General features: G+C 56.1%; 61 protein-coding genes and 2 tRNA genes (2 of these 63 only partly in view). 39 read left to right on the forward strand and 24 right to left on the reverse strand.

Annotated elements, in window-relative coordinates; genetic code table 11:
* Positions 1-164, reverse strand: partial view of a Zn-dependent oxidoreductase gene (locus tag GT756_RS11940; protein WP_053809924.1) — the beginning only. It extends 853 nt beyond the left edge of the window; 164 of the gene's 1017 nt are visible here — the first part of the coding sequence; its start codon is at positions 162-164; the stop codon falls past the left edge of the window.
* A gap of 297 nt (positions 165-461) precedes the next feature.
* Between GT756_RS11940 and uxuA the strand changes: the two genes are divergently transcribed.
* The 4 genes from uxuA (at position 462) to mtgA (ending at position 5623) form a co-directional block, all read left to right on the forward strand.
* The gene (uxuA, locus tag GT756_RS11945) at positions 462-1526 is read left to right on the forward strand and encodes a mannonate dehydratase (RefSeq protein WP_025999212.1); all 1065 of its coding nucleotides are present in this window, start codon (positions 462-464) and stop codon (positions 1524-1526) included.
* A gap of 148 nt (positions 1527-1674) precedes the next feature.
* On the forward strand, positions 1675-4014 hold the full coding sequence (arcB, locus tag GT756_RS11950; RefSeq protein WP_023319214.1) for an aerobic respiration two-component sensor histidine kinase ArcB: 2340 nt from the start codon (positions 1675-1677) through the stop codon (positions 4012-4014).
* 233 nt (positions 4015-4247) lie between these two features.
* Positions 4248-4901: an isoprenoid biosynthesis glyoxalase ElbB gene (gene elbB / locus GT756_RS11955; RefSeq protein WP_004206211.1), complete on the forward strand. Its 654-nt coding sequence runs from the start codon at positions 4248-4250 to the stop codon at positions 4899-4901.
* Positions 4898-5623 carry a monofunctional biosynthetic peptidoglycan transglycosylase gene (gene mtgA, locus GT756_RS11960; RefSeq protein WP_043520988.1) on the forward strand — a complete coding sequence of 242 codons (726 nt, stop codon included), beginning with the start codon at positions 4898-4900 and terminating at the stop codon, positions 5621-5623. The genes elbB and mtgA overlap by 4 nt, the downstream gene beginning before the upstream one ends.
* Before the next feature lie 62 nt (positions 5624-5685).
* On the opposite strand, the gene npr is transcribed toward mtgA, so the two are convergent.
* The 11 genes from npr to GT756_RS12015 form a co-directional block, all read right to left on the reverse strand.
* Positions 5686-5958: a PTS phosphocarrier protein NPr gene (gene npr, locus GT756_RS11965; RefSeq protein WP_002918431.1), complete on the reverse strand. Its 273-nt coding sequence runs from the start codon at positions 5956-5958 to the stop codon at positions 5686-5688.
* Positions 5955-6809 (reverse strand): RNase adapter RapZ, encoded by an 855-nt coding sequence (gene rapZ, locus GT756_RS11970; RefSeq protein WP_004206208.1) that lies wholly within the window; start codon positions 6807-6809, stop codon positions 5955-5957. The genes npr and rapZ overlap by 4 nt, the downstream gene beginning before the upstream one ends.
* A gap of 45 nt (positions 6810-6854) precedes the next feature.
* Positions 6855-7343 (reverse strand): PTS IIA-like nitrogen regulatory protein PtsN, encoded by a 489-nt coding sequence (gene ptsN, locus GT756_RS11975; RefSeq protein ID WP_004144926.1) that lies wholly within the window; start codon positions 7341-7343, stop codon positions 6855-6857.
* A 70-nt stretch (positions 7344-7413) separates the two neighbouring features.
* Entirely contained in the window at positions 7414-7701 is a 288-nt protein-coding gene (gene hpf, locus GT756_RS11980; RefSeq protein WP_004206206.1) for a ribosome hibernation promoting factor, read from the reverse strand.
* Positions 7702-7723: 22 nt separating this feature from the next.
* Complete coding sequence (rpoN, locus tag GT756_RS11985) at positions 7724-9157, reverse strand: RNA polymerase factor sigma-54 (RefSeq protein WP_004206204.1); 1434 nt, start codon at positions 9155-9157, stop codon at positions 7724-7726.
* A gap of 47 nt (positions 9158-9204) precedes the next feature.
* Positions 9205-9930 (reverse strand): LPS export ABC transporter ATP-binding protein, encoded by a 726-nt coding sequence (gene lptB, locus GT756_RS11990; RefSeq protein ID WP_004206203.1) that lies wholly within the window; start codon positions 9928-9930, stop codon positions 9205-9207.
* 6 nt (positions 9931-9936) lie between these two features.
* Positions 9937-10482: a lipopolysaccharide ABC transporter substrate-binding protein LptA gene (gene lptA, locus GT756_RS11995; protein ID WP_160124820.1), complete on the reverse strand. Its 546-nt coding sequence runs from the start codon at positions 10480-10482 to the stop codon at positions 9937-9939.
* Positions 10451-11026 (reverse strand): LPS export ABC transporter periplasmic protein LptC, encoded by a 576-nt coding sequence (gene lptC / locus GT756_RS12000; protein ID WP_002918413.1) that lies wholly within the window; start codon positions 11024-11026, stop codon positions 10451-10453. Before lptC ends, lptA begins: the two co-directional genes overlap by 32 nt.
* A complete protein-coding gene (gene kdsC, locus GT756_RS12005) occupies positions 11023-11589 on the reverse strand; it encodes a 3-deoxy-manno-octulosonate-8-phosphatase KdsC (protein ID WP_023319211.1) in 567 nt (188 codons plus the stop codon). The genes lptC and kdsC overlap by 4 nt, the downstream gene beginning before the upstream one ends.
* A 14-nt stretch (positions 11590-11603) precedes the next feature.
* Entirely contained in the window at positions 11604-12590 is a 987-nt protein-coding gene (kdsD, locus tag GT756_RS12010) for an arabinose-5-phosphate isomerase KdsD (RefSeq protein ID WP_017899916.1), read from the reverse strand.
* A gap of 14 nt (positions 12591-12604) precedes the next feature.
* A complete protein-coding gene (locus GT756_RS12015) occupies positions 12605-13582 on the reverse strand; it encodes a calcium/sodium antiporter (RefSeq protein WP_004206198.1) in 978 nt (325 codons plus the stop codon).
* A gap of 209 nt (positions 13583-13791) precedes the next feature.
* Between GT756_RS12015 and mlaF the strand changes: the two genes are divergently transcribed.
* The 7 genes from mlaF (at position 13792) to murA (ending at position 18598) form a co-directional block, all read left to right on the forward strand.
* A complete protein-coding gene (gene mlaF, locus GT756_RS12020; RefSeq protein ID WP_004206196.1) occupies positions 13792-14604 on the forward strand; it encodes a phospholipid ABC transporter ATP-binding protein MlaF in 813 nt (270 codons plus the stop codon).
* Positions 14605-14611: 7 nt separating this feature from the next.
* Positions 14612-15394: a lipid asymmetry maintenance ABC transporter permease subunit MlaE gene (mlaE, locus tag GT756_RS12025; protein ID WP_004150949.1), complete on the forward strand. Its 783-nt coding sequence runs from the start codon at positions 14612-14614 to the stop codon at positions 15392-15394.
* Between the two features lie 4 nt (positions 15395-15398).
* Positions 15399-15950, forward strand: a complete 552-nt coding sequence (gene mlaD, locus GT756_RS12030) for an outer membrane lipid asymmetry maintenance protein MlaD (RefSeq protein WP_004206195.1) — start codon at positions 15399-15401, stop codon at positions 15948-15950.
* An 18-nt stretch (positions 15951-15968) separates the two neighbouring features.
* On the forward strand, positions 15969-16604 hold the full coding sequence (mlaC, locus tag GT756_RS12035) for a phospholipid-binding protein MlaC (protein WP_004206194.1): 636 nt from the start codon (positions 15969-15971) through the stop codon (positions 16602-16604).
* Entirely contained in the window at positions 16604-16894 is a 291-nt protein-coding gene (mlaB, locus tag GT756_RS12040) for a lipid asymmetry maintenance protein MlaB (RefSeq protein WP_048325846.1), read from the forward strand. The genes mlaC and mlaB overlap by 1 nt, the downstream gene beginning before the upstream one ends.
* 136 nt (positions 16895-17030) lie before the next feature.
* Entirely contained in the window at positions 17031-17285 is a 255-nt protein-coding gene (gene ibaG, locus GT756_RS12045) for a BolA family iron metabolism protein IbaG (protein ID WP_004144910.1), read from the forward strand.
* 53 nt (positions 17286-17338) lie between these two features.
* Positions 17339-18598, forward strand: coding sequence for a UDP-N-acetylglucosamine 1-carboxyvinyltransferase (gene murA, locus GT756_RS12050; protein WP_004206190.1), 1260 nt, complete (start codon positions 17339-17341; stop codon positions 18596-18598).
* A gap of 54 nt (positions 18599-18652) precedes the next feature.
* Here the strand turns inward: murA and sfsB are convergent, their stop codons facing one another.
* Together sfsB and ispB are read right to left on the reverse strand one after the other, a co-directional pair.
* Complete coding sequence (gene sfsB / locus GT756_RS12055; RefSeq protein ID WP_004206189.1) at positions 18653-18925, reverse strand: DNA-binding transcriptional regulator SfsB; 273 nt, start codon at positions 18923-18925, stop codon at positions 18653-18655.
* Between the two features lie 197 nt (positions 18926-19122).
* Entirely contained in the window at positions 19123-20094 is a 972-nt protein-coding gene (gene ispB, locus GT756_RS12060) for an octaprenyl diphosphate synthase (RefSeq protein ID WP_004206188.1), read from the reverse strand.
* A gap of 260 nt (positions 20095-20354) precedes the next feature.
* Between ispB and rplU the strand changes: the two genes are divergently transcribed.
* The 4 genes from rplU to cgtA all read left to right on the forward strand — a co-directional run bounded on the left by rplU (position 20355) and on the right by cgtA (position 23197).
* A complete protein-coding gene (gene rplU / locus GT756_RS12065; RefSeq protein WP_002918379.1) occupies positions 20355-20666 on the forward strand; it encodes a 50S ribosomal protein L21 in 312 nt (103 codons plus the stop codon).
* A gap of 20 nt (positions 20667-20686) precedes the next feature.
* Positions 20687-20944 carry a 50S ribosomal protein L27 gene (rpmA, locus tag GT756_RS12070; protein ID WP_002434222.1) on the forward strand — a complete coding sequence of 86 codons (258 nt, stop codon included), beginning with the start codon at positions 20687-20689 and terminating at the stop codon, positions 20942-20944.
* Positions 20945-21037: 93 nt separating this feature from the next.
* Positions 21038-22003, forward strand: coding sequence for a DMT family transporter (locus tag GT756_RS12075; protein WP_004206187.1), 966 nt, complete (start codon positions 21038-21040; stop codon positions 22001-22003).
* A 15-nt stretch (positions 22004-22018) separates the two neighbouring features.
* The gene (gene cgtA / locus GT756_RS12080; RefSeq protein ID WP_004206186.1) at positions 22019-23197 is read left to right on the forward strand and encodes an Obg family GTPase CgtA; all 1179 of its coding nucleotides are present in this window, start codon (positions 22019-22021) and stop codon (positions 23195-23197) included.
* Between the two features lie 52 nt (positions 23198-23249).
* Here cgtA and dacB read toward each other — a convergent pair whose 3' ends face one another.
* Complete coding sequence (gene dacB, locus GT756_RS12085) at positions 23250-24683, reverse strand: serine-type D-Ala-D-Ala carboxypeptidase (protein ID WP_004206185.1); 1434 nt, start codon at positions 24681-24683, stop codon at positions 23250-23252.
* Between the two features lie 235 nt (positions 24684-24918).
* On the opposite strand from dacB, the gene greA reads away from it, so the two are divergent.
* Positions 24919-25395, forward strand: coding sequence for a transcription elongation factor GreA (gene greA, locus GT756_RS12090; protein ID WP_002918375.1), 477 nt, complete (start codon positions 24919-24921; stop codon positions 25393-25395).
* Positions 25396-25547: 152 nt separating this feature from the next.
* Here the strand turns inward: greA and yhbY are convergent, their stop codons facing one another.
* Positions 25548-25841 carry a ribosome assembly RNA-binding protein YhbY gene (gene yhbY, locus GT756_RS12095; RefSeq protein ID WP_002918374.1) on the reverse strand — a complete coding sequence of 98 codons (294 nt, stop codon included), beginning with the start codon at positions 25839-25841 and terminating at the stop codon, positions 25548-25550.
* Positions 25842-25964: 123 nt separating this feature from the next.
* On the opposite strand from yhbY, the gene rlmE reads away from it, so the two are divergent.
* The 7 genes from rlmE (at position 25965) to GT756_RS25875 (ending at position 32104) form a co-directional block, all read left to right on the forward strand.
* Entirely contained in the window at positions 25965-26594 is a 630-nt protein-coding gene (gene rlmE / locus GT756_RS12100) for a 23S rRNA (uridine(2552)-2'-O)-methyltransferase RlmE (RefSeq protein WP_002918373.1), read from the forward strand.
* 99 nt (positions 26595-26693) lie between these two features.
* Positions 26694-28628: an ATP-dependent zinc metalloprotease FtsH gene (gene ftsH / locus GT756_RS12105; protein WP_004206183.1), complete on the forward strand. Its 1935-nt coding sequence runs from the start codon at positions 26694-26696 to the stop codon at positions 28626-28628.
* A 96-nt stretch (positions 28629-28724) separates the two neighbouring features.
* Positions 28725-29573, forward strand: coding sequence for a dihydropteroate synthase (folP, locus tag GT756_RS12110; RefSeq protein WP_043520987.1), 849 nt, complete (start codon positions 28725-28727; stop codon positions 29571-29573).
* Positions 29566-30903 (forward strand): phosphoglucosamine mutase, encoded by a 1338-nt coding sequence (gene glmM / locus GT756_RS12115; protein WP_160124821.1) that lies wholly within the window; start codon positions 29566-29568, stop codon positions 30901-30903. Before folP ends, glmM begins: the two co-directional genes overlap by 8 nt.
* A 229-nt stretch (positions 30904-31132) precedes the next feature.
* Positions 31133-31462 carry a preprotein translocase subunit SecG gene (gene secG / locus GT756_RS12120; RefSeq protein ID WP_002918369.1) on the forward strand — a complete coding sequence of 110 codons (330 nt, stop codon included), beginning with the start codon at positions 31133-31135 and terminating at the stop codon, positions 31460-31462.
* Between the two features lie 9 nt (positions 31463-31471).
* A tRNA-Leu gene (locus tag GT756_RS12125) sits at positions 31472-31558 on the forward strand.
* A 297-nt stretch (positions 31559-31855) separates the two neighbouring features.
* Positions 31856-32104: a hypothetical protein gene (locus GT756_RS25875; protein ID WP_174562442.1), complete on the forward strand. Its 249-nt coding sequence runs from the start codon at positions 31856-31858 to the stop codon at positions 32102-32104.
* A 41-nt stretch (positions 32105-32145) separates the two neighbouring features.
* Here the strand turns inward: GT756_RS25875 and GT756_RS12135 are convergent, their stop codons facing one another.
* The 3 genes from GT756_RS12135 to argG form a co-directional block, all read right to left on the reverse strand.
* Entirely contained in the window at positions 32146-32697 is a 552-nt protein-coding gene (locus tag GT756_RS12135; RefSeq protein WP_032456656.1) for a YfaZ family outer membrane protein, read from the reverse strand.
* Positions 32698-33050: 353 nt separating this feature from the next.
* Positions 33051-33680 (reverse strand): winged helix-turn-helix transcriptional regulator, encoded by a 630-nt coding sequence (locus GT756_RS12140; protein ID WP_004206175.1) that lies wholly within the window; start codon positions 33678-33680, stop codon positions 33051-33053.
* Between the two features lie 173 nt (positions 33681-33853).
* Positions 33854-35197, reverse strand: a complete 1344-nt coding sequence (argG, locus tag GT756_RS12145) for an argininosuccinate synthase (protein ID WP_004144895.1) — start codon at positions 35195-35197, stop codon at positions 33854-33856.
* A 307-nt stretch (positions 35198-35504) separates the two neighbouring features.
* Here argG and GT756_RS12150 point away from each other — a divergent pair.
* From GT756_RS12150 to mtr, 12 genes are all read left to right on the forward strand, one after another.
* Positions 35505-35581 (forward strand) — tRNA-Met (locus GT756_RS12150).
* 208 nt (positions 35582-35789) lie between these two features.
* The gene (rimP, locus tag GT756_RS12155; RefSeq protein ID WP_002918364.1) at positions 35790-36242 is read left to right on the forward strand and encodes a ribosome maturation factor RimP; all 453 of its coding nucleotides are present in this window, start codon (positions 35790-35792) and stop codon (positions 36240-36242) included.
* A 27-nt stretch (positions 36243-36269) separates the two neighbouring features.
* Positions 36270-37757: a transcription termination factor NusA gene (nusA, locus tag GT756_RS12160; RefSeq protein WP_002918252.1), complete on the forward strand. Its 1488-nt coding sequence runs from the start codon at positions 36270-36272 to the stop codon at positions 37755-37757.
* 24 nt (positions 37758-37781) lie between these two features.
* On the forward strand, positions 37782-40472 hold the full coding sequence (gene infB / locus GT756_RS12165; RefSeq protein ID WP_004206173.1) for a translation initiation factor IF-2: 2691 nt from the start codon (positions 37782-37784) through the stop codon (positions 40470-40472).
* Positions 40473-40574: 102 nt separating this feature from the next.
* Positions 40575-40976, forward strand: a complete 402-nt coding sequence (gene rbfA / locus GT756_RS12170) for a 30S ribosome-binding factor RbfA (protein WP_002918248.1) — start codon at positions 40575-40577, stop codon at positions 40974-40976.
* A complete protein-coding gene (gene truB, locus GT756_RS12175) occupies positions 40976-41920 on the forward strand; it encodes a tRNA pseudouridine(55) synthase TruB (RefSeq protein WP_043520985.1) in 945 nt (314 codons plus the stop codon). The genes rbfA and truB overlap by 1 nt, the downstream gene beginning before the upstream one ends.
* A 148-nt stretch (positions 41921-42068) precedes the next feature.
* The gene (gene rpsO / locus GT756_RS12180) at positions 42069-42338 is read left to right on the forward strand and encodes a 30S ribosomal protein S15 (RefSeq protein WP_002918244.1); all 270 of its coding nucleotides are present in this window, start codon (positions 42069-42071) and stop codon (positions 42336-42338) included.
* Between the two features lie 242 nt (positions 42339-42580).
* Positions 42581-44716: a polyribonucleotide nucleotidyltransferase gene (gene pnp / locus GT756_RS12185; protein WP_160124823.1), complete on the forward strand. Its 2136-nt coding sequence runs from the start codon at positions 42581-42583 to the stop codon at positions 44714-44716.
* Positions 44717-44824: 108 nt separating this feature from the next.
* Positions 44825-45709: a lipoprotein NlpI gene (gene nlpI / locus GT756_RS12190; protein ID WP_004206169.1), complete on the forward strand. Its 885-nt coding sequence runs from the start codon at positions 44825-44827 to the stop codon at positions 45707-45709.
* Positions 45710-45813: 104 nt separating this feature from the next.
* Entirely contained in the window at positions 45814-45894 is an 81-nt protein-coding gene (yrbN, locus tag GT756_RS12195; RefSeq protein WP_085903200.1) for a protein YrbN, read from the forward strand.
* Positions 45887-47818 carry an ATP-dependent RNA helicase DeaD gene (gene deaD, locus GT756_RS12200; protein ID WP_004206168.1) on the forward strand — a complete coding sequence of 644 codons (1932 nt, stop codon included), beginning with the start codon at positions 45887-45889 and terminating at the stop codon, positions 47816-47818. The genes yrbN and deaD overlap by 8 nt, the downstream gene beginning before the upstream one ends.
* A gap of 143 nt (positions 47819-47961) precedes the next feature.
* The gene (mtr, locus tag GT756_RS12205) at positions 47962-49206 is read left to right on the forward strand and encodes a tryptophan permease (protein WP_043520983.1); all 1245 of its coding nucleotides are present in this window, start codon (positions 47962-47964) and stop codon (positions 49204-49206) included.
* A gap of 44 nt (positions 49207-49250) precedes the next feature.
* Here mtr and GT756_RS12210 read toward each other — a convergent pair whose 3' ends face one another.
* The 3 genes from GT756_RS12210 to GT756_RS12220 form a co-directional block, all read right to left on the reverse strand.
* The gene (locus GT756_RS12210; RefSeq protein ID WP_049116239.1) at positions 49251-50258 is read right to left on the reverse strand and encodes a luciferase-like monooxygenase; all 1008 of its coding nucleotides are present in this window, start codon (positions 50256-50258) and stop codon (positions 49251-49253) included.
* 143 nt (positions 50259-50401) lie between these two features.
* Positions 50402-51280, reverse strand: coding sequence for a U32 family peptidase (locus tag GT756_RS12215; RefSeq protein ID WP_017899897.1), 879 nt, complete (start codon positions 51278-51280; stop codon positions 50402-50404).
* A 5-nt stretch (positions 51281-51285) separates the two neighbouring features.
* Complete coding sequence (locus tag GT756_RS12220; protein ID WP_004206164.1) at positions 51286-52281, reverse strand: peptidase U32 family protein; 996 nt, start codon at positions 52279-52281, stop codon at positions 51286-51288.
* A gap of 221 nt (positions 52282-52502) precedes the next feature.
* On the opposite strand from GT756_RS12220, the gene GT756_RS12225 reads away from it, so the two are divergent.
* The gene (locus GT756_RS12225) at positions 52503-53027 is read left to right on the forward strand and encodes an SCP2 domain-containing protein (RefSeq protein WP_002918231.1); all 525 of its coding nucleotides are present in this window, start codon (positions 52503-52505) and stop codon (positions 53025-53027) included.
* A complete protein-coding gene (locus GT756_RS12230) occupies positions 53021-53524 on the forward strand; it encodes a GNAT family N-acetyltransferase (protein ID WP_004206163.1) in 504 nt (167 codons plus the stop codon). The genes GT756_RS12225 and GT756_RS12230 overlap by 7 nt, the downstream gene beginning before the upstream one ends.
* Here the strand turns inward: GT756_RS12230 and GT756_RS12235 are convergent.
* Positions 53511-53801 carry a GIY-YIG nuclease family protein gene (locus GT756_RS12235; protein ID WP_174562443.1) on the reverse strand — a complete coding sequence of 97 codons (291 nt, stop codon included), beginning with the start codon at positions 53799-53801 and terminating at the stop codon, positions 53511-53513. The genes GT756_RS12230 and GT756_RS12235 overlap by 14 nt on opposite strands.
* 49 nt (positions 53802-53850) lie before the next feature.
* On the opposite strand from GT756_RS12235, the gene GT756_RS12240 reads away from it, so the two are divergent.
* A complete protein-coding gene (locus tag GT756_RS12240) occupies positions 53851-54294 on the forward strand; it encodes a YhbP family protein (protein WP_004206161.1) in 444 nt (147 codons plus the stop codon).
* Here the strand turns inward: GT756_RS12240 and GT756_RS12245 are convergent.
* Positions 54256-54792, reverse strand: a complete 537-nt coding sequence (locus GT756_RS12245) for a type 1 glutamine amidotransferase domain-containing protein (protein ID WP_004206160.1) — start codon at positions 54790-54792, stop codon at positions 54256-54258. The genes GT756_RS12240 and GT756_RS12245 overlap by 39 nt on opposite strands.
* A 128-nt stretch (positions 54793-54920) precedes the next feature.
* Here GT756_RS12245 and GT756_RS12250 point away from each other — a divergent pair, with 128 nt between their 5' ends.
* Positions 54921-55540: the 5' portion of an NAD(P)H-binding protein gene (locus GT756_RS12250; RefSeq protein WP_049092420.1), read on the forward strand. 28 nt of this gene lie beyond the right edge of the window; the window shows 620 of its 648 coding nt (coding positions 1-620); its start codon is at positions 54921-54923; its stop codon lies off the right edge, out of view.

The raw sequence follows: 55540 nt of genomic DNA on the forward strand, positions 1-55540 counted from the left end.
CGGGGATATTTCGCGAAGGGGTTATGGCCTTGATAGATATGCACATCGGACCCGCAGATCCCGGCAAAGGCGATTTTCACCCGGACTTCGTGGGCGCCCGGAGCGGGAACCGGACGGGATTCGATGTTCAGTTGGCCTGGCTCTTTGACAACGACGCTTCTCATTTCTGTTCCTTCCCTTGTCTGTTTTCTGAACAAATAGCGTTATTTTTATTACCATACAAGTATGCAATTGATCATAACTAGCTCTGGATCACATTTGGCGAAGGTCGTCAGAAAAAGCCCGGGAATGATTAATCTATTGAAATAAATTGAGAAAAATTATGAATGCCGCGAAAGCGACCTTACCGACGAGCCGGTCAGCAGGAATGTGATCGTCATCACGACAGTTAAGGATCAATCAATTATGATTACTGGTATGGTAGTAGGGTGAAATTAAACTATGTTGAGCAGGTGATGACGATGCAGATGACAATGCGCTGGTTTGGACCAGAGGAAGATAAGGTTTCATTAGAGCATATACGCCAGGTGCCCGGCGTGGAGGGAGTGGTCGGCGCGCTCTATGACGTCGCGGTCGGCGAGGTATGGCCGGAGGATAAAATTGAGCGTCTGGTCAGCCAGGCCCATGCCGCAGGCCTGAAAATGGAGGTGATAGAGAGCGTCAACATCCATGATGACATCAAAATCGGCCTCCCTTCCCGTGACCGCTATATTGCCAACTATCAGCAGACCATTCGCCACCTTGCCCGCTTCGGCGTCAAAGTCATCTGCTATAACTTCATGCCGGTGTTTGACTGGATGAAGACGGATATGAACTACGTCCTGCCGGATGGCTCGTTGACGATGGCTTTTGAGAAGAAAGATATCGATAAGCGGCTGGAAGACGTGGTTAAGGAGGTCCTGGAGAATTCAAACGGCTTCGCGTTGCCGGGCTGGGAGCCGGAACGGCTGGCGGAAGTGCAGACCCTGTTTGCCAAATATAGCGCGGTGGATGACCACAAGCTGCGGGAGAACCTGGTCTATTTTCTCCAGGCGGTGATCCCGGTTTGCGAAGAGGTGGGCGTGAAAATGGCGATCCATCCTGACGATCCGCCGTACTCGATATTTGGCCTGCCGCGTGTGGTCAAAAACCGCGACGATCTGGACTGGATCTGCCGGGCTGTCGATTCACCCGCCAACGGCATTACCCTCTGCACCGGCTCGATTGCCGAAGATCCGGATAACGACGTATACGCTATTCTGGCTGAGTTTACCCGCCGCAAGCGGATCCATTTTGCCCACGTCCGCAATATTAAACTGATGCAGGATAAAGACTTTTACGAGTGCGCCCATCCGTCAGAATACGGCTCCCTGGATATGTACAAGGTGATGCAAGCGTTGCACGACAACGGCTTCGACGGCTATATACGCCCGGATCATGGCCGCTTTATCTGGGGAGAGACCGGACGCCCGGGCTATGGTTTATACGATCGCGCACTCGGGGTGACCTACCTCAAAGGTCTCTGGGAGGCGCTAAGCAAGCGCTAGCCTCCTCCTGACCATGCCTCTTTTTAGCGGCTGGTTCGCCTTGGCGACCAGCCGTCATATCGGCTCCTTCCCGCATTTTTTGCACAACTTACAGCGCATTGCTCAGAATTGAGTATTATTGTGCGGAGTTGTTGTGAAGGAATCCCCTATGAAGCAAATTCGTATGCTGGCGCAGTATTATGTCGACCTGATGATGAAGCTGGGTCTGGTCCGCTTTTCAATGCTGTTGGCTCTTGCGCTGGTGGTGCTGGCCATCGTGGTACAGATGGCGGTCACCATGGTGCTGCATGGCCAGGTTGAAAGCATCGACGTTATCCGCTCTATCTTCTTCGGTCTGCTCATCACCCCGTGGGCGGTCTACTTTCTCTCGGTGGTGGTGGAGCAACTCGAAGAGTCCCGCCAGCGTCTGTCGCGGCTGGTGGAGAAGCTGGAGGAGATGCGCGAGCGCGATCTGAAGCTGAATGTGCAGCTGAAAGACAATATCGCGCAGTTGAATCAGGAGATTGGCGAACGTGAAAAGGCGGAAGCCGAGCGTGAGACCACCCTTGAGCAGCTGAAGATCGAGATGAAAGAGCGTGAAGAGACGCAGATCCAGCTCGAACAGCAATCCTCCTTTCTGCGCTCTTTCCTCGACGCCTCCCCGGACCTGGTCTTTTACCGCAATGAGGATAAAGAGTTTTCCGGCTGTAACCGGGCGATGGAACTGCTGACCGGCAAAAGCGAGAAACAGCTGATCCACCTCAAACCACAGGACGTCTATAGCGAAGAAGCAGCGGAAAAGGTGCTGGAAACCGATGAGAAGGTGTTCCGCCACAATGTATCGCTGACCTATGAGCAGTGGCTGGACTATCCCGATGGCCGTAAAGCGTGCTTCGAAATCCGCAAGGTCCCGTACTACGATCGCGTCGGCAAGCGTCGCGGCCTGATGGGCTTCGGGCGCGATATCACCGAACGAAAACGCTATCAGGACGCCCTCGAACGCGCCAGCCGGGATAAAACCACCTTCATCTCCACCATCAGCCATGAGCTGCGTACCCCGCTGAACGGGATCGTCGGGCTGAGCCGAATTTTGCTGGATACCGAACTGACCAGCGAGCAGGAAAAATACCTGAAAACCATCCATGTCTCGGCGGTGACGCTGGGGAATATCTTCAATGATATTATCGACATGGATAAAATGGAGCGCCGTAAGGTACAGCTCGATAACCAGCCGGTGGACTTCACCAGCTTCCTTGCCGACCTTGAAAACCTTTCCGGTCTGCAGGCGCAGCAGAAGGGACTGCGCTTTGTGCTGGAGCCGAGCCTGCCGCTGCCGCACAAGGTGATCACCGACGGCACCCGCCTGCGGCAGATCCTGTGGAATCTTATCAGCAACGCCGTGAAATTTACCCCACAGGGCGGTGGGGTGAACGTCCGCGTACGCTATGACGAAGGCGATATCCTGCACTTCGAAGTGGAAGACTCCGGGATTGGTATTCCTGAAGCGGAACAGGACAAAATATTCGCCATGTATTACCAGGTCAAAGACAGCCACGGCGGCAAACCAGCCACCGGCACCGGGATTGGCCTCGCCGTATCGCGCCGCCTGGCGCGCAATATGGGCGGCGATATCAGCGTCACCAGCCAGCCGGGTAAAGGAGCGACCTTTACGCTCACCGTCCATGCGCCTGCCATTGCGGAAGAAGTGGAAGATACCCTGGCGGAAGACGACATGCCATTACCGGCGCTCAACGTGCTGCTGGTAGAAGATATTGAGCTCAACGTCATCGTGGCGCGCTCGGTGCTGGAAAAGCTGGGCAACAGCGTGGATGTCGCGATGACCGGTAAAGCCGCGCTGGAGATGTTTGAGCCTGGCGAGTACGACCTGGTGCTGCTGGATATCCAGCTGCCGGATATGACGGGTCTGGATATCTCTCGTCAGCTAAAACAGAATTTTGCCGCGGATGAGCTGCCGCCGCTGGTAGCCCTGACCGCCAACGTGCTGAAGAATAAGAAAGAGTATCTTGATGCCGGCATGGACGATGTGCTGAGCAAGCCGCTATCGGTGCCGGCGCTGACGGCCATGATCAAAAAATTCTGGGATGCGCCGGAAGAGGAGGCGCAGGAAGCGCCGGCGGCCGATCTGCATAAAGCCGACGCGGTGCTGGATACCGATATGCTGGAGCAATACATCGAACTGGTGGGACCGAAGCTTATCAACGATGGTCTCGCGGTGTTTGAGAAGATGATGCCGGGCTATATGTCGGTCCTTGAGTCTAATCTCACCGCCCGCGATCAAAAAGGGATCGTCGAAGAGGGTCATAAGATCAAAGGGGCTGCGGGTTCTATTGGCCTGCGCCACATCCAGCAGCTGGGTCAGCAGATCCAGACGCCGGACCTGCCTGCCTGGTCTGATAATGTCGCTGAATGGGTTGAAGAGATGAAATCCGAGTGGCAAAACGACGTGGCGATTCTGAAGGCATGGGTGGCGAAGGCCGGGAAAAAATGACCCCGGACAGACCGGGGTGCGCGAATACTGCGCCAACACCAGGGAACTGGTGGTTGAGCCAGTTTGATTTGAGTGATGTTGTTACGTGGCGCAACCTGAGAAGTGGATTGCTCGCTCATTAAGATAGCAAAGCTTAACTAATTTGTTACATGAATCAGTAAAATATGTGAAGCATAGCGAGTAAATCGACATTTTTGACTGGTTTCAGCGAGTTGCATGGAGGAGCGAAGGCGATGAAAAAAATTGGTGTGGTACTGAGCGGCTGCGGCGTGTACGACGGCAGTGAAATTCATGAGGCAGTGATTACCCTGCTGGCGATCGCGCGCAACGGCGCGCAGGCGGTCTGCTTTGCGCCCGATAAACCGCAGCGCGACGTCATCAACCATCTGACGGGTGAACCGTTGACGGAGCAGCGCAACGTGCTGGTGGAAGCGGCGCGCATCGCCCGCGGCGATATCCTGCCGCTGGCGCAGGCGCGTGAGGAGACGCTGGACGCGCTGATCGTCCCCGGCGGCTTCGGCGCGGCGAAAAACTTAAGCAGCTTCGCTGCCGAGGGCAGCAAATGCGAGGTGGACCACGATCTGCGGGCCCTGGCGCTGGCGATGCATCAGGCCGGCAAGCCGCTGGGCTTTATGTGCATCGCTCCGGCGCTGCTGCCGAAGATCTTTGCGTTTCCGCTGCGGATGACTATCGGGACCGATCTCGACACTGCCGATGTGGTGGAGGAGATGGGGGCGGAGCATGTGCCTTGCCCGGTCGACGACATCGTGGTGGATGAAGAGAATAAAGTGGTCACCACCCCGGCGTATATGCTGGCGGAGAATATTGTGCAAGCCGCCACTGGGATCGAAAAACTGGTCGCCCGCGTGCTGGCGCTGAGCGCATGAAGCTCCGCATTGCGCCCTTCGCGCTGCTCAAACGACTGGCGCTGCGTCTGCTGCTGATCGCCGCCGTCTTCTGGGGCGGGGGGATCGCGCTGTTTAGCGTGCTGCCGGTGCCCTTTTCGGCGGTCATGCTTGAGCGGCAGATAAGCGCCTGGCTGTCCGGCGATGTCCACTATCTGGCGCACTCCGACTGGGTCGCCATGGATAAGATCTCCCCGTGGATGGGGCTGGCGGTGATTGCCGCCGAAGATCAGAAGTTCCCGGAACACTGGGGGTTTGACGTCTCGGCAATCGAAAAGGCGCTGGCGCACAATGAGCGTCACGATACCCGCATCCGCGGCGCGTCAACGCTGTCGCAGCAGACGGCGAAAAACCTGTTTTTGTGGGATGGTCGTAGCTGGCTGCGCAAGGGGCTGGAGGCCGGATTGACCGTCGGCATGGAAACCGTGTGGAGTAAAAAGCGGATCCTGACCGTCTACCTGAATATTGCCGAATTTGGCGAGGGGATTTTTGGGGTGGAAGCGGCCGCCCAGCGCTATTTTCATAAGCCCGCCAGCCAGTTGACGCCGGGGGAAGCGGCTCTGCTGGCCGCGGTGCTGCCAAACCCGATCCGCTATCGCGCCGACGCGCCTTCGGGCTATGTGCGCAACCGCCAGGCTTGGATCTTACGCCAGATGCAACAGCTGGGTGGGGAAGGGTTCATACGTGAGCATAAGCTCTATTAGCGGGTAAATCCGGCGCCGGGGCTGGTACCGTCGCCAGTCTCCGTCGCCGGGAAGCGTCACCTTTAGTCTTCGTCAAACCCGGCATTAAACAGGGCAATCACCGCGGCGAGGGCTTCCACTTCCTGCGGACCGCTGGCCTCCACCTCTATCTGCCGTCCTTTCGCCGAGTCCAGCATCAGCAGGGCAATGACGCTGTTGGCTTCCGCCTCCGTGCCTTCATCGTTGCGCAGCAACACCTCGGCATCGAAATTCTGCATCAGTTCGAACAGCTTCATCGCCGGGCGGGCGTGCATGCCCAGCTTATTGGTGATTTCAACGGTCTGCTTTACGGTCATGATTTACGTTTTTCCAGCGTCCGATGACGAGACTGCACGTTTTTACCGCGCGAGCGGAAGTAGTCAGCCAGTTGTTCAGCAATATAAACCGAACGATGTTTACCGCCGGTGCAGCCAATGGCCACCGTCAGATAGCTGCGATTGTTGGTCTCCAGCATCGGTAACCATAGCTCAAGATAGCTCCGGGTCTGGTAAATAAAGTTGTGCACTTCGGTGTGCCGATCGAGGAAGGCGGCCACCGGCTTATCCAGACCGGTCATGGGACGCAGCTTCGGATCCCAGTGCGGGTTTGGCAGAAAGCGCACGTCAAAGACGTAATCGGCATCGATCGGGATACCGTGCTTAAAGCCGAAGGATTCGAAGACCATGGTCAGTTCGCGTTCTCGTTTACCCAGCAGCCGGGTGCGTAACATTTCCGCCAGCTCGTGAACCGACATCTCCGAGGTATCGACAATCAGATCGGCCCGCGAGCGCAGGGGCTCCAGCAGATCGCTCTCTTCATCGATGGCGCTTTCCAGCGACAAATTCTTGCTCGACAGCGGATGCAGGCGACGGGTGTCGCTGTATCGACGGATCAGCGTGTTGCGATCGGCATCGAGAAACAGCAGCTGCGGCGAAAAGCACTCCGGCAGGTTTTTCATCGCCTGCTCGAAGATCTCCGGTGATTCCGGCATGTTCCGCACGTCGATGCTGACGGCCGCCGAAATATTGCGGTCAGCCAGCGACCGTGCCAGATCGGGCAGCAGCACGACCGGCAGGTTATCCACGCAGTAAAAGCCCATATCTTCCAGCGCTCGCAGAGCGACGGATTTACCCGAGCCCGAGCGGCCGCTGACGATCATCAGTACCATGTACCGTTTCTCCTCAGTACGATAAAGGATAAGGTGCGACTGCCGTTATGCGTCATCGCTGCTTCCTGCTTCGGTGATGATCTCATACAACTCTTCATCGCTCTGCGCCGCGCGCAGGCGACGACAAATCGCTTTGTCGGCCAGCCGTTTGGCCACCAGGGAGAGCGTATGCAGGTGGGTTTTTGTCTGATCGGCCGGCACCAGCAGCGCGAACAGCAGGTCGACAGGCTGATTGTCGATCGCGTCGAAGGCGATGGGGGTTTCCAGCTGGACAAAAACGCCGACAGCACGCAGCGTATCCTCTTCCAGTTTTCCGTGGGGAATGGCGATACCATTGCCAATCCCGGTACTGCCCATTTTTTCGCGGGTGAGGATCGCTTCGAACACCACCTGCGGCGGCAAACTTAACTGTTTGGCGGCCAGTTCGCTAATGATTTCCAGAGCACGCTTCTTGCTCTGGCAGTGAACCTGGCTACGGGTACATTCCTGGTTCAGGACGTTGCTCAGTTGTAGAGCCGAATCGTTGTTCATCATAATTTCACCTGAGCGCCCCCGCGCCCGTCGCCGGTGTTACCTGGCGGCTGACGCAGGGGGGCCCGGACAATTAGTGTTGTTTTAGTTTATCTTTATGCTTCGTTAACTGCCTTGCCAGCTTGTCGATAAGACCATCGACAGCTGCATACATATCCTGCCCTTCCGCACTGGCATGGATTTCGCCACCGTTGACATGCAGATTCGCGTCCGCAATTTGCGTCACTTTCTCTACTTTTAACACAATATAGACCTGATTGATCCGGTCGAAAAATTGTTCCAGCTTGCTGAACTTCGCCGTGACGAAGTCGCGCATCGCGGGAGTGATCTCGACGTTGTGTCCTGTAATGTTGAGCTGCATAGTGTCTTCCTTATCGGTTGTGTCAGACCAGTTGTTTACGCTGGTTTGACGGCGGGATGGATAAAGACTCTCTGTACTTCGCGACAGTGCGGCGCGCGACCATGATACCCTGCTCGGACAGCATGGAGGTGAGCTTACTGTCGCTCAACGGCTTCGCGGGATTTTCCGCGGCGATGAGTTTCTTCACCAGCGCGCGAATCGCCGTCGACGAGGCTTCGCCGCCGCCTTCGGTATTGACATGGCTGGAGAAGAAATACTTCAGTTCAAAAATACCGCGCGGACTGTGCAGATATTTTTGCGTGGTGACACGGGAAATCGTCGATTCATGCATCTCGACGGCCTGGGCGATATCGGCCAGCACCATCGGCTTCATATACTCTTCACCCTGTTCGAAAAAAGCCTGCTGTTGTTCTACGATGCAGCGGCTCACGCGCAGCAGGGTATCGTTGCGGCTTTCCAGACTTTTAATCAGCCAGCGGGCTTCCTGCAGATTGCTGCGAATGAACTGGCCGTCGGCGTCATTGCGGGCGCTGTTGCCCATTGCCGCATACTGCTGATTAATTTTCAGCCGTGGAATGCTGTCGGCGTTGAGCTCCACGGTCCAGCGGCCGCTGACCTTGCGCACCAGCACGTCGGGAATGACATATTCCGGTTCGCTGGTTTGAATGGACTGGCCGGGACGGGGATCCAGGGACTGGATCAGGTTCACCGCCTCTTTCAGCACCTCTTCTTTCAGCCGGGTCACCCGCATCAGGGTGCGGAAATCATGGTTGGCCAGAAGATCGAGATGATCGCTGATAATCAGCCGGGCCTCTTCCAGCCAAGGCGTCTCTTTGGCGAATTGCGAGAGCTGGATCAGCAGACAGTCGCGCAGATCTTTCGCCGCGACGCCAACCGGATCAAAACGCTGGATGCGCTTCAGGACGGCTTCCACTTCTTCGAGGCCGATCTCCTCATCGCCGATGCTGTCGACGATATCTTCAATCTGAACGGTGAGGTAGCCCGTATCGTCGACGGCGTCGACAATGGAGGTGGCGATGGCGCGGTCGGTATCGGTGAAGGGCGTCAGCTCGACCTGCCACATCAGGTAATCCTGCAGCGTCTGGGTGGTCTCGCCTTGATAAACGGGGAGTTCGTCGTCCTGGTAGTCCACGCCGTTGCCTGACGGCGTACCGGCGGTATAGATTTCATCCCAGCTGGCATCGAGAGGAAGCTCGTCGGGCATCTCTTTTTGCTCAAGTGCGTCGACGGTATCGAGAGACTCGCGGTCCTCCACCTCTTTCGCCTCTACCTCGTCGTGAAGATCGGTTTGCTCAAGCAACGGGTTACTTTCCAGCGCTTGCTGGAGCTCTTGCTGGAGTTCTAACGTGGACAACTGCAGCAAACGAATCGCCTGCTGCAGCTGCGGCGTCATGGCAAGCTGTTGGCTAAGCCTTAATTGCAAACCTTGCTTCATGTTCAGGGTAAATATCTCCGGCTAAAACGTCTGTAACCTCTACCCTATCAGAGTCTGAAGTCTTCCCCAAGATACACGCGCTTAACCTGCTCATCTTCGAGGATCTGCTGCGGTGTACCATGAGCGATAAGGTGTCCCTGACTGACAATATACGCGCGTTCGCAGACCGCGAGAGTCTCTCTGACGTTATGGTCGGTAATCAGTACGCCGAGGCCGCTGTCGCGCAAATGCTCAATGATGCGTTTGATGTCGATAACCGAGATCGGATCCACGCCGGCAAAGGGTTCATCCAGAAGAATAAATTTCGGGTTGGCCGCCAGCGCGCGGGCGATTTCGACGCGGCGGCGTTCACCACCGGAGAGCGCCTGACCGAGGCTGTCGCGCAGGTGCTCAATATGAAACTCTTCCATCAGCTCTTTGGCGCGATCTTCCCGCTGCTCGCTGCTCAAATCGTCACGGATCTGCAGGACCGCCATCAGGTTGTCATAAACGCTCAGGCGACGAAAAATCGAGGCTTCCTGCGGCAGATAGCCGATCCCCCGGCGCGCGCGCGCGTGCAGCGGCAGCAGGCTGATGTCTTCGTCATCAATGATAATATTGCCCGCGTCGCGCGGCACAATCCCGACCACCATATAGAAGGTGGTGGTTTTACCGGCGCCGTTGGGGCCAAGCAAGCCGACAATCTCCCCCGAGTTAACGGTGAGACTGACATCTTCCACCACGCGGCGGCCTTTATACGCTTTAGCGAGATTCTTCGCAGTTAAGGTTGCCATAACGGATTAGTTACTCTTCTTTGGCTGGTTGCCGCTTTTGTCCTGCAGCTCGGACGGCACCAGAACGGTGGTGACGCGTCGACCTTTGTCGCTGAAGGCCTGCATTTTTTGCTCTTTCACCAGATAGGTGATCTTGTCGCCCTTGATGTTGCTGTCGAGCTGTTCAAGGTACGCGTTGCCGGTCAGCACGACGTAATCGTTCTGCAGCTCATAGCGCATTTTCGACGCCCGGCCTTTTACCGGTTTGCCGTTATCCTGCATCTGGTAGAAGGTGGCCGGGTTACCGAAACCTTCGATCACCTCTTTGCCTTTTTCATTGCCCGGACGGGTGACCACCACTTTATCAGCGTTAATTTTGATCGTCCCCTGAGTCACGACCACGTTACCGGTGAAGGTGACGACATTGCCCTGCATATCCAGCGACTGCTGATCGGATTCGATATGGATCGGCTGATCGGTATCGCCCGTCTTGGCGAGGGCCGGCAGGCTGGCGGCCAGTAACGCGCCGGCGAGCGCAATCTTAAGGCTGAGTTTGTTTGTTCTGAATTTCATAAGAGGTTCTCACCTTTTCAATCAGCTCGGCATTTTTGCTGCGAAGGTTTCCACGCATTTTCAGGCCGCTGGAATTAAATGTGGTGCCGTATAACGTCACCATGTCATCGGAGGTAACGTCCTGCGTTACCAGATTTATCTGGGCGTTATCCGTCGTAATTTTGCGCAGTTGAGAGTCAGGCGCGAGCGCATTCACCTCAACGTGCCCGTAAAGATAGAGCATCCGGTCATTTGTCAGCTTCGCTTTATCTGCTCTGACTGACCAGGTCGGCACCTTATTGGTATCAAAGGTGGTCATCACCGGTTTGGTAAACCAGGAGACCTCCTGATCGGAAAAATACTCCACGTGCTCGGCAATCAGCCGATAGCTCAGGGCGCCTTCCGGACTGTACACCACGGTGTCAGTGTGTTCGCTTTTATACGTCGGGTCGTTGGGATTGACCTCCGGCTGGGCCGTGTCGTCCGTATTCGCCAGATTCAGGCCGATGAGGATCAGCGCGAGCAGCGACAGTAAAATGATAACCCAACGTCTGGTTTTACTCATATTGATTGCCCTTTGGCCTCATCCAGCTTGCCCTGCGCCAATAGTAACAAATCGCAGACTTCGCGTACCGCGCCGCGTCCGCCATTAATCCGGGTGATGTAATCGGCGCGCGGCAGCAGCAGCGGATGCGCATCCGCGACGGCGACGCTAAGCCCCACTTCGGCCATCACCGGCCAGTCAATCAGATCGTCGCCGATGTAGGCGACTTCCTCTGGCCGCACACCCAGTTTGTCAGTGAGATCGCGGAACGCCAGCAGCTTGTCCGACTGCCCCTGATACAAATGCGTGATGCCCAGCGTCTGACAGCGATCTTCTACCAGTTTAGCTTTTCGTCCGGTAATAATCGCCACTTCAATGCCAGAGGTCAGCGCGCAGCGGATACCATAGCCATCGCGGACGTTGAACGCTTTCAGCTCCTCGCCGTGATTACCCATATAGATAAGCCCGTCGGATAATACACCGTCGACATCAAGGATCAGTAAACGGATCTTAGCCGCGCGATCGAGAAACGTCTGGCTTACCGGCCCATAGCAGGTCGCTAACTGAGCATCAGCATTATTCATTATTTTTTCCTTACTTACACTACGCCCGCGCGCAGGAGATCGTGCATATGTACCACACCCAGCAGATGGTCGCCATCGGCAACCAGCACGCAGGTGATATGACGGGATTGCATCAGGTTTAGCGCATCCACCGCCAGGGTGCCGGGACGGATACGGATCCCTCCCCGGGTCATGACGTCGGCAATGCTGGCATCGCGCATATCAATGCCGGTGTCGAAGACCCGCCGCAGGTCACCGTCGGTAAAGATACCGATGATGTTCATGTCGTCATCGCAGATAGCGGTCATACCTAAATTTTTACGGGTGATTTCCAGCAGCGCATCGCGCAGGGTGGCCTGCAGGCCGACGTGCGGGATCTCATCACCGGTATGCATAATATCATTGACGCGCAGCAACAGCTTACGACCGAGTGCGCCACCCGGATGCGAGAGAGCGAAATCCTCAGCGGTAAAGCCGCGGGCTTCCAGCAGGGCGACGGCGAGGGCATCGCCCATCACCAGCGCGGCGGTGGTGCTGGAGGTGGGCGCCAGCCCTAACGGACAGGCCTCCTTCGGCACTTTCACGCACAGATGGATATCCGCCGCGCGCGCCATGCTGCTTTCAGGCCGGCTGGTGATGCAGATAAGCTTCACCTGCTGGCGTTTCAGGACCGGGATCAGCGCGAGGATTTCGTTCGATTCGCCGGAGTTCGACAATGCAATCACCACGTCCTGCGGCGTAACCATGCCCAAATCGCCGTGCGCGGCTTCGCCTGGGTGGACAAAAAATGCCGACGTGCCGGTACTGGCGAAGGTTGCCGCCATTTTGCGGCCGATATGGCCGGATTTGCCCATCCCCATCACTACGACCTTCCCGCCGCAGCGGAAAATCGTTTCGCAGGCGCGGGTGAAATCGTCATTTATATACTGATCGAGCTGGGCCAGACCTTCACGTTCAATTTCCAGCACCTGACGGCCTGCCTGTTGAAAGTCAAAATCCGTGGGCAAATCTATTTGCGACATGATGTTATCCCGAGTCATTCAACGAAGAGCGGCGCTGTCCAGAACAGCATCGCCAACCAAACCACAAAACCGCCGACCAGCAGCGCGCCAACCAGTCGTCCCGGCTGCTGCTGGCGGCGCCAGCACAGCACGGCGAAGATCAGGCTGACCAGCAACATCACGCCATAGTCGCGGGTAAAGGCTTCCGCCGCAAAGGCTCCCGGCGCGATCAGCGCCGGCAAACCCAGCACCAGCGCAATATTGAGGATATTTGCGCCGATGATATTGCCGATGGCAATGTCATCTTCCCCTTTGCGCGCCCCGGCGATGGCGGTGGCCAGCTCCGGCAGGCTGGTGCCTATCGCCACTACCGTCAGGCCGACGGTCAGTTCACTGATGGCAAAATAGTTTGCCAGCACCGTACTGTTATCTACCACCATGCGGGTGGCCATCGGCATGACGATCATCGCCACCCCTAACCACAGCAGAGCGACCGGCAGCGACCCTTCACGGGGCAGTTCGGCCAGCTGTTCGCGGGTCAGACTATCGCTTCCCTGGCGTTCCGCCAGACGGGCGATTTTGATGGTGAACAGCAGCCATAGCAGCGCCAGCGCCAGTAAAAACAGGCCGTCGAGACGGGACAGTTGACCATCATAGAGCACCAGCCCTGCCAGTACGCTGACCAGCAACATTAGCGGTAATTCGCGGCGCAGAATATCAGAATGCACGGTAAATGGCCTGAGTAAGGCAGCCAGACCGAGGATCAGGAGAATATTAGTAATGTTGGAGCCGAGCGCGGTGCCCACCGCCAGATCGGTCTGTCCATGCAGCGAGGCCGCGGTGGAAACCATGATCTCTGGCAGGCAAGTGCCAATACTCACCACCGTCATACCGATGATCAGCGGCGGGATCCCCAACATGCGACAGAGGATGGAGGCGGCATAGACCAGACGATCGGCGCTGTAGACAACCAGCAATAAACCAATAATTAACAGAGCCGTCGCTAAGAGCATCTAAAGTCCTTTCTTCAGGTATAATCGTCGCCTCGCTGGGTTATCCCTACGCAGCGTAACGAATTCTTAATTTTGACTTTATGCGTGCCAAAAGTAAAACAAATGCCAGCTTTCGCTAACCTGTGCAGGTAAGATTCTGTAAAAATGTTGTGATTGTGGCGTAAGAAAGGGCGATGCTTGCCCATCAGGTGCTTAGTAAGGATGATTTTATGAGCCAAACTCAGGCGAATTTAGTTGAAGTGCGCGGTATCCGCTTTTCTCGCGGCGATCGCGTGATCTTCGACGACATCTCGCTGTCGGTGCCGCGCGGTAAAATTACTGCGATTATGGGACCTTCGGGGATCGGCAAGACTACCCTGTTACGCCTGATCGGCGGACAGATCCCGCCGGACAGGGGAGAGATCCTGTTCGATGGCGAGAACGTGCCGCAGATGACCCGTTCGCGTCTGTACACGGTGCGTAAGCGGATGAGCATGCTGTTCCAGTCCGGGGCGCTGTTCACCGACCTCAATGTCTTTGACAACGTCGCCTACCCGCTGCGCGAACATACGCATCTGCCGCCTGCGCTGCTGCATACGACGGTGATGATGAAGCTGGAGGCGGTAGGGCTGCGCGGTGCGGCGAAGTTAATGCCCTCTGAGCTTTCCGGCGGCATGGCGCGCCGCGCCGCCCTGGCGAGGGCCATTGCCCTGGAGCCGGATCTCATTATGTTCGACGAACCGTTCGTCGGGCAGGATCCCATCACCATGGGCGTGCTGGTGAAGCTGATTTCTGAACTCAACAGCACGCTGGGTGTCACCTGCATCGTGGTTTCGCACGATGTGCCTGAGGTGCTGAGCATTGCGGACTATGCGTATATCGTGGCGGATAAAAAGATTGTCGCCCACGGCAGCGCCCAGTCGCTACGTGAGAATGCTGACCCTCGGGTTCGTCAGTTCATTGATGGTATTGCCGACGGCCCGGTGCCGTTCCGTTATCCGGCTGGCGACTATCACCATGATTTATTAGGCATAGGGAGTTGAGCGACTGATGCTGTTTAATGCGCTGGCCGCGCTAGGCCATCGCGGTATTAAAACCACCGCGACCTTTGGACGCGCCGGATTAATGCTGTTCAACGCCGTTGTCGGCAAACCAGAGTTTCGCAAGCACGCGCCGCTGCTGGTTCGTCAGCTCTACAACGTCGGCGTTCTGTCGATGCTGATTATCATTGTATCGGGCCTGTTTATCGGTATGGTGCTCGGGCTGCAGGGGTATCTGGTCTTAACCACCTACAGCGCAGAGACCAGTCTTGGCATGTTGGTGGCGCTGTCGCTGCTGCGCGAGCTGGGGCCGGTGGTCGCCGCGCTGCTGTTTGCCGGTCGCGCCGGGTCGGCGCTGACCGCCGAGATTGGCCTGATGCGGGCCACGGAACAGCTCTCCAGTATGGAGATGATGGCGGTGGATCCGCTGCGCCGCGTCATTTCTCCCCGTTTCTGGGCCGGCGTCATTTCGCTGCCGCTGCTGACGATTATCTTCGTTGCGGTGGGGATCTGGGGTGGAGCGCTGGTGGGCGTGAGCTGGAAAGGCATTGATGGTGGTTTTTTCTGGACCGCGATGCAAAATGCCGTCGACTGGCGAATGGATCTGGTGAACTGCCTGATTAAGAGCCTGGTATTCGCCATTACGGTAACCTGGATTGCGTTATTCAATGGTTATGACGCTATCCCCACTTCCGCCGGGATTAGCCGGGCGACTACGCGCACCGTGGTGCATGCGTCGCTGGCGGTTCTGGGGCTGGATTTTGTGCTGACTGCGCTGATGTTTGGGAATTGAGTTCATGCAAACGAAAAAAAATGAAATCTGGGTAGGGGTGTTCTTACTGGTGGCGCTGCTGGCGGCGCTGTTTGTCTGCCTGAAGGCGGCGAACGTCACCTCGCTACGTACCGAGCCGACTTACCGTCTTTACGCGACCTTCGATAATATCGGCGGCCTGAAAGCACGCTCGCCGGTGCGCATCGGCGGTGTGGTTGTTGGCCGCGTGGCGGACATCACCCTCGACCCGAAAACCTATCTGCCGCGCGTGGAGCTCGATATTGATGAGCGCTACAACCATATCCCGGATACCAGTTCGCTGGCGATCCGCACCTCTGGCCTGCTGGGCGAGCAGTATCTGGCGCTGAACGTCGGTTTTGAAGACCCGGACCTCGGGACGACTATTCTTAAAGACGGCGGTACTATCCAGGACACCAAGTCCGCTATGGTGCTGGAAGATCTGATTGGTCAGTTCCTTTATAACAGTAAGGGCGGCGACAATCAGAATTCTGGCAATGATAAGGCCGAGGCAGAAGGTCATACTGACGCGACGCCGGCAGCCGGCACGACGCATTAATTTCAGGAGAAACACGATATGTTTAAACGCTTACTCATGGTCGCCATGCTGGTGATTGCCCCGCTGACCGCCGCCCAGGCGGCAGACCAGTCCAATCCGTATAAGCTGATGAATGAAGCGGCGCAGAAAACCTTCGATCGCCTGAAGAATGAACAGCCGAAGATCAAGGCCAACCCTAACTATCTGCGCGACATCGTCGACCAGGAGCTTCTGCCTTATGTGCAGGTGAAGTATGCCGGCGCGCTGGTGCTGGGCCGCTATTACAAAGAAGCTACCCCGGCGCAGCGTGAAGCCTATTTTGCCGCCTTCCGTGAATACCTGAAGCAGGCCTATGGCCAGGCGTTGGCAATGTACCATGGTCAGACCTACCAGATTGCCCCGGAACAGCCGCTGGGCAGCGCGACCATCATTCCGATCCGCGTCACTATCATCGACCCGAACGGCCGTCCGCCGGTACGTCTCGACTTCCAGTGGCGTAAAAATACCCAGACCGGCAACTGGCAGGCCTACGATATGATTGCGGAAGGGGTCAGCATGATCACCACCAAACAAAACGAGTGGAGCGACCTGCTGCGTACCAAGGGCGTTGATGGCCTGACCGCGCAGCTCAAAGCGATCTCCGCTCAGCCGATCACCCTGGAACAGAAAAAATAATGAGCGGGCAGCTGAGCTGGACTCGTGATGGCGAGACGCTGGCGCTGCACGGAGAGCTGGACCAGGATCTGCTGGTCCCGCTCTGGGAGGCACGCGCCCAGGCGACAGCCGGGACAGCGATCATCGATCTCAGTCAGACCACGCGCGTGGACACGGCGGGCCTGGCGCTGTTAGTACATTTTGTGGCGCTGATTCGCCGCCAGGGCCGGGAAGCGCAGCTGATCGGCAAGAGCGAAAATCTGCAAACGCTGGTCGGTCTTTACAACCTGCCTGTCGATATGATCCCATAATCTTTTCAGTGTCTTAGCGCTGAAGCTATTCCGAAAGCCCCGGCAATCTTTTCGCCGGGGCTTTTTGCTTGTTTAAGACCGCGCCACTTTCCTCTAAGATGTTGGGCTGTTTTCACTATCAGATAAATTTGAGCCCATGGAAAATCATGAAATTCAGACCGTGCTGATGAACGCACTCCCCCTCCAGGAAGTCCACGTCTCTGGCGATGGCAGCCACTTTCAGGTTATTGCTGTGGGTGAGATGTTCGATGGCATGAGTCGGGTTAAAAAGCAGCAGAGCGTCTACGCGCCGCTGATGGAATATATTGCTGACAACCGCATCCATGCGCTGTCGATCAAGGCCTTTACTCCGCAGGAGTGGGCGCGAGACCGCAAACTAAATGGCTTCTAAGCTGTGGGGGATCCCCTGCAGCGTATGTGAATTTTTAATAGAGAACAGAATCAATGGATAAATTCCGTGTTCAGGGGCCGACTCGCCTTCAGGGCGAAGTCACCATCTCCGGTGCAAAAAACGCCGCCCTGCCAATCCTCTTTTCCGCGCTGCTTGCCGAAGAGCCGGTAGAGATCCAGAACGTACCTAAGCTCAAAGACATCGATACCACCATGAAGCTGCTGAGTCAGCTGGGCGCGAAGGTAGAGCGCAATGGTTCGGTGTGGATTGACGCCGGCCCGGTCGATGTATTCTGTGCTCCGTACGATCTGGTGAAAACCATGCGCGCCTCTATCTGGGCGCTGGGCCCGCTGGTGGCGCGTTTCGGTCAGGGACAAGTCTCTCTGCCTGGCGGCTGCGCCATCGGCGCGCGTCCGGTCGATCTGCATATTAGCGGCCTGGAACAGCTGGGCGCCGAGATCAAACTGGAAGAAGGTTATGTAAAAGCTTCGGTCAATGGTCGTCTGAAAGGCGCGCATATCGTGATGGATAAAGTGAGCGTCGGCGCCACCGTCACTATCATGAGCGCAGCGACCCTCGCCGAGGGGACGACGATTATCGAAAACGCCGCTCGCGAGCCGGAGATCGTCGATACCGCGAACTTCCTTAACGCGCTGGGCGCAAAAATCAGCGGCCAGGGTACCGATCGCATCACCATCGAAGGCGTGCAGCGTCTGGGCGGCGGCGTTTACCGTGTGCTGCCGGACCGTATTGAAACCGGGACCTTCCTGGTGGCCGCAGCCATTTCCGGCGGCAAGATCCTCTGCCGTAACGCGCAACCAGATACCCTCGATGCCGTACTGGCAAAGCTGCGCGACGCCGGAGCGGACATCGAAACGGGCGAAGACTGGATCAGCCTTGATATGCACGGCAACCGTCCGAAAGCGGTTAACGTGCGTACCGCGCCGCATCCGGGCTTCCCGACCGATATGCAGGCCCAGTTCACGCTGCTCAACCTGGTCGCGGAAGGGACCGGCGTGATCACCGAAACGATCTTTGAAAACCGCTTTATGCACATTCCGGAACTGATCCGTATGGGTGCTCACGCGGAGATCGAGAGCAATACCGCGATCTGTCATGGCGTGAAGCAGCTTTCGGGCGCGCAGGTGATGGCGACCGATTTGCGTGCTTCGGCGAGCCTCGTGCTGGCAGGTTGTATCGCTGAGGGAACCACCATCGTCGATCGCATCTATCATATCGATCGTGGCTATGAGCGTATCGAAGATAAACTGCAGGCGCTGGGTGCCAATATTCAGCGCGTGAAAGGCGAGTAATCGCGTCCTGACAGGGCCCGGGCGTCTCTCCCGGGTCCTTGTCGCATAATCACATCACTTGTCCATCTTCTTCTGACGCATCATCTGCGTTCTGTCGATAAACTCATGTGTTACCGGATCATGGTAGCGTGACGGCCAGATGACCCATGGCTGTGTATCCAGCGCCGTGGCGATGATTAATTCGCCTTTCGGCCAGGGGCGGGTCAGGGCGTTCGCCAGCGTTGAAGAACTCAGACCGTGCCGTCGCGACTCTGCCGCCAGCGATGTTCCCCGTTTACGTAATCCAGCAACAATATCTGCGGGATGCCAGTCGATGAACTTATCCATAAATTCTCCTGGTGATAAAGATCCTGAACGGCCCATATGGGCAACGGAGACACTATACCCGCGCACCAGGTAAGGTTCTAACAAGTTCTGTTAAAGCGTCGGAATATTCAGAATGTATCAAGATATCGGGAAATTTACGGTAGGGAATGGATTTTTACTGGAACTTTCCCGCGCACTGCGCGGGAAGGGAGAGGGGATTAATGATCGCGCTGAACCGCGATATGCGCCAGCCCGATCAAGGCTTCACGCCAGGGGGTGTCCGGGAGAATCTGCAGCGCGGCAATCGCTTTGTCAGCTTCTTCTTCAGCACGTTTCTGCGTCCACTCCAGCGAACCGCAGGCAGCCATCGTTTCCAGGACGGCATCCAGCAGATGGCGGCCGTTGCCCTGCTCGATAGCCCCGCGGATCATCGCCGATTGATCGGCGGTACCATGGTGCATGGCGTGCAGCAGCGGTAGCGTCGGTTTGCCTTCGTTGAGGTCGTCACCGACGTTTTTACCGAGCCGCTCTCCGTCGGAGCTGTAATCGAGTAAATCGTCGATCAGCTGGAAAGCGGTGCCGAGATAGCGGCCATAATCCTGCAACGCGCGCTCTTCTTCCGCAGTGCAGTCGGCCAGCAGTCCCGCACACTGCGAGGCTGCCTCAAACAGACGCGCCGTCTTGCTGTAGATGACGCGCATGTAGTTCTCTTCCGTGATATCCGGGTCATTGACGTTCATCAGCTGCAGCACTTCGCCTTCGGCAATGACGTTCACCGCTTCCGACATGACCTCGAGGATCTTCAGCGAGCCCAGCTGGGTCATCATCTGAAAGGCGCGGGTATAGATAAAATCGCCGACCAGCACGCTGGCGGCATTGCCAAACGCCGCATTTGCCGTGGCTTTGCCGCGACGCATATCAGACTCATCGACGACGTCGTCATGCAGCAGGGTGGCGGTATGAATAAATTCAATCAGCGCAGCAATGGTGACATGCGCGCTCCCCTGATAACCCACCGCGCGCGCGGCGAGCACAGCAATCATCGGGCGAATGCGTTTGCCGCCGCCGCTGACGATGTAATAGCCTAACTGATTGATAAGCTGAACATCGGAGTTGAGTTGCTCAAGAATCGTCGCATTGACACCCGCCATATCTTGCGCGGTTAACTCATTGATTTTTTCTAAATTCATCGCAAAAGCCGGGCCAAATGTCCTGTTACCATGAATCCAGGTGGGATCACAGAAGGATTAAGACAGAATTAAAAGAAGATATGATTGTACTGAAAAATTGCCGTAGATAAACGTTGTCGTGAAAGTTGTGTTTTTTTTCTGCATTGATCGCTAATCGCTCTTGTCAAAGGCTCGCGTTTTGCGTAATATTCGCGCCCTATTGTGAATATTTATAGCGCACTCTGAATCACACGAAGAGGTGCGCGGAAGCGGAGTTTTATATGTACGCGGTTTTCCAAAGTGGTGGTAAACAACACCGAGTAAGCGAAGGTCAGACCGTTCGCCTGGAAAAGCTGGACATCGCAACTGGCGAAGCTGTTGAGTTCGCTGAAGTGCTGATGATCGCAAACGGTGAAGAAATCAAGATCGGCGTTCCTTTCGTTGAGGGCGGCGTAATCAAAGCTGAAGTTGTTGCTCACGGTCGTGGCGAGAAAGTTAAAATCGTTAAGTTTCGTCGTCGTAAACACTATCGTAAGCAGCAGGGCCATCGTCAGTGGTTCACTGATGTGAAAATCACTGGCATCAGCGCCTAAGACCTGAGGAGTAGATTTAAATGGCACATAAAAAGGCTGGCGGCTCGACTCGTAACGGTCGCGATTCAGAAGCTAAACGTCTGGGCGTAAAACGTTTCGGCGGTGAAGCAGTTCTGGCAGGTAGCATCATCGTTCGTCAACGTGGTACCAAATTCCACGCTGGCACCAACGTTGGTTGCGGCCGTGACCACACTCTGTTCGCTTTGACTGACGGTAAAGTCAAGTTCGAAGTTAAAGGCCCGAAAAACCGTAAATTCATCAGCATCGTTGCTGAATAAGTTTTTCGCGTCCCGGTAACGGATGAAAGCCCCGCAACACGTTGCGGGGCTTTTTACATTCGTCTACCGGAAAATTTTTGCAGGGAAACAGGCATGAAGCAGCAGGCTGGGATTGGCATTATTCTGGCGCTTACCACCGCGATGTGTTGGGGAGCGTTGCCGATTGCAATGAAGCAGGTTCTTGAGGTGATGGCGCCGCCAACGGTGGTGTTTTATCGCTTCCTGATGGCCAGTATTGGCCTTGGCGCGATCCTCGCTATCAAAGGCAAACTGCCGCCGCTGCGGATTTTTCGCAAGCCGCGCTGGCTGGTCTTATTAGCGATTGCCACCGGCGGTCTGTTCGGTAACTTCATTCTGTTCAGTTCTTCCCTGCAGTATCTCAGCCCCACGGCTTCTCAGGTCATCGGCCAGCTATCGCCGGTGGGCATGATGGTGGCTAGCGTCGTGATTCTGAAAGAGCGCATGCGCGGCACCCAGGTGGTGGGCGCGTTGATGCTGCTCAGCGGGCTGGTGATGTTCTTCAACACCAGCCTGATTGAAATCTTTACCCGCCTGACGGACTACACGTGGGGGGTAATTTTCGGCGTTGCTGCCGCCACGGTGTGGGTAAGCTACGGCGTCGCGCAAAAGGTGTTATTGCGCCGTCTGGCATCGCAGCAGATACTATTTTTGCTGTACACTTTATGTACGATTGCATTACTGCCGCTCGCTGAGCCTGGGGTGATATCCCGGTTAAGCAGCTGGCAACTGGCATGCCTGATTTTTTGCGGGCTAAATACCCTGGTCGGCTACGGCGCGCTGGCGGAAGCCATGGCGCGCTGGCAGGCGGCGCAGGTCAGCGCGTTAATCACCTTGACGCCACTGTTTACGCTACTGTTTTCTGATTTATTATCAATGGCCTGGCCCGATGTTTTCGCCAGACCGATGTTAAACCTGATTGGTTATCTCGGTGCGTTTGTCGTGGTTGCGGGCGCGATGTATTCCGCCATCGGTCATCGTCTTTGGGGACGTTGGCGTAAGCGAGAGGCGGTAGTACCGCTGCCCCGCTCAGGCGAATGATTTACGGAGAGTAAAATGAAGTTTGTAGATGAAGCAACGATCCTGGTCGTAGCAGGTGACGGCGGCAATGGTTGCGTAAGCTTCCGCCGCGAGAAATATATTCCGAAAGGCGGCCCGGACGGCGGCGATGGCGGTGACGGCGGCGATGTCTGGCTGGAAGCGGACGAGAACCTGAATACCCTGATCGACTACCGTTTTGAAAAATCTTTCCGCGCCGAACGCGGGCAGAATGGCCAGAGCCGCGACTGTACCGGTAAGCGTGGTAAAGACGTGACGGTAAAAGTGCCGGTCGGGACCCGGGTTATCGACCAGGGCACCGGCGAGACCATGGGCGATATGACCAAACACGGTCAGCGTCTGATGGTGGCGAAGGGCGGCTGGCACGGTCTGGGCAACACCCGTTTTAAATCATCCGTTAACCGTACCCCGCGTCAGAAGACCATGGGTACGCCGGGTGATAAGCGCGACCTGCAGCTGGAGCTGATGCTGCTGGCGGACGTCGGAATGCTGGGGATGCCGAACGCCGGTAAATCCACCTTCATCCGTGCGGTCTCCGCCGCCAAGCCAAAAGTGGCTGACTATCCGTTTACCACCCTGGTACCAAGCCTGGGCGTGGTGCGTATGGACAACGAGAAGAGCTTTGTGGTCGCCGATATCCCGGGGCTGATTGAAGGCGCAGCGGAAGGCGCAGGCCTCGGTATCCGCTTCCTCAAGCACCTTGAGCGCTGCCGCGTATTGCTGCACTTGATCGACATCGAGCCTATCGACGGTTCCGATCCGGTTGAGAACGCGCGCATCATCATCGGCGAACTGGAGAAATACAGCGAGAAGCTGGCCTCCAAACCGCGCTGGTTAGTCTTTAACAAGATTGACCTGATGGACAAAGCGGAAGCCGAAGCTAAAGCGAAGGCGATTGCTGAAGCGCTTGGTTGGGAAGAGAAATTCTACCTGATCTCCGCCGCCAGCCAGCAGGGCGTGAAAGATCTGTGCTGGGACGTGATGACCTTCATCATCGAAAACCCCATCGTGCAGGCGGAAGAAGAGCAGAAGCCGGAGAAAGTCGAGTTTATGTGGGACGACTATCACCGTCAGCAGCTTGAAGAGGCCGAAGCCGAAGTGGAAGATGACGAAGACTGGGATGACGACTGGGACGAAGACGACGAAGAAGGCGTCGAATTCATCTACAAACGCTAATCCTGACTTCTTTGGATCAAAAAGGGCCGCATCTGATGCGGCCCTTTTGTTTTTAGTTGTTCTGGTACAGATCCTTATAAAGCCGGCTTTCAAAGCGCACCAACGGTATGCGGCGATTACGCTGATCGGCTGGCTCCACGGCGTAGCCGGAGAGGTATTGCACGAAGGCCACCTTTTGCCCGCTGGCGGTAGTGATGAAGCCCGCAAGGTTATAAACCCCCTGCAGTGACCCGGTTTTCGCCGAGACTTTGCCATCGACGCCCGCCTGATGGAGGCCGGCGCGATACTGCAGCGAGCCGTCATGGCCCGCCAGCGGCAGCATAGAGATGAAGTTGAGCTCGGTGTCGTGCTGGGCGATATACTGCAACACCTGCATCATGGTCGCCGGGGCGATCAGGTTGTGGCGCGACAGGCCAGAGCCGTCGGCGATGATGGTGTTGCCAAGATCAACACCAGCCTGTTGACGCAGGATCTGACGTACGGCATCGGATCCTGCCCGCCAGGTCCCTGGTACGCCGAACCGGGCATGACCGATGGTACGAAAAACGGTATCCGCAATCATGTTGTCGGATTTCTTCAGCATGATCCGCAGCAAATCGTGCAGCGGCGCCGACTGGGTGGTGGCTAATACCGTACCGGGCTCATTGGCCAGCGTCTGACGCAGCAGCGTGCCGCTATAGGCGATCCCCGCCTGCTTCAGCTCCGCTTTAAGGATCGCCCCGGCATAGCTGGCGCCATCCTGTATCGCGAAGGCCAGCGGCAGCGGTTCGCTACGCTGCGGCAGGCAGCCGGTGAGGGTATAGCGGTTGAGGTCGCCCGGCACCACGTCCAGTTCGCAATACTGGGCTTCCGATGAGCCGCGCGCCAGGGTGCGAACCTGACTGAACATGGTGACCGGATAATAGGAGGCGACGCGAATGAAGGCGAGATCGCCCGGCTTCTGCGCGCTATACAGCGAGACCGAGAAGCAGTTGCGGTCGACAATCGCCGCCGCAGGCGGAGCGCTGAAGCATTGCGTCATGTCGTTCCACGGCCACCCCGGCGCTTTATCATGGCTGGCGAAGACCGAGGTATCGATAAGCACATTGCCGTCGATACGCTGCACGCCAGCTTTTTTTAGCGTCGCCACCATGTTGCGAATATCCTGCCGCTTCAGCGTTGGGTCGCCGCCGAAGCGGGCGATCAGATCGCCTTTCAGCACGCCGCCGTCCAGTGAGCCTTTGGTTTCCAGCGTGGTGGTGAAGCGAAAATCGGGCCCCAGTTGCAGCAGCGCCGCCAGCGCGGTGATGACCTTTTGCGTACTGGCTGGAAGTGCCATTTGCTGGCTGTGATAGTCGATTTCCGGCGTCGACGCGCCGACCTTTTGCGCCATAAAGGCAAGGTTCGCACCGGCGGGAAGCTGGGTGATGTACTCGTCAATATTCGCCGCCTGAGCGCTAAGCGCTATACCGGCAGTCAATCCGATGATAAATCTGGGAAATCGCATAATCTCGCGCTAACAACCTGAAGCCAGGCCGTCATACTACGGTGCAACGCCCAGTAAAGTAAACGATGACCCATAATGAACTTCGGGGTAAAATACCTATCAAATGAAAAATTGCTGCTGACCTGGGGAGTGTTTCCCGGGTCGGTTTCTTTTTGCTCGTGTCCTGCCCGTGTACAGGACAGGTGGCGGAGCGGGGCTATCCGTTCCCTGAAGGAATGATAAAGAGGTATAACTAATGCAAGCGATTCCGATGACCTTACGTGGCGCTGAAAAACTGCGCGAAGAACTGGATTATCTGAAGTCTGTGCGTCGTCCTGAAATCATTGCCGCTATTGCTGAGGCCCGTGAACACGGCGATCTGAAAGAGAATGCCGAGTATCACGCCGCGCGTGAACAGCAGGGCTTCTGCGAAGGGCGTATCAAGGACATCGAAGCGAAACTGTCCAACGCGCAGGTTATCGATATCACCAAAATGCCGAACAATGGCCGGGTGATTTTTGGTTCAACCGTCAGTGTGCTGAACCTCGATACTGACGAGGAGCAGACCTACCGTATCGTGGGCGATGACGAAGCTGATTTTAAGCAGAATCTGATCTCCGTGAACTCGCCGATTGCCCGTGGTCTGATCGGTAAAGAGCAGGATGACGTCGTGACTATCCGCACACCAGGTGGGGAAGTGGAATACGAAATTACCAAGGTTGAATACCTGTAAGGCGTATTTCCCGCTACGATGTTTATAGATTGTAAAGAAAGGAAAAAGGCCGCATAGCGGCCTTTTATCAACGTCACGAGCATGGCATTTTGCTCGCCTGGCCACAGAAATCCCTCGTTTTACACAAAGTTGTGTCGGGATTGAGGATATTCTTAGCGTGGCAGCGAGATTTTACGCTCTGGCGTTGGGCGGTACAGAACCAGCGTTTTACCGATGACCTGTACGTTACAGGCGCCGGTTTCGCGCACGATGGCTTCCACGATCAAGGCTTTAGTTTCGCGATCTTCTGAGGCGATCTTCACCTTGATGAGTTCATGGTGCCCTAACGCTTGTTCGATCTCGGCCAGTACCCCTTCGGTCAAACCATTGTTGCCAAGCATAACTACCGGCTTGAGCGGATGTGCCAGACCTTTCAGGTGCTGTTTTTGTTTAGTACTCAGATTCATCGTATTTTTTTGCTTACGTTGGGATTGAAAACGGGTCATTCTACCGCCATCTCCCATATATCGCCAAACTACCGCGTCGATTTTTACGCAGTAAAGTACGATGAACCCGAACGGGAATGTTAAATGACAGGTAAAAAGCGTTCTGCCAGCTCAAGCCGCTGGCTTCAGGAACACTTTAGCGATAAATATGTTCAACAGGCACAGAAAAAGGGGTTACGTTCCCGTGCCTGGTTTAAACTTGATGAAATACAGCAAAGTGACAAAATTTTTAAGCCGGGGATGACGGTAGTCGACCTCGGTGCTGCTCCCGGTGGCTGGTCGCAGTATGCGGTCACGCAGATCGGCAACAGCGGCCGCATCATCGCTTGCGATCTTTTACCAATGGATCCAATTGTTGGTGTGGACTTCCTTCAGGGCGATTTTCGTGATGAATTAGTCCTGAAAGCGTTACTTGAGCGAGTGGGCGACAGTAAAGTACAAGTGGTCATGTCCGATATGGCGCCGAATATGTGCGGAACACCGGCGGTGGATATTCCCCGGGCTATGTATCTGGTAGAACTGGCGCTTGAAATGTCTCGTGATGTATTAGCGCCAGGTGGTAGTTTTGTAGTGAAGGTGTTCCAGGGCGAAGGCTTCGATGAGTATCTTCGAGAAATTCGCTCCCTGTTTACGAAGGTCAAAGTTCGTAAGCCGGACTCTTCCCGCGCTCGTTCGCGTGAAGTGTATATTGTAGCGACCGGGCGTAAACCATAACCGGCAGATTTCAAACGAAAGTTTGAAAGAAACTGGATATAGAGTATCCTGACGCTGTTTTTAACACAGTTGTAATAAGAGGTTAATCCCTTGAGTGACATGGCGAAAAACCTAATACTCTGGCTGGTCATTGCCGTTGTGCTGATGTCAGTATTCCAGAGCTTTGGGCCCAGCGAGTCGAATGGCCGCAAGGTGGATTATTCTACCTTCCTGCAAGAGGTCAATCAGGACCAGGTTCGCGAAGCGCGTATCAACGGACGTGAGATCAACGTTACCAAGAAAGATAGTAACCGTTACACGACTTACATTCCGGTTAACGATCCGAAGCTGCTCGATAACCTGTTGACTAAAAACGTCAAAGTGGTTGGTGAACCACCAGAAGAGCCAAGCCTGCTGGCTTCCATCTTCATCTCCTGGTTCCCTATGCTGCTGTTGATCGGCGTCTGGATCTTTTTTATGCGGCAAATGCAGGGCGGCGGCGGGAAGGGCGCGATGTCCTTCGGCAAAAGCAAAGCCCGTATGCTGACGGAAGATCAGATCAAAACCACTTTTGCTGACGTTGCAGGGTGTGACGAAGCGAAAGAGGAAGTCGGCGAACTGGTGGAATACCTGCGTGAGCCGAGCCGCTTCCAGAAACTGGGCGGTAAGATCCCGAAAGGCGTCCTGATGGTCGGTCCTCCGGGTACCGGTAAAACGTTGCTGGCGAAAGCGATCGCTGGCGAAGCAAAAGTGCCGTTCTTTACTATTTCCGGTTCTGACTTCGTAGAAATGTTCGTCGGTGTTGGTGCATCTCGTGTGCGTGACATGTTCGAACAGGCTAAGAAAGCAGCGCCTTGCATCATCTTCATCGATGAAATCGACGCCGTCGGCCGCCAGCGTGGCGCCGGTCTTGGCGGTGGCCACGATGAACGTGAGCAGACCCTGAACCAGATGCTGGTTGAGATGGACGGCTTTGAAGGTAACGAAGGCATTATCGTTATCGCGGCGACTAACCGTCCGGACGTTCTTGACCCCGCGCTGTTGCGTCCGGGCCGTTTTGACCGCCAGGTGGTGGTTGGCCTGCCGGATGTTCGCGGTCGTGAGCAGATCCTGAAAGTGCATATGCGTCGCGTTCCGCTGGCGCCGGATATCGATGCGGCAATCATTGCTCGCGGTACCCCTGGCTTCTCCGGTGCCGACCTGGCCAACCTGGTCAACGAAGCGGCCCTGTTTGCTGCCCGCGGCAACAAACGCGTCGTCTCGATGGTTGAGTTCGAAAAAGCGAAAGACAAAATCATGATGGGTGCGGAACGCCGCTCCATGGTGATGACGGAAGCGCAGAAAGAGTCTACCGCTTACCACGAAGCGGGCCACGCGATTATCGGTCGCCTGGTGCCGGAGCACGATCCGGTACACAAAGTGACGATTATCCCGCGCGGTCGTGCGCTGGGTGTGACCTTCTTCCTGCCGGAAGGCGATGCGATCAGCGCCAGCCGTCAGAAACTGGAAAGTCAGATCTCCACCTTGTACGGCGGTCGTCTGGCAGAAGAGATTATCTACGGTCCGGAACATGTTTCTACCGGCGCGTCCAACGACATTAAAGTGGCGACGAACCTGGCGCGTAACATGGTGACCCAGTGGGGCTTCTCCGACAAACTCGGTCCGCTGCTGTATGCGGAAGAAGAGGGTGAAGTGTTCCTCGGCCGCAGCGTCGCGAAAGCGAAGCATATGTCCGATGAAACCGCGCGTATCATCGACCAGGAAGTGAAATCGCTGATTGAGCGTAACTATGGTCGTGCTCGCCAGTTGCTGAACGACAACATGGATATTCTGCACGCGATGAAAGATGCGCTCATGAAGTATGAGACCATTGATGCGCCGCAGATTGACGACCTGATGGCTCGTCGCGATGTTCGTCCGCCAGCGGGTTGGGAAGAACCAGGTTCTTCTAACAACTCTGACAACAATGGCACGCCTCGTGCGCCGCGTCCGGTTGATGAACCGCGTACGCCGAACCCGGGCAACACCATGTCAGAGCAGCTGGGCGACAAATAAGCTGCCGCTGTTGATGTCTTGTTTTAACCTTAAAACCCCGGGGCGCCCGCTCCGGGGTTTTTCTTTTTTAACCTCTTCTGTCTCAGGGATTTTGTGATGAAACTTGTAGCCCAGGGCTCAACCCTCGATCTCTCTCACCCCCACGTGATGGGTATTCTTAATGTGACGCCTGACTCCTTCTCTGATGGCGGCGCCCATAATTCGCTGATTGAGGCGGTGAAGCATGCCAATCTGATGATCAACGCCGGGGCGACCATCATTGATATCGGCGGTGAATCGACGCGGCCAGGGGCGGCTGAGGTTAGCGTGGAAGAGGAGCTTGCGCGGGTGATCCCGGTGGTGGAGGCTATCGCCCAGCGCTTTGAGGTGTGGATCTCAGTGGACACCTCCAAAGCGGAGGTTATCCGCGAATCGGCCCGAGCGGGGGCGCATATCATTAACGATATTCGTTCGCTGACCGAACCCGGCGCGCTGCAGGCCGCGGCGGAAACCGGGCTGCCGGTGTGTCTGATGCATATGCAGGGACAGCCGAAAACCATGCAGGAGGCGCCGAAGTATGAGGATGTCTTCGCCGATGTAGAGCGCTTTTTTAATGAACACATCGTGCGCTGCGAACAGGCGGAGATCGCAAAAGAAAAATTGCTGCTCGACCCGGGATTCGGTTTCGGTAAAAATCTCACCCACAATTATCAGTTGCTGGCCAGGCTGGGAGAGTTTCATCACTTTGGTCTGCCGCTGCTGGTCGGTATGTCGCGTAAGTCGATGGTAGGTCAGTTGCTGAACGTTGGGCCGTCGGAACGGCTGAACGGCAGCCTGGCGTGTGCCGTCATAGCAGCAATGCAGGGCGCGCAGATTATCCGCGTCCATGATGTCAAAGAAACGGTAGAAGCGCTGCGCGTGGTGGAAGCCACCCTCGCCGCTAAGGGAAAAAAACGTTATGAGTAACCGCAAGTATTTTGGCACCGATGGTATTCGTGGCCGCGTCGGCGATGCGCCGATCACTCCGGAATTTGTGCTTAAGCTCGGCTGGGCGGCGGGTAAAGTGTTAGCGCGCCACGGCTCGCGTAAAATTATCATCGGCAAGGATACCCGTATTTCGGGCTATATGCTGGAATCGGCGCTGGAAGCCGGGCTGGCGGCAGCGGGACTCTCTGCATCGTTCACCGGGCCAATGCCGACGCCGGCGATCGCCTACCTGACGCGCGCATTTCGCGCCGAGGCGGGGATCGTCATCTCCGCTTCACATAACCCTTTCTACGACAACGGCATCAAGTTCTTCTCCATTGAGGGCACCAAGCTGCCAGATGATGTGGAAGAGGCGATTGAAGCTGAAATGGAGAAAGAACTCACCTGTGTGGATTCGGCTGAGCTGGGTAAAGCCAGCCGTATCGGCGATGCCGCGGGGCGCTACATTGAGTTTTGTAAAGGCACCTTTCCCAACGAACTGAGCCTCTCCACGCTGAAAGTGGTGGTGGACTGTGCGCATGGCGCAACCTACCACATCGCTCCCAATGTATTCCGCGAGCTAGGCGCCCAGGTTATCGCGATGGGCTGCGAGCCTGACGGCCTCAACATCAACGAAGAGGTCGGGGCTACCGACGTGCGGGCGCTGCAGGCGCGCGTGCTGGCGGAAAAAGCCGATCTGGGCATTGCCTACGACGGCGATGGCGATCGGGTGATCATGGTTGACCATGAAGGCAATAAAGTCGATGGTGACCAGATCCTCTACATCATCGCCCGGGAAGGGCTGCGTCAGGGACAGCTGCGCGGCGGCGCCGTCGGTACGCTGATGAGCAATATGGGCCTGGAGCTGGCGCTCAAGCAGCTAGGCATCCCGTTTGCCCGCGCGAAGGTGGGCGACCGCTATGTGCTGGAGATGCTGCAGGAAAAAGGCTGGCGCATCGGTGCGGAAAACTCCGGCCATGTGATCCTGCTGGATAAAACCACCACCGGCGATGGCATCGTCGCCAGTCTGCAGGTGGTCGCGGCGATGGTACGCAACCACATGAGCCTGCATGACCTGTGCAGCGGCATGAAGATGTTCCCTCAGCTGCTGGTGAATGTGCGCTTTACCGAGGGCAGCGGCAACCCTCTGGAGAATGAGCATGTCAAAGCGGTGACCGCAGAAGTGGAAGCGGCATTAGGTAAGCGTGGCCGCGTCCTGCTGCGTAAATCGGGTACGGAGCCGCTGATCCGCGTCATGGTGGAAGGCGAGCATGAAGATCAGGTGCACGAGTTTGCGCATCGCATCGCCGAAGCGGTAAAAAGCGTCTAAGCTTGCCGGCTAAGTGGTTAAAAAGGCGGCGCTTGCCGCCTTTTTTATGATCGAATACCGGCTTTTTGCTGTTTTTTTCTGCAGTTGATACAATGTGTCGAAATTGCCCTTGCGAAGGTCATTCGCTTTGGTTAGTATTCACACCCGCTTCAGTGGGAAACGTTAAAACGTCCCACTTTATTGGTCGAAGCACTTGGTATGCGGCGAATCCGCAAGGAACAGGTTGATTATGTACGAAGCTCTTTTGGTTGTTTTCCTTATTGTAGCGATTGGCCTCGTAGGTCTGGTTATGCTGCAGCAAGGTAAAGGCGCTGATATGGGAGCCTCCTTCGGTGCAGGCGCTTCCGGCACACTGTTTGGGTCCAGCGGTTCTGGTAACTTCATGACCCGTATGACCGGCATCCTGGCTGCGCTGTTCTTCATCATCAGTCTGGCGCTGGGTAACATCAACAGCAACAAGACCAGTAAAGGAAGTGAGTGGGATAACCTGAGCGCGCCGAAAACGGAGCAAACTCAGCCAACTGCGCCGGCTCAGCCGACCAGCGATATCCCGCACTAAGTATTCTGTACCGAGGTGGTGGAATTGGTAGACACGCTACCTTGAGGTGGTAGTGCCCTAACGGGCTTGTGGGTTCGAGTCCCATCCTCGGTACCAATATTCCAGAAGAAAGACGCTGAAAAGCGTCTTTTTTTGTTTTTGTCCCCACCGACCATTTATTATTAAACATCTCTTCGCTGGTCCCCTCCTTTTGCTGTCGTTAAAGTCGCCTCGTCAAATTAACAGAGGTGAAGTGACACAATGAACAAGATCGGGGTGCTTATCGTCGCCGGCGTGCTCGGTTTAGCGGGATGCAGTTCAACATCCCCATCCAAAACGGTGGAGACGATTAATACGCTAACCGTACCGGTATCGCACAGTGAGCCGGGGACTGCGGCGAACAATGCCCAGGCGGTGACGCGCTATTTCCAGGACAATACGGCACTGATTGGTCGCCTTAATCATTCGTTGAAAAGCCATTATTTGCAGGATGTAGAGCGCCGCGATGTTTTCGACAGACATAGTGAGGTATATCAGGTGTATGGCGCGTTGACCCGCCTGGAGCAGATGGCATCCATGAATGACGTTTACCGTAAAGAGAATAATATTGCTGGTCTGCAGGAGATCAACCGTGTACTGAAAAGCGTGCCGCTGACCAGCTAAGATGAGACAGGGACTGCCGGAAGGCAATCCCTGTGCATGGATTAAAAGCGGAAGTTAACCCCGGCATAGGCCCCGTCGGCGAGGGTGTTGTCGCGGTTGCCATCTTTCCCCGCCATATCGATATAACGATAGCCAGCTTCGATATTTAGCGACGGAAGCACGTTAAGGCGTAGCCCGGCATTGGCCTCCACATAATCATCGACGCCGCTGGACATCGAGTCCGGCGAGTAATAACCCTCACCGAAGAGCGTGAAGTACTGGCCGAGTGGGAGTTCTGCTCCGCCACCTGCGGCGATAGCGTAACCTTCATCACCGTCTTTAGGGTTCAAATAGACCCCTTTACCGCCCAGCGTCATCAGAAAGGGCCCGAGGTTAAAGTTGTAACCCATTCCCAGTCCTACGCTGTCCCCGTCATTGTCGCTGTGGGCCCACTGGGTGTTGAACGTCATGCCAGGTTCCCCGGCACCAAAGCTGGCGGACAGATTGGTAAACTCGGCGCCGGCTTCACCATGCAGGTTAACGGATGCGCAGGCAGCGCTGCTGGCCCCTAAAGCGATCATCACGGCAACCATTTTTGGAGCAATAGACTTCATTGTTGAATTCCTTCAGATAAAAAAAAGCCCGATACGGGCGTTCGGGCAAAATTAACGGGTTCTTGGATCTCATCGTTATGGTCGCTGCAGACGGCAAACAAGAGGGGTCAACTCCCGCTGCCGCTGCTCACGCCTGGCCGATTTCCGGTGGCATATCCTGAGCTGATGCAGGCCCGGCGGTTAACGCCGTGAGTGGCAGTCTGCTGGTTGATCTCAGGGACATGTTGTCCACCGGTAAATTCAGGAACTCAGCATAAAATTTTTCTTTTTTTACCGTTAGCGTTTATTGATTTAAATTTAAACATTTTCAACAGTAAGGTGAATAACGACAAAAAGATGGTGACGGGCGCGGGTTAGAATTTTTCCGGAAGCGAGGCGATACTTTGCAAATAACCGCCGCGGGCAAAGGCAATATAACCGCCTTTCTTTAAGGCTGACAAGACATTGAGAATACTGCTGCGCGACAGATGGGTCCGGTCCTGAATATATTCCAGAATAGACACGCGCTGCCGAGTCTCTTCGGTTAAGAGCATCATTTCCAGCAGATGGTTACGGATCACCGAATAGGTTCGCTGCTGCAGGACCAGATCGTCACGATATACCATATACGAGGTATGATAAGCCAGCAGGCTGGTGACTTCTTCCCACAGGTTGTGCTGACGGAATAGCGCCGACGCCAGGTCATAATCGATACGCAGCAGTTCGGAAGAGACCTCCGCCCGCAGACTATGGCTGCGGCTGGGTTGCAGCATTTCCGCCACGCCGAACAGATGCGGCTCATAGACGGTCACCATCAATAGCTTGTCGGAATTACGAATAATCGACAGCTCGCCTTTTTTAAAAATAAAGAGTTGGGTCTTACCTTTATATTCCCACGTTAGTCTTTTTCTGGCGATCGCGTTAACGGGCGTCGCGTGTGGCTCAAGCACATCGATCAGTCGGTCAATGGCCTTTTGCGGCCTGATCGGCGGTTTAATATTCATGATGTTTATCACCAGATATGAATTAATCAATTGAGGCTATTATAGTCAACAATTTTGCCGGCCGGGTGATAAGGAAAAAATGCCTCTTTTCGATTTTTCTGCTGCTAACTGGTAACAAAAAATAAAAAGCCGGCGGAGAGCCGCCGGCAGAGAGAGTAAACATCGTCAGGCGATTATTTGCCTTTGTTTTCCAGATTTTCAACCTGCGGTAAACCCGTCGCTGAGGAGGCGCTCAGCAGGCCAGACTGCGCATAACCGAACAGCTTCTCGCGGGTATCGGTGATATCCAGATTACGCATGGTCAGCTGGCCGATACGGTCTTCAGCGGTAAACATGGAATCGCCTTTTTCCATGGTCAGGCGCTCTGCTTTATAGGTCAGGTTGTCTGATACCGTATTGAGGATCGAGTAGTCATTGCCGCGACGCAGCTCAAGGGTGACTTCGCCGGTGATCTGGCTGGCGACCCAGCGCTGCAGCGAATCACGCAGCATCAGCGCCTGGGAATCGAACCAGCGGCCCTGATACAGCAGACGGCCCAGCTGGCGACCGTGAGCATGATACTGCTCGATAGTATCTTCGTTATGAATACCGGTCAGCAGACGCTCGTAGGCGATATGCAGCAGCGCCATCCCCGGGGCTTCATAAATGCCGCGGCTTTTCGCTTCGATAATGCGGTTTTCGATCTGGTCGCTCATGCCCAGGCCGTGACGACCGCCGATGCGGTTGGCTTCCAGCATCATTTCAACGTCATCGGCGAAGGTTTTGCCATTCAGCGCCACCGGGTGGCCTTGCTCAAAGCGTACGGTGACTTCTTCCGCAGGGATCTTCACGTTTTCGTCCCAGAACTTCACGCCCATAATCGGGTTGACGATCTTGACGCTGGAATTCAGAAACTCCAGATCTTTCGCTTCGTGGGTAGCGCCGAGCATGTTGGAGTCGGTGGAATAGGCTTTCTCGACCGACATCTTGTAGTCAAAGCCGCAGGCGATCATAAATTCGGACATTTCGTGACGGCCGCCGAGTTCATTGATGAAATCGCTGTCCAGCCACGGTTTGTAGATCTGCAGTTCAGCGTTGGTCAGCAGGCCGTAGCGATAGAAACGTTCGATATCGTTGCCTTTATAAGTGCTGCCATCGCCCCAGATGTTAACGCCGTCTTCTTTCATTGCCGCTACCAGCATGGTGCCGGTGACCGCGCGGCCCAGCGGCGTGGTGTTGAAATAGGTCAACCCGCCAGTGGTGTTATGGAAAGCGCCACACTGAATCGCGGCGATCCCTTCTGCGACCAGCTGTTTGCGGCAGTCGATCAGACGGGCACCTTCGGCGCCGTACTCTTTCGCGCGGCGCGGAATAGCATCGTAGTCGTCTTCGTCCGGTTGACCCAGGTTAGCGGTATATGCATAAGGCACGGCGCCTTTTTTGCGCATCCATAACAGCGCGGCGCTGGTATCCAGTCCACCAGAGAAAGCGATACCAATACGTTGACCAACCGGGAGATGCTTGAGAATCGTCGTCATAAAATAAAACCCTGCTCGATAGACTGTGGTGAGTTCGACCCAACAACCTTAACTGCATTTTTATGCATTAATTGTGAGTATTCATTTAACCATCTTTTACTGGCGACAGGAAGGGCTTCATCATCTTTTTGCTAAAAAAGCCTGAAATACCAGCACAAACGGCAATCGGGGGCGCTAAAATGCATGTTGACAAAATATACTAGTTGCCGTTACAATTCATCCCGATTTTATGTCCCGTCTTCGGTACCAAATCCCAGCAGTATTTGCGTCTTTTGCTCAAAAAGAGTAAAATATGCCACGTTTCAGGCGCGGGGTGGAGCAGCCTGGTAGCTCGTCGGGCTCATAACCCGAAGGTCGTCGGTTCAAATCCGGCCCCCGCAACCACTTTCCCATTAAGTACTTTTTCAAATATACTGTGAGGACTAGGTGTCCTTCGTAGCCGAATTTGAAAGAATTCTTGCGGAAGGTGTTCCAGATCGCCATGGCGATCTCAGGGTTCAGTTATCTAAAGCCCCGATTTATCGGGGTTTTTTGTTATCTGACTTCAGAATAACTGGGCTATACGCCCTTTTTTTATGTCTTGGGGGTGGGTTTGTCCACATTAGAGCAAAAATTGACAGAGATGCTCACTGCGCCGGTTGAAGCGCTTGGCTTTGAGCTGGTCGGCATCGAATTTATTCGCGGTCGCACATCCACACTGCGCATCTATATTGATAGTGAAGATGGCATCAACGTTGATGATTGTGCTGATGTGAGCCACCAGGTAAGCGCCGTCATGGATGTCGAAGACCCGATCACTGTCGCTTACAACCTGGAAGTCTCTTCGCCTGGTCTCGACCGTCCGATGTTCACCGCCGAACACTATCAACGTTTCACTGGCGAAGAAGTTGCGCTGGTGCTGCGCATGGCGGTTCAGAACCGTCGCAAATGGCAGGGCATTATCAAAGCGGTAGACGGTGAAATGATCACGGTAACCGTCGAAGGCAAAGATGAAGTGTTCGCGCTGAGTAACATCCAGAAGGCGAACCTGGTTCCCCACTTTTAACAGTCTGGATTGAGGTGAAAGGCCCCGATGAACAAAGAAATTTTGGCTGTTGTTGAAGCCGTTTCCAACGAAAAAGCGCTGCCGCGTGAGAAAATTTTCGAAGCGCTGGAAAGCGCGCTGGCAACGGCCACCAAGAAAAAATACGAACAAGAGATCGACGTTCGCGTTGAAATCGACCGTAAGAGCGGCGATTTCGACACTTTCCGTCGCTGGCTGGTTGTAGAAGAAGTGACCCAGCCGACGCGCGAGATCACGCTGGAAGCCGCGCGTTTCGAAGATGAAAGCATGAACGTCGGTGACTACGTCGAAGATCAGATTGAGTCTGTCACTTTCGACCGCATCACCACCCAGACCGCTAAACAGGTTATCGTGCAGAAAGTTCGCGAAGCCGAGCGCGCAATGGTGGTCGATCAGTTCCGCGAGCACGAAGGTGAGATCATCACCGGCGTGGTGAAAAAAGTGAACCGCGACAACATCACTCTGGATCTGGGCAACAACGCTGAAGCCGTGATCCTGCGTGAAGATATGCTGCCGCGTGAGAACTTCCGCCCGGGCGACCGCATTCGCGGCGTACTGTACGCAGTCCGTCCGGAAGCGCGTGGCGCCCAGCTGTTCGTGACCCGTTCCAAACCTGAGATGCTGATCGAACTGTTCCGCATCGAAGTGCCGGAAATCGGTGAAGAAGTGCTGGAAATCAAAGCGGCGGCTCGCGATCCGGGATCTCGTGCCAAAATCGCGGTGAAAACCAACGACAAGCGTATCGACCCGGTTGGCGCTTGCGTCGGTATGCGCGGCGCGCGCGTGCAGGCGGTTTCCACTGAGCTGGGCGGCGAGCGTATCGATATCGTCCTCTGGGATGATAACCCGGCGCAGTTCGTGATTAACGCTATGGCGCCGGCAGACGTCGCGTCCATCGTGGTGGATGAAGATAAACACACCATGGATATCGCGGTAGAAGCGGGCAACCTGGCGCAGGCGATTGGCCGTAACGGTCAGAACGTCCGCCTGGCCTCGCAGCTTAGCGGCTGGGAACTCAACGTGATGACCGTTGACGATCTGCAGGCTAAGCACCAGGCGGAAGCGCATGCCGCTATCGATACCTTCACCAAATATCTCGATATTGATGAAGATTTCGCGACAGTGCTGGTTGAAGAAGGCTTCTCCTCGCTGGAAGAGCTGGCCTATGTGCCGATGAAAGAACTGCTGGAAATCGACGGTCTGGATGAAGCCACCGTTGAAGCACTTCGTGAGCGTGCGAAAAACGCACTGACTACGCTGGCGCTGGCTCAGGAAGAAAGCTTGGGAGATAACAAACCTGCCGATGATCTGTTGAATCTCGAAGGTCTGGATCGTGCCCTGGCATTCAAACTGGCTGCCCGTGGTGTTTGTACGCTGGAAGATCTCGCCGAGCAGGGCGTTGATGACCTGGCTGATATCGAAGGGATGACCGACGAGAAAGCTGGCGAGCTCATCATGGCCGCTCGCAACATTTGTTGGTTCGGCGACGAAGCGTAATAAACTGTAGCAGGAAGGAACAGCATGACAGATGTGACTATTAAAGCGCTGGCCTCAGAGATTCAGACCTCTGTGGATCGCCTGATACAGCAATTTGCTGACGCAGGCATCCGCAAAACGGCTGATGATTCTGTGACCTCGCAAGAGAAACAAACTTTGTTGACGCACCTGAACCGTGAGCATGGTTCGGCGCCAGACAAGCTGACGTTACAGCGTAAGACGCGCAGTACGTTGAATATTCCAGGTACCGGTGGAAAGAGTAAATCGGTACAAATCGAAGTCCGCAAGAAACGCACCTTTGTGAAACGCGATCCGCAAGAGGCTGAACGCCTGGCCGCGGAAGAGCAGGCGCAGCGTGAAGCGGAAGAGCAGGCCCGTCGTGAAGCTGAAGAAGCAGCGAAACGCGAGGCGCAATTAAAAGCTGAACGTGAGGCCGCAGAACAAGCTAAACGTGAAGTCGCTGATAAAGCGAAACGTGAAGCTGCGGAAAAAGACAAAGTGAGCAATCAACATACCGACGAAATGACCAAAACCGCCCAGGCTGAAAAGATCCGTCGCGAGAACGAAGCCGCGGAACTGAAGCGCAAATCGGAAGAAGAAGCACGCCGCAAACTTGAAGAAGAAGCGCGCCGTGTAGCGGAAGAAGCACGCCGTATGGCAGAAGAAAACGAAAAAAATTGGTCTGAAACTTCAGACAGCCCGGAAGACACCAGCGACTATCACGTCACCACGTCACAGCATGCTCGTCAGGCTGAAGATGATAACGATCGTGAAGTCGAAGGCGGTCGCGGCCGCAGCCGCAGCAGCAAAGCGGCGCGTCCGGCGAAGAAAGGCAACAAACACGCTGAATCGAAAGCCGATCGTGAAGAAGCCCGTGCGGCCGTTCGCGGCGGTAAAGGCGGTAAGCACCGTAAGGGTTCTGCTCTGCAGCAGGGCTTCCAGAAGCCGGCGCAGGCCGTTAACCGTGACGTGGTGATCGGCGAAACCATCACCGTTGGCGAACTGGCTAACAAGATGGCGGTGAAAGGTTCTCAGGTCATCAAAGCGATGATGAAGCTGGGCGCCATGGCGACCATCAACCAGGTCATCGACCAGGAAACCGCACAGCTGGTTGCCGAAGAGATGGGCCACAAAGTTATCCTGCGTCGTGAAAACGAGCTGGAAGAAGCGGTTATGAGCGACCGTGACACCGGCGCGGCGGCTGAACCGCGCGCACCGGTTGTGACCATCATGGGTCACGTTGACCACGGTAAAACCTCGCTGCTGGACTATATTCGTTCTACTAAGGTTGCCTCCGGCGAAGCGGGTGGTATTACCCAGCACATCGGTGCTTACCATGTAGAAACCGACAACGGCATGATCACCTTCCTGGATACCCCGGGCCACGCCGCGTTTACCTCCATGCGTGCTCGTGGTGCGCAGGCGACGGATATCGTGGTTCTGGTGGTGGCGGCAGACGACGGCGTGATGCCGCAGACTATCGAAGCTATCCAGCACGCCAAAGCGGCGCAGGTGCCGGTGGTAGTTGCGGTGAACAAGATCGATAAGCCTGAAGCCGATCCGGACCGCGTGAAGAATGAACTGTCCCAGTACGGCATCCTGCCGGAAGAGTGGGGCGGCGAGAGCCAGTTCGTCCACGTCTCCGCGAAAGCCGGTACCGGTATCGACGACCTGCTGGACGCGATCCTGCTGCAGGCTGAAGTCCTCGAGCTGAAAGCGGTCCGTAACGGGATGGCGAGCGGCGCAGTGATCGAATCCTTCCTTGATAAAGGTCGTGGTCCGGTTGCTACCGTTCTGGTTCGCGAAGGTACTCTGCACAAGGGTGATATCGTTCTGTGCGGCTTCGAATACGGCCGTGTGCGTGCGATGCGTGACGAACTGGGTCGCGAAGTGCTGGAAGCGGGTCCGTCCATTCCGGTGGAAATCCTCGGCCTGTCCGGTGTGCCGGCTGCCGGTGACGAAGTGACCGTGGTTCGTGACGAGAAAAAAGCGCGTGAAGTGGCGCTGTATCGTCAGGGCAAATTCCGTGAAGTTAAGCTGGCGCGTCAGCAGAAATCTAAACTGGAAAACATGTTCGCTAACATGACCGAAGGCGAAGTTCACGAAGTGAACATCGTGCTGAAAGCGGACGTACAGGGTTCTGTCGAAGCGATTTCCGATTCCTTACTGAAACTGTCTACCGACGAAGTGAAAGTGAAGATCATCGGTTCCGGCGTAGGTGGTATCACCGAAACCGACGCCACCCTGGCTGCAGCATCCAACGCGATTCTGGTTGGCTTCAACGTTCGTGCCGATGCCTCTGCGCGTAAAGTTATCGAAGCGGAAAGCCTGGATCTGCGCTACTACTCCGTCATCTATAACCTGATCGACGAAGTGAAAGCGGCGATGAGCGGTATGCTGTCTCCGGAACTGAAACAGCAGATCATCGGTCTGGCTGAAGTGCGCGATGTCTTTAAATCGCCGAAATTCGGCGCCATCGCGGGCTGTATGGTTACCGAAGGGACCATCAAACGTCACAACCCAATCCGCGTGCTGCGTGACAACGTGGTTATCTATGAAGGCGAGCTGGAATCCCTGCGCCGCTTCAAAGATGACGTTAACGAAGTCCGTAACGGCATGGAATGTGGTATCGGTGTGAAGAACTACAACGACGTTCGCGTTGGCGATATGATCGAAGTGTTCGAAATCATCGAAATCCAGCGTAGCATCGATTAATCATCGGATGGCTAAGCCGCCGGGGAAGCGAAGCGCCACCCGGCAATCATTTTAAAAAGGGGCTTTAGGCCCCTTTTTTGTCTTTATTCTGGAGAATTTATTATGGCGAAAGAATTTGGTCGCCCGCAGCGCGTGGCCCAGGAGATGCAAAAAGAGATTGCGATTATCCTGCAGCGTGAAATCAAAGACCCGCGTCTGGGCATGATGACCACCGTTTCCGGTGTGGAAATGTCCCGTGACCTGGCCTACGCCAAGGTGTATGTCACCTTCCTCAACGACAAAGATGAAGCCGCGGTGAAAGCGGGCATCAAAGCGCTGCAGGAAGCCTCTGGCTTTATCCGCTCTCTGCTGGGGAAAGCGATGCGCCTGCGCATCGTGCCGGAGCTGACCTTCTTCTACGACAACTCACTGGTGGAAGGGATGCGCATGTCCAACCTGGTCACCAGCGTGGTGAAACACGACGATGAGCGTCGTGTGAACCCGGACGACAGCAAGGAGGACTGATGAGTCGTCCTCGTCGTCGCGGCCGCGACGTGCACGGCGTATTGCTGCTGGATAAGCCTCAGGGCGCCTCCAGCAACGATGTGCTGCAGAAAGTAAAGCGTATATATAACGCCAACCGCGCCGGACACACCGGCGCGCTGGATCCGCTGGCGACCGGCATGCTGCCGATCTGCCTTGGCGAAGCGACCAAGTTTTCCCAATACCTGCTGGATTCCGATAAGCGCTACCGCGTGATCGCCAAACTTGGCCAGCGCACCGATACCTCCGATGCCGACGGTCAGGTGGTGGAAGAGCGCCCGCTGACCTTTAGCGACGAACAGCTGGCGGCGGCGCTGGACAGCTTCCGCGGCGAGACGCAGCAGGTGCCGTCGATGTACTCGGCGCTGAAATATCAGGGCAAGAAGCTGTACGAGTATGCCCGTCAGGGGATTGACGTCCCGCGGGAATCCCGGCCGATTACCGTCTATGAGCTGCTGTTTATCCGCCACGAAGGCGATGTGCTGGAGCTGGAGATCCACTGCTCGAAAGGCACCTACATCCGGACGATTATCGATGATTTAGGTGAGAAGCTCGGCTGCGGCGCGCACGTGATTTTCCTGCGTCGCCTGGCGGTGAGCAAATACCCGGTTGAGCGGATGGTAACCCTCGAGCAGCTGCAGGCGCTGGTCGATCAGGCGGCGGCGCAGGATATTCCTGCCGCGCAGTTGCTCGATCCGCTGCTGATGCCGATGGACAGCCCGGCCTCGGACTATCCGCTGGTGACCATCCCGGAGACCTCCGCGGTCTACTTTAAAAACGGCAATCCGGTACGTCAGTCAGGCGCGCCGCTTAACGGGCTGGTGCGGGTGATGGAAAGCGAATCCGGCAAGTTTCTCGGCATGGGCGAAATTGACGATGAAGGCCGCGTGGCGCCGCGTCGTCTGGTGGTGGAATACCCGGCGTAAGCGCTTTTCTTGCGATAAAAGCCTGCTACGAGTAGAATATCGCCGCTTAACGTCCGCTAAAGTGTTTTAACATTTTCGGGCGTTGCATCAGGGGTCGCTGAATTAGAGATCGGCACCCTTTCTTTCTTTTAATTTCTGGAGTTCTAAAATGTCTCTAAGCGTTGAAGCTAAAGCAAAAATCGTTTCTGAGTTTGGTCGTGGCGAAAACGACAGCGGTTCTACCGAAGTTCAGGTTGCACTGCTGACTGCACAGATCAACCACCTGCAGGGCCACTTTGCAGAGCACAAAAAAGATCACCACAGCCGTCGTGGTCTGCTGCGCATGGTTTCTCAGCGTCGTAAACTGCTCGACTACCTGAAACGTAAAGATGTTGCACGTTACTCCGCGCTGATCGAGCGTCTGGGTCTGCGTCGCTAATTCTGCGAGTTTCAGAAAAAGGGGCCTGACGGCCCCTTTTTTCGACCGGGCGGCAGCAATTCATTCAAAACTCATGTATTGTTGCTAGTAATGATCTTCATGCAGAGGTTCGCGCGGCTAATGAGAGGCTTCATCCGCAGGGGCGGGTAAAGGTTGTCATTAGTCGCGAGGATGCAGAGGATCGGGTCAATAGACGCTATGTCGTAGATATGGCGTGATTTATAGATAAAAAGGATAGAATTTTGCTTAATCCGATCGTTCGTAAATTCCAGTACGGCCAGCATACCGTGACCCTGGAAACCGGCATGATGGCGCGCCAGGCAACGGCCGCTGTGATGGTTAGCATGGATGACACTGCGGTATTCGTGACCGTTGTGGGCCAGAAAAAAGCGAAGCCAGGCCAGGACTTTTTCCCGCTGACGGTTAACTACCAGGAGCGCACCTACGCTGCCGGTAAAATCCCGGGTGGTTTCTTCCGTCGTGAAGGCCGCCCAAGCGAAGGCGAAACCCTGATCGCGCGTCTGATTGACCGCCCGGTTCGCCCGCTGTTCCCGGAAGGCTTCGTTAACGAAGTACAGGTTATCGCCACCGTTGTTTCCGTTAACCCGCAGGTTAACCCGGATATCGTCGCGATGATCGGCGCTTCCGCAGCGCTGTCCCTGTCTGGTATTCCGTTCAATGGCCCAATCGGCGCCGCGCGCGTGGGTTACATCAACGACCAGTACGTACTGAACCCGACCCAGGAAGAGCTGAAGTCCAGCAAACTGGATCTGGTGGTGGCCGGTACCGAAGCGGCCGTACTGATGGTGGAATCCGAAGCGGAACTGCTGAGCGAAGACCAGATGCTGGGCGCGGTGGTCTTTGGCCACGAGCAGCAGCAGATTGTTATCCAGAACATCAACGACCTGGTGAAAGAAGCCGGTAAACCACGTTGGGACTGGCAGCCGGAAGCCGTCAACGAAGCGCTGAACGCGCGCGTTGCTGCGCTGGCTGAATCCCGCCTGAGCGATGCTTACCGTATCACCGACAAACAAGAGCGTTACGCTCAGGTTGATGTGATCAAATCTGAAACCATCGCTACGCTGGTTGCAGAAGATGAAACCCTGGACGCTAACGAACTGGGTGAAATCCTGCACGCTATCGAGAAAAACGTGGTTCGTAGCCGCGTGCTGGCCGGTGAGCCGCGTATCGATGGTCGCGAAAAAGATATGATCCGTGGTCTGGACGTTCGTACCGGCGTTCTGCCGCGTACTCACGGTTCCGCACTGTTCACCCGTGGCGAAACGCAGGCGCTGGTTACCGCGACGCTGGGTACCGCACGCGATGCGCAGAATATCGATGAACTGATGGGCGAGCGTACCGACTCCTTCCTGTTCCACTACAACTTCCCTCCGTACTCCGTAGGTGAAACTGGCATGGTGGGGTCTCCGAAGCGTCGTGAAATCGGTCACGGTCGTCTGGCTAAGCGCGGCGTTCTGGCCGTGATGCCGACTATCGAAGAATTCCCGTACACCGTACGCGTGGTGTCTGAAATCACCGAATCTAACGGCTCTTCTTCCATGGCTTCCGTCTGCGGTGCCTCTCTGGCGCTGATGGACGCTGGTGTGCCGGTGAAAGCCGCCGTGGCGGGTATCGCCATGGGCCTGGTGAAAGAAGGCGACAACTTCGTCGTGCTGTCTGACATCCTCGGTGACGAAGACCACCTTGGCGATATGGACTTCAAAGTAGCGGGCTCCCGCGACGGTATCTCTGCGCTGCAGATGGATATCAAAATTGAAGGTATCACCAAAGAAATCATGCAGGTTGCATTGAACCAGGCTAAAGGTGCGCGTCTGCACATCCTGGGCGTGATGGAGCAGGCGATTAACGCGCCGCGCGGCGATATCTCTGAATTCGCACCGCGTATCCATACCATCAAGATCAACCCGGACAAGATCAAAGACGTTATCGGTAAAGGCGGTTCTGTTATCCGTGCCCTGACCGAAGAGACCGGTACCACCATCGAAATCGAAGATGACGGTACCGTGAAGATCGCAGCGACTGACGGCGACAAAGCACAGCATGCTATCCGTCGTATCGAAGAGATCACCGCTGAGATCGAAGTTGGCCGTATCTACAATGGTAAAGTGACCCGTATCGTTGACTTTGGCGCGTTCGTTGCCATCGGCGGCGGTAAAGAAGGTCTGGTTCACATCTCGCAGATCGCTGACAAGCGCGTTGAGAAAGTGACTGACTACCTGCAGATGGGTCAGGAAGTGCCGGTTAAGGTTCTGGAAGTTGACCGCCAGGGCCGTGTCCGTCTGAGCATCAAAGAAGCAACTGAACAGACTCCGTCTGCCGCAGCGCCGGAAGTTCCGGCTTCCGAGCAGGGCGAGTAAGGTTGCCGTTAGCCCTCCGCTTTTGCGGAGGGCGTTTTACGGGCAGGACGCCTCGTTTGCAGCCGGGGAACAGGACGTTCATCCAATCGTTGTCTTCGGGAGTGGGAAATGAAGCCTTTTTTGCGCTGGTGTTTCGTGGCGACAGCTCTCACGCTGGCAGGATGCAGTAGCACCGCCTGGCGTAAGGACGCCGTCCTCGCAGTACCATTGCAACCGACTTTACAGCAAGAAGTGATTCTGGCACGTATGGAACAAATTCTTGCCAGTCGGGCTTTATCCGATGACGAACGCGCACAGCTTTTATATGAGCGCGGAGTGTTGTATGATAGTCTGGGTCTGAGGGCATTAGCGCGAAATGATTTTTCACAAGCGCTGGCAATCCGACCCGATATGCCTGAAGTATTCAATTACTTAGGTATTTACTTAACGCAGGCAGGCAATTTTGATGCTGCCTATGAAGCGTTTGATTCTGTACTTGAGCTTGATCCAACTTACAACTACGCGCACTTGAACCGCGGTATCGCCCTGTATTACGGCGGCCGGGCTAAGTTAGCGCAAGATGATCTGCTGGCGTTTTATCAAGACGATCCCAATGATCCTTTCCGTAGCCTGTGGCTTTATATCGCCGAGCGTAAACTCGACGAGAAGCGGGCGCTTGAAGCACTCAGAGAGCGCTTAGACAAGTCGGACAAAGAGCAATGGGGATGGAACATTGTCGAGTTCTACCTTGGCGACATTAGCGAAAAAGAGCTGATGACTCGTCTGAAGGCAGACGCAACGGATAACACCTCGCTCGCTGAGCATCTCAGTGAAACCAACTTCTATTTAGGTAAGTACTACCTAAGTCTGGGGGACAAGGACAGCGCTACGGCACTGTTCAAACTGGCGGTCGCCAACAACGTACATAACTACGTTGAGCACCGATACGCATTGTTGGAATTATCGCTCTTGGGCCAGGAGCAAGATGACCTGGCAGAATCGGACCAGCAATAGCTGACGAACACATCAGCCCATAGTTTTTTGCTTGCCATCACCTTCGCGGGTGAGGGCGTTGTTGTTCGTTAATACACCTACTTTGAGCCGGTTCACACTTTTCAATGAAAATTACCGTAAATTTTCACGATGAGTTATGTAGACTGGCCGCCATTAATTTTGAGGCACACGTACTACATGGCTGAATTCGAAACCACTTTTGCAGATCTGGGCCTGAAGGCTCCTATCCTTGAAGCGCTTAACGATCTGGGTTACGAAAAACCATCTCCGATCCAGGCTGAGTGCATTCCGCATCTGCTGGACGGCCGCGACGTTCTGGGTATGGCCCAGACCGGTAGCGGTAAAACCGCAGCGTTTTCTTTACCGCTGCTGAACAACATCGATCCTGAGCTGAGAGCACCACAGATCCTGGTGCTGGCGCCGACCCGCGAGCTGGCGGTACAGGTTGCTGAAGCAATGACGGAATTCTCTAAACATATGCGCGGCGTAAACGTGGTTGCCCTGTACGGCGGCCAGCGTTATGACGTGCAGCTGCGCGCCCTGCGTCAGGGTCCGCAGATCGTTGTCGGTACCCCGGGTCGTCTGCTGGACCACCTGAAGCGCGGCACCCTGGACCTCTCTAAACTGAGCGGTCTGGTACTGGATGAAGCAGATGAAATGCTGCGCATGGGCTTTATCGAAGACGTAGAAACCATTATGGCGCAGATCCCGGAAGGGCATCAGACCGCGCTGTTCTCCGCCACCATGCCGGAAGCGATCCGTCGCATTACCCGCCGCTTTATGAAAGAGCCGCAGGAAGTGCGTATTCAGTCCAGCGTGACCACTCGTCCGGACATCAGCCAGAGCTACTGGACTGCCTACGGTATGCGTAAAAACGAAGCGCTGGTGCGTTTCCTGGAAGCGGAAGATTTTGATGCGGCGATTATCTTCGTCCGTACCAAAAACGCGACCCTGGAAGTGGCTGAAGCGCTGGAGCGTAACGGCTACAACAGCGCGGCGCTGAACGGCGACATGAACCAGGCGCTGCGTGAGCAGACCCTGGAGCGTCTGAAAGACGGTCGTCTGGATATCCTGATTGCGACTGACGTGGCAGCCCGTGGTCTGGACGTTGAACGTATCAGCCTGGTGGTGAACTACGACATCCCGATGGATTCTGAATCCTACGTTCACCGTATCGGTCGTACCGGTCGTGCGGGCCGCGCGGGCCGCGCGTTGCTGTTCGTTGAGAACCGTGAACGTCGTCTGCTGCGCAACATCGAACGTACGATGAAGCTGACCATCCCGGAAGTGGAGCTGCCGAACGCAGAGCTGCTGAGCAAACGTCGTCTGGAAAAATTCGCCGCGAAAGTCCAGCAGCAGCTGGAAAGCAGCGATCTGGACCAGTACCGTGCGCTGCTGGCGAAAATCCAGCCGACGGCGGAAGGCGAAGAGCTGGACGTGGAAACGCTGGCTGCCGCGCTGCTGAAAATGGCCCAGGGCGAACGCTCGCTGATCGTGCCGCCGGATGCGCCGATGCGTCCGCGTCGTGAGTTCCGTGACCGTGACGATCGCTTCGAGCGTCGTGGCGACCGCAACGATCGCGCTCCGCGTGGCGATCGCGAAGATCGTCCGAAGCGTGAGCGTCGTGACGTAGGCGATATGGAACTGTATCGCATTGAAGTGGGTCGCGATGACGGTGTTGAAGTGCGTCATATCGTTGGCGCGATCGCTAATGAAGGCGATATCAGCAGCCGCTACATCGGTAACATCAAGCTGTTCGCTTCTCACTCCACCATCGAACTGCCGAAAGGGATGCCGGGCGAAGTGCTGCAGCACTTTACTCGTACCCGCATCCTGAACAAGCCGATGAACATGCAGCTGCTGGGCGATGCGCAGCCGCGCACCGAACGTCGTGGCGGTGGTGAACGTCGTGAAGGTGGTCGTAGCTTCGGCGGTGAGCGTCGTGAAGGCGGTCGTGGCTTCGGTGGCGAGCGTCGTGAAGGTGGTCGTGGTGATGGTCGTCGTTTCAGCGGCGAACGTCGTGAAGGCCGTGCGCCGCGTCGTGACGATGCATCCGCGCCGCGCCGCGATGACTCTGCCGGTCGCCGTCGCTTCGGTGGCGATGCATAATTAACGCAGCCCGCTAGCGTAAACTAAATAATACAGCCCCGATCGTCATGATTGGGGCTTTTTTTATTTCTTTTGTACTCGTGTACTGGTACAGTGCGTCACACCCATCGTGGGAAAGTATTTTTGACTGGAGATTTCGGTAAATGGCGACACTAACCACTACGGCAACCCGTCCGTCCCTGTTTGGCGGCGTGGTGATCATCGGCGGCACGATTATCGGCGCGGGTATGTTCTCGCTGCCGGTGGTGATGTCCGGCGCGTGGTTTTTCTGGTCGCTGGCGGCGCTGGTTTTCACCTGGTTCTGCATGCTGCACTCCGGTCTGATGATCCTCGAGGCCAACCTTAACTACCGGATCGGCTCCAGCTTCGACACCATTACCAAAGATCTGCTCGGCAAGGGCTGGAACCTGGTCAACGGCGTGTCGATCGCCTTTGTGCTGTATATCCTGACCTACGCCTATATTTCAGCCAGCGGCTCGATACTGCATCATACGTTTAGCGAGATGTCGCTGAAGGTGCCGGCGCGGGCGGCGGGTTTTGGCTTTGCGCTGCTGGTGGCATTTATCGTCTGGATGAGCACCAGGGCGGTGAGCCGCATGACGGCTGTTGTGCTCGGCGCCAAGGTGATCACTTTCTTCCTGACCTTCGGCAGTCTGCTGGGGCACGTCGAGCCGACGACGCTGTTTAACGTTGCGGAAAAGAACGCCTCCTATGCGCCATATCTGCTGATGACGCTGCCGTTCTGCCTGGCCTCGTTTGGCTACCACGGCAACGTGCCGAGCCTGATGAAATACTACGGCAAAGATCCACGCACCATTATCCGCTGCTTAACCTACGGTACGCTGCTGGCGCTGGGTCTGTACGTGGTCTGGCTGCTGGTGACGATGGGCAATATCCCGCGTCCGCAGTTTATCGACATCGCGCAGAAGGGCGGCAACATTGATGTGCTGGTGCAGGCCCTGAGCGGGGTGCTGAACAGCCGGAGCCTGGATCTGCTGCTGGTGGTGTTCTCTAACTTTGCCGTCGCCAGCTCGTTCCTTGGCGTCACGCTGGGGCTGTTCGACTACCTGGCGGATCTGTTTGGCTTTGACGACAGCGCGCTGGGGCGCTTTAAAACTGCGCTGCTGACCTTTATTCCGCCGATGATGGGCGGGCTGGTGAAACCTGATGGCTTCCTCTACGCCATCGGCTATGCCGGCCTGGCGGCGACGATCTGGGCGGCGATTGTACCGGCGCTGCTGGCTCGCGCCTCGCGTAAACGCTTCGGCAGCCCACAGTTCCGCGTATGGGGCGGAACACCGATGATTGTGCTGATCCTACTGTTTGGCCTTGGCAATGCGGTTGTACACATTCTGTCGAGCGTTAATCTGCTGCCGGTTTACCAGTAAGAGGCTTACCCGGTGGCGCGACGTCCACCGGGCCTGGATTTTGATTAACCCAACAATTCCTCTTTCACCTGCATCGCTAAATCGAAAGAATGCAGCCGCGCCTGGTGGTCGAAGATCTGGCCATTGACCATGATTTCGTCCGCCTCGGTTTCCCGCATAATCGACTCTAAGCCGTGGCGGACTTTAGTTTTATCACCCACCAGCGACATGCGCAGCGCCTGCTGCACGCCATACTGCTCGGACGCTGACCACAGCTGATGCATATTTTCCACCGGCGGCGGCAGCTGTCCGGTTTCGCCGCGACGCAGCTTCACAAACGCCTGCTGCATGGAAGTGAAGAGAAACTCCGCATCGCGGTTGCTGTCGGCGGCGATGATATTGATGCACACCATGGCATACGGTTTTTCCAGCCGCGCGGAGGGCGTAAAGTTGCTGCGATACAGGTGCAGGGCCTGGAACAGCATATCCGGCGCGAAGTGCGAGGCGAACGCGAACGGCAAACCGAGCTGCGCCGCCAGCTGGGCGCTGTAGAGGCTTGAACCCAGCAGCCACACCGGAATGCGCTCCCCGTAGCCGGGAACCGGGCGCACGTGCGGGTTCGGATCGCGGGCGTCAAACCAGTCCACCAGTTCCGCCACGTCGCGCGGGAAGTTATCGACATCGCCGCTCATATGGCGACGCAGGGCGCGCATGGTGGGCTGATCGCTGCCCGGCGCGCGGCCAAGGCCGAGGTCGATACGCCCGGGATAGAGGGTGTTCAGGGTGCCGAACTGCTCGGCGATCACCAGCGGCGAATGGTTGGGCAACATCACGCCACCGGAACCCAGATGCAGGGTAGTGGTATTGGCGGCGAGATAGCCAATCAGCACCGAGGTCGCTGCGCTGGCAATGCCGACCATATTGTGGTGCTCCGCCAGCCAGTAGCGGTGATAACCGCGCGATTCGGCCAGCCGGGCGAGATCCAGAGAGTGGGTAAAGGCTTCTTTGGCAGAAGATCCTTGCGGGATCGGCGCCAGATCGAGCACCGAGAACGGAACAGGTTTGTCAGTCATAAAGGCTCACTTTGCTACAGCATCGTCATCAGATTGAAGGTCTTCTTCCAGCCTGGCGCATCCAGGACGCGCCAGCCAGAAAAGCTGCATCTTTAATAATGCATTAAAATCTGAGCACTGCTGTTAACAAAGTGAGCGGTTTATCAGGCCTGCAGCGCCAGCCCGGGCAGCCGTTTCCAGTAGCCGTTGCAATCGCTGTTGCCGGTGAGCGCCAACGGTGCAGCGCCGTTTTCATTGGCGCGGAAGGCGTCGAGCATGGCGAAGGTCTCGTTGCCCATCGGCGACAGGCGTACCATATCCACCAGGCCGTGCATGGACGTCAGCTCATTGCCCAGGTTGTAGACATAGCCGCTCATGGTCTGGATACCGTTGAGCACGAACACCTGCTGGTTCTCCTGGGACAGCATGCTGCGTCCGGTTGGGTATTTGATGCAGCAGGTCTCGCACTCATCCTTTGGCCTATCTTCCGAGCGGGCGGTAAAGCAGCGGGCGGAATAAGCCAGCGGCAGATGGCCGTAGCTCAGCACTTCGACTTCAAACTGATTGCGAATGCCCAGCTCTTCGCACTGGGTCAGTAAATTAGCCAGCCAGTCGCGGGAAAGCTCCACCGGCATGCACCAGCGCACCATGCCCTGTTTTAACAGCAGGCGCAGGGTAACGGCGTTGTAGCAGTTCAGCGCATGCCCGGCGACGAACGGCAGCTTGCGTTCGGCGCAGAGGTTAACCACGCCCAAATCGCTGGCCTCAATCAGGAACTCCCCGTTATCGACATAGCGCTTCAGCTCGCCCAGTTCGGAGGAGGCCTGCACCAGCGCGAGGGTAGACAGCACCACCTGTTTGCCGCTGCTCGCCAGCGCTTTCGCCATCTCAATCCAGTCGCCGACTTTGGTAGCGCGGCGTTTGCTGCACACCGCTTCGCCGAGATAAATGGTGTCGGCGCTGCAGTTGGCTGCCTGCTGGTAAAAATTTTCCAGCGTCTCTTTTGGCCAGTAGTAAAGCACTGGCCCTAATGAATATTTCATGTTTCTCACTGCCATTTACGGTGGTAGGCGCCAAGGGTGGTTTGTGTCCCTTCGGACATGGAGCCAAGGGTTTCCATCCATGCGGATTGCGGCACGAAATTCTGTGGATCGGCTTTGCAGCGATCGATCGCCTGGCGCCAGACTTTCGCTACCTGGGTGACGTAGGCCGGGCTGCGCTGACGGCCTTCGATTTTCACTGAGGCGATATTGGCGGCCATCAACTCCGGCAACAGTTCCAGGGTATTGAGGCTGGTGGGCTCCTCCAGCGCGTGATAGCGCTCGCCATCGACCAGGTAGCGGCCTTTACACAACGTCGGGTAACCGGCGTTTTCCCCATCCTGATAGCGGTCAATCAGCACTTCATTGAGGCGCGATTCCAGCCCCTGTGGGGTTTGCTGCCAGCGCACGAAGCGGGCAGGCGAGCAGGCGCCGACGGTGTTGGGCGATTCGCCGGTCAGGTAGGAAGAGAGATAGCAGCGGCCTTCCGCCATGATGCACAGGCTGCCGAAGGCAAAGACTTCCAGCGGCACCGGCGTGGCGCGAGCCAACTGTTTCACCTGGTGAATAGATAACACCCGCGGCAGTACGACGCGCGCCACGTCGAAGTTGCGATGATAGAAGCGAATGGCCTCTTCATTGGTGGCGGAAGCCTGTACCGAGACATGGCGTTCTATATGCGGATAGCGCTCCGCGGCGTACTCCAGCATGGCGATATCGGCCAGAATGAGCGCATCGGCGCCCAACTGAGCCGCCATATCCACCGCGCGCTGCCAGCGGGCGTAGCCGTCGGGGTGGGCGAAGGTGTTGATGGCGATATGCAGCTTACGACGGTGCTGATGCACAAAGCTGACGGCTTCCTGCAGTTTCTTTTCGGTGAAATTAAGGCCGGCAAAGTGGCGGGCGTTGGTGTCATCTTTCAGCCCGATATAGACGGCATCGGCGCCGTTTTCGATGGCCGCCTTAAGCGCCGGAAGGTTACCGGCTGGGCAGAGCAGCTCCATAATTTTTCCTGAAAAATGCGGCCCGTCAGGGACGCTGAATGGTTAACGAGCAGGGATTTTAGTTAACCTTCTGGTGACAATTTTTGATTTGAGGCAGTTAAAAGTGTATTGGCGGCGCCAATAACGGGCTGCCGTCATCGCGTTTTTGTTGATTTACGCCGCTATGTTGTTTATGTGATATGGCACAATAGCGGCACAATTGCATTCATGGAGTAAAGCTTGTGTTGGATAAACTGCGTTCCCGGCTGGTCCACTTTGGCCCGTCTTTAATGAGCGTGCCGGTTAAGCTGGCACCTTTTGCCCTCAAGCGCCAGGTGCTGGAGCAGGTGCTTAGTTGGCAGTTTCGCCAGGCGCTGGCGGAGGGAGAGCTGGAGTTTCTCGAGGGGCGCTGGTTAAGTATTCATGTGCGTGACATCGGTCTGCTGTGGTATACCTCGGTAGTCGATGGTCGCCTGGTGGTCAGCCAGCAGGCGGACGCCGACGTCAGCTTCAGCGCCGACGCCAGCGATCTGTTAATGATCGCCGCGCGCAAGCAGGATCCGGATACGCTATTCTTCCAGCGTCGTCTGGTTATTGAAGGCGATACGGAGCTGGGGCTGTATGTAAAAAATTTGATGGACGCCATTGAGCTCGAGCAGATGCCCAAAGCGCTGCGCGTGATGTTGCTGCAACTGGCGGATTTTGTCGAAGCTGGACTGAAGAGCCCGCAGAAACCTGAACAGACATCGGTAGGTGAGGCATGCTGATTCGAGTGGAAATTGGGATTGATGCACCGGGAATCGACGCGCTGCTGCGTCGTACCTTCGGCCGCGATGCCGAAGCGCAGCTGGTGCACGATCTGCGTGAAGATGGACTGATCACGCTGGGGGTAGTGGCGACGGATGATGAAGGCCAGGTGATCGGCTACGTTGCCTTCAGCCCGGTTGCGGTGGAAGGTGAAGAGCTACAGTGGGTCGGCCTGGCGCCGCTGGCGGTGGATGAACGCTACCGTGGACAGGGCATTGGCCGGCAGCTGGTCTATGAAGGGCTGGATTCGCTGAATGAGTTTGGCTATGCCGCGGTGGTGACGCTGGGCGACCCGGAGTTATACCGTCGCTTTGGTTTTGAACCGGCCGCGCGCTTCGATCTCCGCTGCCGCTGGCCGGACAGCGCGGAGGCGTTCCAGGTGCACCGCCTGGCGGATGACGCCCTCGAAGGTGTCCACGGCCAGGTCGAATACAGCGACCACTTTAATCGTTTTTGAGCCTTGCCAGCAGGGTTTCGACGGTATCTTCTCCGGCAACGAGGCGCTCTTTTTCGCGCTTCGTTAGCTGCTTAATGCGGTATTCCAGCCGCAAAGCAAGTGAGTGTTCACCAACTTCATGGCTAAAGGCCAGCTGCAGGTCGCCTTTGCCGCGCAACGCCTTCGCGCCTTTCCCTGCCTGATGCTGGCGAAAGCGGCGCGGCACATCGGTGGTGATGCCGGTATAGAGGCGATTATCCGCGGTTCGAATGAGATACAGAAACCAGCACAAGGTTATAAAGTCACTATGGTAAGGTGTAGGCACCATAGCATAATGGAGAAGAAAGATGGATACGCTTGCCGCCATTGGCCGCTGGCTGAGTAAACAGCACGTCGTCACCTGGTGCGTCTCCCGCGACGACGAGCTGTGGTGTGCGAACGCCTTTTACGTCTATGACCCGGATAGCGTGGCCTTTTATCTGCTCAGCGATGAGCACACCCGCCACGGCCAGATGACCGGCGAGCGGGCGAAGGTGGCCGGCACGGTCAACGGCCAGCCAAAAACCGTGGCCCTGATCCGCGGCGTGCAGTTCCAGGGCGAGATCCGCCGATTGCGCGGCGACGAAGAGGCGCGTATGCGTCAGCGCTACGTCAAGCGCTTCCCGGTGGCCCGCATGCTGTCGGCGCCGGTTTGGGAGATTCGTCCGGACGAAATCAAGTTTACCGACAACACGCTGGGGTTCGGGAAAAAGCTACACTGGCGGCGCGATGCCGGCGCCGAGCAGGCGTAGCGCTTCGCGATTGAAGGCCGGCAGATCGTCCGGCGTTCTGCTGGTGACCAGCTGTTCGTTATCGACCACCACCTCCTGGTCGTAAAACTCGCCCCCGGCGTTTTTCACATCCACCACGATCGGTTTTACCGCCGTGAGCTTACGCCCGCGGATCACATCGGCGCTGATCAGCAGCTGCGGGCCGTGGCAGATGGCGAAGACCGGCTTCCCGCCGTTGACAAAATCGCGGGTAAAGGTGACAAAGCGTTCATCCCCGCGCAGCTGGTCAGGGGAATAGCCCCCGGGCAGCAACAAGGCATCAAATTCACCCGGTGTGACGTCATCAATGGCCCGATCGATGGCGACCTCTGCTTCTCCCTGTTTACCCTTCACCGTCTTGCCAGCCTGCTTTTCGATGGTCACGACCTGATGCCCGGCGAGCTTAAACGCCTCGGCGGGAGAGGTAAATTCAGAATCTTCAAAGTCGTCGGTAATGAGCACGGCTATCTTTTTACTCATGTTTCCTCCGCTATCTGGATGGTCAATGAGGTAATTCCATGATGATGGTGGATACTTACCTTGTAAGGTATTAAGCCTGGAACATGAGCCCGAAAGTGCAAGGCGGAGAATTCTGTAAAGGAGAATCAATGAGTCAGGTATTATTGACCGGCGCGACCGGGTTAGTTGGCGGTCACTTACTTCGGCTGCTGCAGAATGAGCCGAGCATCAGCGCCATCGCCGCCCCGACGCGTCGCCGACTGGCGCCGGCGGAAGGGGTTTTTAATCCGCACGATCCCCAGTTGACCGATGCTCTGGCGCAGGTGGTTGACCCGGTGGATATCGTTTTCTGCTGTCTGGGAACGACGCGCCGGGAGGCCGGGAGCAAAGAGGCCTTTGTCCATGCTGACTACACGCTGGTGGTTGATACCGCGCTGACCGGCAAACGGCTGGGTGCGCAACATATGCTGGTGGTTAGCGCGATGGGCGCCAACGCCCACTCACCGTTTTTCTACAATCGGGTGAAGGGGGAAATGGAGGCGGCGCTGATCGAGCAGGGTTGGCCGCGGCTGACCATTGCCCGGCCGTCGATGCTCTCAGGCGAGCGGGAAAAAAAGCGGGCCAATGAGACCTTCCTCGAACCGCTGTTCCGACTCTTACCGGGGAACTGGAAATCCATTGCGGCCCGCGACGTGGCGATTGCCCTGCTGGCGGAGGCGCTGTCGCCTACTCACGAAGGGGTGCAAATTCTCTCATCGTCCGAGCTGCG

This window comes from Klebsiella sp. Q2 (assembly GCF_009900705.1).
Taxonomy (GTDB): Bacteria; Pseudomonadota; Gammaproteobacteria; order Enterobacterales; family Enterobacteriaceae; genus Klebsiella; species Klebsiella quasipneumoniae.

Coding starts and splice junctions, on each gene's coding strand:
- yhbY (WP_002918374.1), bottom strand. CDS start 25,841: ATGAATCTGAGTACTAAACAAAAACAGCACCTGAAAGGTCTGGCACAT.
- ptsN (WP_004144926.1), bottom strand. CDS start 7,343: ATGATGAACAACGATTCGGCTCTACAACTGAGCAACGTCCTGAACCAG.
- lptB (WP_004206203.1), bottom strand. CDS start 9,930: ATGGCAACCTTAACTGCGAAGAATCTCGCTAAAGCGTATAAAGGCCGC.
- murA (WP_004206190.1), top strand. CDS start 17,339: ATGGATAAATTCCGTGTTCAGGGGCCGACTCGCCTTCAGGGCGAAGTC.
- nlpI (WP_004206169.1), top strand. CDS start 44,825: ATGAAGCCTTTTTTGCGCTGGTGTTTCGTGGCGACAGCTCTCACGCTG.
- ispB (WP_004206188.1), bottom strand. CDS start 20,094: ATGAATTTAGAAAAAATCAATGAGTTAACCGCGCAAGATATGGCGGGT.
- GT756_RS12015 (WP_004206198.1), bottom strand. CDS start 13,582: ATGCTCTTAGCGACGGCTCTGTTAATTATTGGTTTATTGCTGGTTGTC.
- rpsO (WP_002918244.1), top strand. CDS start 42,069: ATGTCTCTAAGCGTTGAAGCTAAAGCAAAAATCGTTTCTGAGTTTGGT.
- kdsD (WP_017899916.1), bottom strand. CDS start 12,590: ATGTCGCAAATAGATTTGCCCACGGATTTTGACTTTCAACAGGCAGGC.
- uxuA (WP_025999212.1), top strand. CDS start 462: ATGCAGATGACAATGCGCTGGTTTGGACCAGAGGAAGATAAGGTTTCA.
- argG (WP_004144895.1), bottom strand. CDS start 35,197: ATGACGACGATTCTCAAGCATCTCCCGGTTGGTCAACGTATTGGTATC.
- ftsH (WP_004206183.1), top strand. CDS start 26,694: ATGGCGAAAAACCTAATACTCTGGCTGGTCATTGCCGTTGTGCTGATG.
- mtgA (WP_043520988.1), top strand. CDS start 4,898: ATGAAGCTCCGCATTGCGCCCTTCGCGCTGCTCAAACGACTGGCGCTG.
- infB (WP_004206173.1), top strand. CDS start 37,782: ATGACAGATGTGACTATTAAAGCGCTGGCCTCAGAGATTCAGACCTCT.
- kdsC (WP_023319211.1), bottom strand. CDS start 11,589: ATGAATAATGCTGATGCTCAGTTAGCGACCTGCTATGGGCCGGTAAGC.
- GT756_RS12210 (WP_049116239.1), bottom strand. CDS start 50,258: ATGACTGACAAACCTGTTCCGTTCTCGGTGCTCGATCTGGCGCCGATC.
- npr (WP_002918431.1), bottom strand. CDS start 5,958: ATGACCGTAAAGCAGACCGTTGAAATCACCAATAAGCTGGGCATGCAC.
- GT756_RS12215 (WP_017899897.1), bottom strand. CDS start 51,280: ATGAAATATTCATTAGGGCCAGTGCTTTACTACTGGCCAAAAGAGACG.
- GT756_RS12230 (WP_004206163.1), top strand. CDS start 53,021: ATGCTGATTCGAGTGGAAATTGGGATTGATGCACCGGGAATCGACGCG.
- cgtA (WP_004206186.1), top strand. CDS start 22,019: ATGAAGTTTGTAGATGAAGCAACGATCCTGGTCGTAGCAGGTGACGGC.
- mlaB (WP_048325846.1), top strand. CDS start 16,604: ATGAGCGGGCAGCTGAGCTGGACTCGTGATGGCGAGACGCTGGCGCTG.
- truB (WP_043520985.1), top strand. CDS start 40,976: ATGAGTCGTCCTCGTCGTCGCGGCCGCGACGTGCACGGCGTATTGCTG.
- rpmA (WP_002434222.1), top strand. CDS start 20,687: ATGGCACATAAAAAGGCTGGCGGCTCGACTCGTAACGGTCGCGATTCA.
- secG (WP_002918369.1), top strand. CDS start 31,133: ATGTACGAAGCTCTTTTGGTTGTTTTCCTTATTGTAGCGATTGGCCTC.
- rbfA (WP_002918248.1), top strand. CDS start 40,575: ATGGCGAAAGAATTTGGTCGCCCGCAGCGCGTGGCCCAGGAGATGCAA.
- rplU (WP_002918379.1), top strand. CDS start 20,355: ATGTACGCGGTTTTCCAAAGTGGTGGTAAACAACACCGAGTAAGCGAA.
- lptC (WP_002918413.1), bottom strand. CDS start 11,026: ATGAGTAAAACCAGACGTTGGGTTATCATTTTACTGTCGCTGCTCGCG.
- deaD (WP_004206168.1), top strand. CDS start 45,887: ATGGCTGAATTCGAAACCACTTTTGCAGATCTGGGCCTGAAGGCTCCT.
- arcB (WP_023319214.1), top strand. CDS start 1,675: ATGAAGCAAATTCGTATGCTGGCGCAGTATTATGTCGACCTGATGATG.
- hpf (WP_004206206.1), bottom strand. CDS start 7,701: ATGCAGCTCAACATTACAGGACACAACGTCGAGATCACTCCCGCGATG.
- GT756_RS12140 (WP_004206175.1), bottom strand. CDS start 33,680: ATGAATATTAAACCGCCGATCAGGCCGCAAAAGGCCATTGACCGACTG.
- rapZ (WP_004206208.1), bottom strand. CDS start 6,809: ATGGTACTGATGATCGTCAGCGGCCGCTCGGGCTCGGGTAAATCCGTC.
- dacB (WP_004206185.1), bottom strand. CDS start 24,683: ATGCGATTTCCCAGATTTATCATCGGATTGACTGCCGGTATAGCGCTT.
- mlaC (WP_004206194.1), top strand. CDS start 15,969: ATGTTTAAACGCTTACTCATGGTCGCCATGCTGGTGATTGCCCCGCTG.
- sfsB (WP_004206189.1), bottom strand. CDS start 18,925: ATGGATAAGTTCATCGACTGGCATCCCGCAGATATTGTTGCTGGATTA.
- mlaD (WP_004206195.1), top strand. CDS start 15,399: ATGCAAACGAAAAAAAATGAAATCTGGGTAGGGGTGTTCTTACTGGTG.
- GT756_RS12240 (WP_004206161.1), top strand. CDS start 53,851: ATGGATACGCTTGCCGCCATTGGCCGCTGGCTGAGTAAACAGCACGTC.
- nusA (WP_002918252.1), top strand. CDS start 36,270: ATGAACAAAGAAATTTTGGCTGTTGTTGAAGCCGTTTCCAACGAAAAA.
- mlaE (WP_004150949.1), top strand. CDS start 14,612: ATGCTGTTTAATGCGCTGGCCGCGCTAGGCCATCGCGGTATTAAAACC.
- greA (WP_002918375.1), top strand. CDS start 24,919: ATGCAAGCGATTCCGATGACCTTACGTGGCGCTGAAAAACTGCGCGAA.
- folP (WP_043520987.1), top strand. CDS start 28,725: ATGAAACTTGTAGCCCAGGGCTCAACCCTCGATCTCTCTCACCCCCAC.
- GT756_RS12220 (WP_004206164.1), bottom strand. CDS start 52,281: ATGGAGCTGCTCTGCCCAGCCGGTAACCTTCCGGCGCTTAAGGCGGCC.
- rpoN (WP_004206204.1), bottom strand. CDS start 9,157: ATGAAGCAAGGTTTGCAATTAAGGCTTAGCCAACAGCTTGCCATGACG.
- yrbN (WP_085903200.1), top strand. CDS start 45,814: ATGAAAATTACCGTAAATTTTCACGATGAGTTATGTAGACTGGCCGCC.
- GT756_RS12075 (WP_004206187.1), top strand. CDS start 21,038: ATGAAGCAGCAGGCTGGGATTGGCATTATTCTGGCGCTTACCACCGCG.
- GT756_RS12135 (WP_032456656.1), bottom strand. CDS start 32,697: ATGAAGTCTATTGCTCCAAAAATGGTTGCCGTGATGATCGCTTTAGGG.
- rlmE (WP_002918373.1), top strand. CDS start 25,965: ATGACAGGTAAAAAGCGTTCTGCCAGCTCAAGCCGCTGGCTTCAGGAA.
- mtr (WP_043520983.1), top strand. CDS start 47,962: ATGGCGACACTAACCACTACGGCAACCCGTCCGTCCCTGTTTGGCGGC.
- lptA (WP_160124820.1), bottom strand. CDS start 10,482: ATGAAATTCAGAACAAACAAACTCAGCCTTAAGATTGCGCTCGCCGGC.
- elbB (WP_004206211.1), top strand. CDS start 4,248: ATGAAAAAAATTGGTGTGGTACTGAGCGGCTGCGGCGTGTACGACGGC.
- ibaG (WP_004144910.1), top strand. CDS start 17,031: ATGGAAAATCATGAAATTCAGACCGTGCTGATGAACGCACTCCCCCTC.
- glmM (WP_160124821.1), top strand. CDS start 29,566: ATGAGTAACCGCAAGTATTTTGGCACCGATGGTATTCGTGGCCGCGTC.
- GT756_RS12245 (WP_004206160.1), bottom strand. CDS start 54,792: ATGAGTAAAAAGATAGCCGTGCTCATTACCGACGACTTTGAAGATTCT.
- mlaF (WP_004206196.1), top strand. CDS start 13,792: ATGAGCCAAACTCAGGCGAATTTAGTTGAAGTGCGCGGTATCCGCTTT.